At 67.0% G+C, this 56,813-nt stretch carries 48 protein-coding genes (2 of these 48 only partly in view); 24 read left to right on the top strand and 24 right to left on the bottom strand.

All coding sequences use genetic code 11. The annotated features are described in order from the left end of the window. From B4920_RS08950 to B4920_RS08935, 4 genes are all read left to right on the top strand, one after another. Positions 1-629: the 3' portion of a TorF family putative porin gene (locus B4920_RS08950; RefSeq protein WP_079434292.1), read on the top strand. The gene continues 118 nt to the left of window position 1, outside the view; the window shows 629 of its 747 coding nt (coding positions 119-747); the start codon falls outside the window, past its left edge; it ends in the stop codon at positions 627-629. A 56-nt stretch (positions 630-685) separates the two neighbouring features. Then, positions 686-1,024 (top strand): P-II family nitrogen regulator, encoded by a 339-nt coding sequence (gene glnK / locus B4920_RS08945; protein WP_079434291.1) that lies wholly within the window; start codon positions 686-688, stop codon positions 1,022-1,024. A 14-nt stretch (positions 1,025-1,038) separates the two neighbouring features. Then, on the top strand, positions 1,039-2,574 hold the full coding sequence (amt, locus tag B4920_RS08940; RefSeq protein WP_079434290.1) for an ammonium transporter: 1,536 nt from the start codon (positions 1,039-1,041) through the stop codon (positions 2,572-2,574). Positions 2,575-2,665: 91 nt separating this feature from the next. Next, a complete protein-coding gene (locus B4920_RS08935) occupies positions 2,666-3,682 on the top strand; it encodes a hypothetical protein (RefSeq protein WP_079434289.1) in 1,017 nt (338 codons plus the stop codon). A gap of 125 nt (positions 3,683-3,807) precedes the next feature. On the opposite strand, the gene B4920_RS08930 is transcribed toward B4920_RS08935, so the two are convergent. The 4 genes from B4920_RS08930 to B4920_RS08915 form a co-directional block, all read right to left on the bottom strand. After that, complete coding sequence (locus B4920_RS08930; protein WP_079434288.1) at positions 3,808-6,075, bottom strand: Ig-like domain-containing protein; 2,268 nt, start codon at positions 6,073-6,075, stop codon at positions 3,808-3,810. A 389-nt stretch (positions 6,076-6,464) separates the two neighbouring features. Next, positions 6,465-7,340, bottom strand: a complete 876-nt coding sequence (gene purU, locus B4920_RS08925; RefSeq protein ID WP_079434287.1) for a formyltetrahydrofolate deformylase — start codon at positions 7,338-7,340, stop codon at positions 6,465-6,467. Positions 7,341-7,397: 57 nt separating this feature from the next. After that, positions 7,398-8,006 carry a bifunctional phosphoserine phosphatase/homoserine phosphotransferase ThrH gene (thrH, locus tag B4920_RS08920; protein ID WP_079434286.1) on the bottom strand — a complete coding sequence of 203 codons (609 nt, stop codon included), beginning with the start codon at positions 8,004-8,006 and terminating at the stop codon, positions 7,398-7,400. Positions 8,007-8,226: 220 nt separating this feature from the next. After that, positions 8,227-10,137 carry an ATP-binding cassette domain-containing protein gene (locus B4920_RS08915; RefSeq protein WP_079434285.1) on the bottom strand — a complete coding sequence of 637 codons (1,911 nt, stop codon included), beginning with the start codon at positions 10,135-10,137 and terminating at the stop codon, positions 8,227-8,229. Positions 10,138-10,210: 73 nt separating this feature from the next. Between B4920_RS08915 and B4920_RS08910 the strand changes: the two genes are divergently transcribed. After that, positions 10,211-10,945 carry a hypothetical protein gene (locus B4920_RS08910; protein ID WP_139379465.1) on the top strand — a complete coding sequence of 245 codons (735 nt, stop codon included), beginning with the start codon at positions 10,211-10,213 and terminating at the stop codon, positions 10,943-10,945. Here the strand turns inward: B4920_RS08910 and B4920_RS08905 are convergent. The 3 genes from B4920_RS08905 to B4920_RS08895 all read right to left on the bottom strand — a co-directional run bounded on the left by B4920_RS08905 (position 10,928) and on the right by B4920_RS08895 (position 14,614). Beyond that, positions 10,928-11,560 carry a 2-hydroxychromene-2-carboxylate isomerase gene (locus B4920_RS08905; RefSeq protein WP_079434283.1) on the bottom strand — a complete coding sequence of 211 codons (633 nt, stop codon included), beginning with the start codon at positions 11,558-11,560 and terminating at the stop codon, positions 10,928-10,930. The genes B4920_RS08910 and B4920_RS08905 overlap by 18 nt on opposite strands. A 74-nt stretch (positions 11,561-11,634) precedes the next feature. Continuing rightward, the gene (locus B4920_RS08900) at positions 11,635-13,251 is read right to left on the bottom strand and encodes a methyl-accepting chemotaxis protein (RefSeq protein WP_161493262.1); all 1,617 of its coding nucleotides are present in this window, start codon (positions 13,249-13,251) and stop codon (positions 11,635-11,637) included. Positions 13,252-13,339: 88 nt separating this feature from the next. Next, the gene (locus tag B4920_RS08895; RefSeq protein ID WP_079434281.1) at positions 13,340-14,614 is read right to left on the bottom strand and encodes a TIGR03862 family flavoprotein; all 1,275 of its coding nucleotides are present in this window, start codon (positions 14,612-14,614) and stop codon (positions 13,340-13,342) included. 171 nt (positions 14,615-14,785) lie between these two features. On the opposite strand from B4920_RS08895, the gene B4920_RS08890 reads away from it, so the two are divergent. Then, positions 14,786-15,454 carry a c-type cytochrome gene (locus tag B4920_RS08890; RefSeq protein ID WP_254050884.1) on the top strand — a complete coding sequence of 223 codons (669 nt, stop codon included), beginning with the start codon at positions 14,786-14,788 and terminating at the stop codon, positions 15,452-15,454. Between the two features lie 24 nt (positions 15,455-15,478). On the opposite strand, the gene B4920_RS08885 is transcribed toward B4920_RS08890, so the two are convergent. The 3 genes from B4920_RS08885 to B4920_RS08875 form a co-directional block, all read right to left on the bottom strand. After that, entirely contained in the window at positions 15,479-17,458 is a 1,980-nt protein-coding gene (locus tag B4920_RS08885; RefSeq protein WP_079434280.1) for an amidohydrolase, read from the bottom strand. A gap of 113 nt (positions 17,459-17,571) precedes the next feature. Next, positions 17,572-17,985 (bottom strand): secondary thiamine-phosphate synthase enzyme YjbQ, encoded by a 414-nt coding sequence (locus B4920_RS08880; RefSeq protein WP_079434279.1) that lies wholly within the window; start codon positions 17,983-17,985, stop codon positions 17,572-17,574. A gap of 2 nt (positions 17,986-17,987) precedes the next feature. Beyond that, positions 17,988-18,884, bottom strand: a complete 897-nt coding sequence (locus tag B4920_RS08875) for a radical SAM protein (RefSeq protein ID WP_079434278.1) — start codon at positions 18,882-18,884, stop codon at positions 17,988-17,990. 175 nt (positions 18,885-19,059) lie between these two features. Between B4920_RS08875 and B4920_RS08870 the strand changes: the two genes are divergently transcribed. Then, positions 19,060-19,938: a cation transporter gene (locus tag B4920_RS08870; protein ID WP_079434277.1), complete on the top strand. Its 879-nt coding sequence runs from the start codon at positions 19,060-19,062 to the stop codon at positions 19,936-19,938. Between the two features lie 15 nt (positions 19,939-19,953). On the opposite strand, the gene asd is transcribed toward B4920_RS08870, so the two are convergent. Together asd and B4920_RS08860 are read right to left on the bottom strand one after the other, a co-directional pair. Next, positions 19,954-20,805, bottom strand: coding sequence for an archaetidylserine decarboxylase (asd, locus tag B4920_RS08865; protein WP_079434276.1), 852 nt, complete (start codon positions 20,803-20,805; stop codon positions 19,954-19,956). Between the two features lie 74 nt (positions 20,806-20,879). After that, positions 20,880-21,335, bottom strand: a complete 456-nt coding sequence (locus B4920_RS08860; RefSeq protein WP_079434275.1) for a PACE efflux transporter — start codon at positions 21,333-21,335, stop codon at positions 20,880-20,882. A 107-nt stretch (positions 21,336-21,442) separates the two neighbouring features. Here B4920_RS08860 and B4920_RS08855 point away from each other — a divergent pair, with 107 nt between their 5' ends. Both B4920_RS08855 and B4920_RS08850 read left to right on the top strand, forming a co-directional pair. Then, the gene (locus B4920_RS08855; RefSeq protein WP_079434274.1) at positions 21,443-21,991 is read left to right on the top strand and encodes a DOMON-like domain-containing protein; all 549 of its coding nucleotides are present in this window, start codon (positions 21,443-21,445) and stop codon (positions 21,989-21,991) included. Then, on the top strand, positions 21,988-23,196 hold the full coding sequence (locus B4920_RS08850; RefSeq protein WP_079434273.1) for an exo-beta-N-acetylmuramidase NamZ domain-containing protein: 1,209 nt from the start codon (positions 21,988-21,990) through the stop codon (positions 23,194-23,196). The genes B4920_RS08855 and B4920_RS08850 overlap by 4 nt, the downstream gene beginning before the upstream one ends. 59 nt (positions 23,197-23,255) lie before the next feature. Here B4920_RS08850 and fliW read toward each other — a convergent pair whose 3' ends face one another. Both fliW and B4920_RS08840 read right to left on the bottom strand, forming a co-directional pair. Then, positions 23,256-23,690 (bottom strand): flagellar assembly protein FliW, encoded by a 435-nt coding sequence (gene fliW / locus B4920_RS08845; protein ID WP_079434272.1) that lies wholly within the window; start codon positions 23,688-23,690, stop codon positions 23,256-23,258. A 266-nt stretch (positions 23,691-23,956) separates the two neighbouring features. Next, positions 23,957-25,495, bottom strand: a complete 1,539-nt coding sequence (locus B4920_RS08840; protein WP_079434271.1) for a DEAD/DEAH box helicase — start codon at positions 25,493-25,495, stop codon at positions 23,957-23,959. A gap of 289 nt (positions 25,496-25,784) precedes the next feature. Here B4920_RS08840 and B4920_RS08835 point away from each other — a divergent pair, with 289 nt between their 5' ends. Then, positions 25,785-26,642, top strand: coding sequence for a neutral zinc metallopeptidase (locus B4920_RS08835; RefSeq protein ID WP_079434270.1), 858 nt, complete (start codon positions 25,785-25,787; stop codon positions 26,640-26,642). Positions 26,643-26,710: 68 nt separating this feature from the next. On the opposite strand, the gene B4920_RS08830 is transcribed toward B4920_RS08835, so the two are convergent. From B4920_RS08830 to B4920_RS08810, 5 genes are read right to left on the bottom strand one after another with little or no spacing between them, the layout of a single operon-like run. Next, complete coding sequence (locus B4920_RS08830) at positions 26,711-27,187, bottom strand: VOC family protein (RefSeq protein ID WP_088179428.1); 477 nt, start codon at positions 27,185-27,187, stop codon at positions 26,711-26,713. 56 nt (positions 27,188-27,243) lie between these two features. Continuing rightward, entirely contained in the window at positions 27,244-27,963 is a 720-nt protein-coding gene (locus B4920_RS08825; RefSeq protein WP_079434268.1) for a response regulator transcription factor, read from the bottom strand. Next, the gene (locus B4920_RS08820; protein WP_079434267.1) at positions 27,960-30,023 is read right to left on the bottom strand and encodes a PAS-domain containing protein; all 2,064 of its coding nucleotides are present in this window, start codon (positions 30,021-30,023) and stop codon (positions 27,960-27,962) included. Before B4920_RS08820 ends, B4920_RS08825 begins: the two co-directional genes overlap by 4 nt. Further along, on the bottom strand, positions 30,020-32,119 hold the full coding sequence (locus B4920_RS08815) for a bifunctional diguanylate cyclase/phosphodiesterase (protein WP_079434266.1): 2,100 nt from the start codon (positions 32,117-32,119) through the stop codon (positions 30,020-30,022). The genes B4920_RS08820 and B4920_RS08815 overlap by 4 nt, the downstream gene beginning before the upstream one ends. Positions 32,120-32,152: 33 nt before the next feature. Then, the gene (locus B4920_RS08810) at positions 32,153-33,175 is read right to left on the bottom strand and encodes an AraC family transcriptional regulator (RefSeq protein WP_079434265.1); all 1,023 of its coding nucleotides are present in this window, start codon (positions 33,173-33,175) and stop codon (positions 32,153-32,155) included. Positions 33,176-33,363: 188 nt separating this feature from the next. On the opposite strand from B4920_RS08810, the gene icmF reads away from it, so the two are divergent. Continuing rightward, positions 33,364-36,630: a fused isobutyryl-CoA mutase/GTPase IcmF gene (gene icmF / locus B4920_RS08805; protein ID WP_079434430.1), complete on the top strand. Its 3,267-nt coding sequence runs from the start codon at positions 33,364-33,366 to the stop codon at positions 36,628-36,630. 154 nt (positions 36,631-36,784) lie between these two features. After that, entirely contained in the window at positions 36,785-38,134 is a 1,350-nt protein-coding gene (locus B4920_RS08800; protein ID WP_079434264.1) for a TRAFs-binding domain-containing protein, read from the top strand. A gap of 10 nt (positions 38,135-38,144) precedes the next feature. Here B4920_RS08800 and B4920_RS08795 read toward each other — a convergent pair whose 3' ends face one another. Both B4920_RS08795 and B4920_RS08790 read right to left on the bottom strand, forming a co-directional pair. Then, on the bottom strand, positions 38,145-38,864 hold the full coding sequence (locus tag B4920_RS08795; protein WP_079434263.1) for a site-2 protease family protein: 720 nt from the start codon (positions 38,862-38,864) through the stop codon (positions 38,145-38,147). After that, entirely contained in the window at positions 38,861-39,751 is an 891-nt protein-coding gene (locus tag B4920_RS08790; protein ID WP_079434262.1) for a DUF2167 domain-containing protein, read from the bottom strand. Before B4920_RS08790 ends, B4920_RS08795 begins: the two co-directional genes overlap by 4 nt. A 116-nt stretch (positions 39,752-39,867) precedes the next feature. Between B4920_RS08790 and B4920_RS08785 the strand changes: the two genes are divergently transcribed. From B4920_RS08785 to B4920_RS08730, 12 genes are all read left to right on the top strand, one after another. After that, positions 39,868-40,818, top strand: a complete 951-nt coding sequence (locus tag B4920_RS08785; RefSeq protein ID WP_139379464.1) for a hypothetical protein — start codon at positions 39,868-39,870, stop codon at positions 40,816-40,818. Between the two features lie 147 nt (positions 40,819-40,965). Further along, a complete protein-coding gene (locus B4920_RS08780; RefSeq protein WP_139379463.1) occupies positions 40,966-41,301 on the top strand; it encodes a hypothetical protein in 336 nt (111 codons plus the stop codon). Between the two features lie 190 nt (positions 41,302-41,491). Next, entirely contained in the window at positions 41,492-42,388 is an 897-nt protein-coding gene (locus tag B4920_RS08775; protein ID WP_079434259.1) for a tRNA nucleotidyltransferase, read from the top strand. An 87-nt stretch (positions 42,389-42,475) separates the two neighbouring features. After that, a complete protein-coding gene (locus B4920_RS08770; RefSeq protein WP_079434258.1) occupies positions 42,476-44,104 on the top strand; it encodes a GGDEF domain-containing protein in 1,629 nt (542 codons plus the stop codon). 174 nt (positions 44,105-44,278) lie between these two features. Then, complete coding sequence (locus tag B4920_RS08765) at positions 44,279-46,249, top strand: long-chain fatty acid--CoA ligase (RefSeq protein WP_079434257.1); 1,971 nt, start codon at positions 44,279-44,281, stop codon at positions 46,247-46,249. Between the two features lie 13 nt (positions 46,250-46,262). Continuing rightward, entirely contained in the window at positions 46,263-47,045 is a 783-nt protein-coding gene (locus B4920_RS08760; RefSeq protein ID WP_079434256.1) for an ABC transporter ATP-binding protein, read from the top strand. A 9-nt stretch (positions 47,046-47,054) separates the two neighbouring features. Further along, the gene (locus tag B4920_RS08755; RefSeq protein WP_079434255.1) at positions 47,055-47,981 is read left to right on the top strand and encodes a branched-chain amino acid ABC transporter permease; all 927 of its coding nucleotides are present in this window, start codon (positions 47,055-47,057) and stop codon (positions 47,979-47,981) included. An 85-nt stretch (positions 47,982-48,066) separates the two neighbouring features. Continuing rightward, positions 48,067-49,134 carry a branched-chain amino acid ABC transporter permease gene (locus tag B4920_RS08750; RefSeq protein WP_079434254.1) on the top strand — a complete coding sequence of 356 codons (1,068 nt, stop codon included), beginning with the start codon at positions 48,067-48,069 and terminating at the stop codon, positions 49,132-49,134. 35 nt (positions 49,135-49,169) lie between these two features. Next, on the top strand, positions 49,170-50,495 hold the full coding sequence (locus tag B4920_RS08745; RefSeq protein ID WP_079434253.1) for an ABC transporter substrate-binding protein: 1,326 nt from the start codon (positions 49,170-49,172) through the stop codon (positions 50,493-50,495). 7 nt (positions 50,496-50,502) lie between these two features. Then, a complete protein-coding gene (locus B4920_RS08740; RefSeq protein WP_079434252.1) occupies positions 50,503-51,303 on the top strand; it encodes an ABC transporter ATP-binding protein in 801 nt (266 codons plus the stop codon). A gap of 202 nt (positions 51,304-51,505) precedes the next feature. Then, positions 51,506-52,741, top strand: coding sequence for a phenylacetate--CoA ligase family protein (locus B4920_RS08735; protein ID WP_079434251.1), 1,236 nt, complete (start codon positions 51,506-51,508; stop codon positions 52,739-52,741). 115 nt (positions 52,742-52,856) lie between these two features. Then, complete coding sequence (locus B4920_RS08730; RefSeq protein ID WP_079434250.1) at positions 52,857-53,762, top strand: AEC family transporter; 906 nt, start codon at positions 52,857-52,859, stop codon at positions 53,760-53,762. Positions 53,763-53,801: 39 nt separating this feature from the next. On the opposite strand, the gene B4920_RS08725 is transcribed toward B4920_RS08730, so the two are convergent. The 3 genes from B4920_RS08725 to B4920_RS08715 all read right to left on the bottom strand — a co-directional run. Then, positions 53,802-54,221 (bottom strand): PhaM family polyhydroxyalkanoate granule multifunctional regulatory protein, encoded by a 420-nt coding sequence (locus tag B4920_RS08725; RefSeq protein WP_079434249.1) that lies wholly within the window; start codon positions 54,219-54,221, stop codon positions 53,802-53,804. Between the two features lie 66 nt (positions 54,222-54,287). Then, positions 54,288-56,186 (bottom strand): ATP-binding protein, encoded by a 1,899-nt coding sequence (locus tag B4920_RS08720; RefSeq protein ID WP_079434248.1) that lies wholly within the window; start codon positions 56,184-56,186, stop codon positions 54,288-54,290. Further along, a protein-coding gene (locus tag B4920_RS08715) for an ABC transporter substrate-binding protein (RefSeq protein ID WP_079434247.1) crosses the window boundary here: on the bottom strand, positions 56,183-56,813 show its 3' portion. Its footprint extends 293 nt past the window's final position; only the last 631 of its 924 coding nucleotides appear in the window; its start codon lies beyond the right edge, outside the window — the gene reads right to left on this strand; it ends in the stop codon at positions 56,183-56,185. The genes B4920_RS08720 and B4920_RS08715 overlap by 4 nt, the downstream gene beginning before the upstream one ends.

The following is a 56,813-nucleotide window of genomic DNA, read 5'->3' as shown; positions in this document are numbered from 1 at the left end:
TGGCGTCGGAGTACATTTACCGCGGTATCGGTCAGACCAATCGCAAGCCGGCGATCCAGGGCGGTTTCGACTACGCGCATTCCAGCGGCCTGTATGCAGGCACCTGGGCCTCCAACGTATCCTGGCTGACGGACGGCAGCCCGACGGTCAGCAACAGCATCGAAATGGACTTCTACGGCGGCTTCAAGAACACCGTCGGCGATTTCGGCTATGACGTGGGCCTGCTGCAGTACTTCTACCCGGGCTCCGGCTACGGCAACAACCCGAACACCATCGAAGGCTACATCGCCGGTTCCTGGTCCTTCCTGACCCTGAAGTACTCCCACTCCTTCAGCGACCTGTTCGGCTGGACCGACTCCAAGAACTCCGGCTACCTCGACCTGACCGCCGCCTACGAGCTGAGCCCGGGCCTCAACCTGATCGGCCACGTGGGTCGCCAGAAGATTCACGGCGACAACAGCGGCGCCTCGTACACCGATTACAAGCTCGGCGTGACCAAGGACATCGCCGGTGTCGTGGTCGGCCTGAGCTACATCAACACCAACGCCAGCCAGGCCTTCTACACCAATGCTTTCGGCAAGGACCTGGGCAAGGATCGCGTGCAGCTGACCATCACCCGTACGTTCTAACTTTCCCCGTAACCGCGCGGCGGCTCGTTCGGGTCGCCTTGCATGAGGACCCAACCATGAAACTCGTAACTGCCATCATCAAGCCTTTCAAGCTCGACGAAGTGCGTGAGGCCCTGTCCGCCATCGGTGTGCAAGGCATCACGGTGACCGAGGTCAAGGGCTTTGGCCGTCAGAAGGGCCATACCGAGCTGTACCGCGGCGCGGAATACGTGGTCGATTTTCTGCCCAAGGTGAAGATCGAGGCCGCCGTCAAGACCGAGATCCTCGATCAGGTCATCGAGGCCATCGAGAAGTCCGCCAGCACCGGCAAGATCGGTGACGGCAAGATCTTCGTGTTCGATCTCGAACAAGCCATCCGCATCCGTACCGGCGAGTCCGGTGCCGAAGCGCTGTAAGGGAGCCTTCCATCATGAAAAAACTCTTCGCAGCCCTGCTGGCGACCCTGACGGTCGGCTTCGCGGGCCATGCGCTGGCCCAGGACAAGGATGCCCCGGCCACGCCGACCGCAGCTCCTGCGGTGACCGCGCCGGCCGAGGCCAGCGCCGCCGCCAAGCCCGCCGAAGCGCCGGCTGCTGCCCCGGCCGCCGCCGCTGAGGCCAAGCCGGCGGAAGCCGCGCCTGCCGCACCGGCACCGGTGCCCAACAAGGGGGACAACGCCTGGCTGATCGTCGCCGCCGTCCTCGTCATCATGATGTCCATCCCCGGCCTGGCCCTGTTCTATGGCGGCCTGGTGCGTGCCAAGAACATGCTGTCGGTGCTGCTGCAGGTGTTCACGGTGTTCTCGCTGATCAGCGTGCTGTGGGTGCTGTACGGTTACTCGATCGCGTTCACCGAGGGCAGTGCCTTCTTCGGTGGCCTCGACAAGGTGCTGCTGAAGGGCATCACGCCGGACTCGGTTGCCGCAACCTTTACCAAGGGCGTAGTGATTTCCGAGTTCATCTACGTGGTCTTCCAGGGTGCCTTTGCTGCCATCACCGTGGCCCTGATCCTCGGCGCCTTTGCCGAGCGCATCAAGTTCTCGGCCGTGCTGCTGTTCTCCGTCCTGTGGTTTACCTTCAGCTACCTGCCGATGGCCCACATGGTCTGGTACTGGGCGGGTCCGGATGCCTACACCTCGGCTGAGGCTGCCGATGCGGCTAACGCGACGGCTGGCTTCCTGTTCCAGAAGGGTGCCCTCGACTTCGCCGGTGGTACCGTGGTGCATATCAACGCCGCCATCGCGGGCCTGGTGGGTGCCTTTCTCGTTGGTAAGCGCGTCGGTTTCGGCCGTGAATCCTTCGCTCCGCACAGCCTGACCCTGACCATCGTCGGTGCCTCCCTCCTGTGGGTGGGCTGGTTCGGCTTCAACGCCGGCTCCGCGCTGGAAGCCAACGGCACTGCCGCCCTGGCCATGGTCAACACCTGGGTTGCCACCGCTGCCGCGGCGGTGTCCTGGCTGCTCGCCGAATGGATCATCAAGGGCAAGCCGTCCGGCCTGGGCGCTGCGTCCGGCGCTGTGGCCGGCCTGGTGGCCATCACCCCGGCCTGCGGTTTCGTCGGCGTGGTCGGGGCGGTCGTGATCGGCCTGCTGGCTGGCGTGGTCTGCCTGTGGGGGGTCAATGGCCTGAAGCGTCTGCTGGGCGCTGACGACTCCCTCGACGTGTTCGGTGTGCATGGCGTGGGCGGCATCCTCGGTGCCATCCTGACCGGCGTGTTCGCATCCCCGTCCCTGGGCGGCGTCGGCATCTGGGATTACGTGTCCAACAAGGTTGCCGACACCTACTCCATCGGTGACCAGGTCATCGTCCAGCTGACCGCTGTCGGCATCACCGTCGTGTGGTCTGCCGTCGTGGCCTTCATCTGCTACAAGCTGGTCGACATGTTCATCGGCCTGCGCGTACCGGAAGACGAAGAGCGCGAAGGTCTGGACATCACCTCCCACGGCGAAACCGCTTACCACCAGTAATTCCGGTAAGTCGGCTTCACCACGAAACGGGCGCTCAGGCGCCCGTTTTTGTTTGTATGCTTGCCACTGATTGTCAGAGGGACTGCGGGGGATGGGCTTTTTCGATTGGTTGCTGGGTGGGCGGGCCCCTTCTCGCGGAGCGGATGAGCGGCTGCAGGCGGCCGTGGCGCGGGTCCTTGGCAGCATCGATCCGCGCCTGCAGTTTCTGGACGATGCATCCTCGCGGCTGTGTCCGGCGGTCGCGCATGCGCTGGAGTACGCCGATCAGGTGGTGGCATGCATTCCGCCCTGCGTGGAGATGAATCCCTTCGCTTGGGCGCAGAGTCCGGTGCTGCGCGCCGTCTTCGCGCGGCCCGTCGATGTGGCAGAGACGCTGGCGGCCAGCGTGGACCTGCATGACTTTCTGGTCTCGCCGGCGGCCGCCGGACTGGAGCGCATTCATTGCATGGTGGCCGCGACGCGTGTCGAGCAGAACGTGCTGGGCGTGGCGCTGGATGGTGACCAGCTGCGTCAGGATGTGCCGCAGACCACGGTCAGCTTCCAGAATTTCCGCCTGTTTGCATTTGCCGCGGATGAGGCGGCGCTGTTCCGGCGTATTCACGAGCTGGTGCTGGAGGGCCTGGTGATGGCTGCCCTGAAGGGCATCGCAACGCGGCAGCGCGAGAGCGACAAGCTGTCTTTCGATCATCATCTGCTGCAGAGCCGTCTGAGCCTGCTGGAACGCGGCCGGCCGGGCCTGGATGCGCTGGAGTGCCACTCCTGGCGCGGCCGCGATCTGGAAGGCCTGCGTCGGCAATTGGCGGACAACGAAGCCGCGCTGGCAGCAAGGAATGGCGCAGGGGCCGGGCTGGAAACGATGCTGGCCACGCTGATCGAAACCCTGTTGTCGGCGGAGCGGGTGATCCACGCGCGACGCCTGTCCCTGCGCGTGAATGCGATGAACATCCTGCTCGATGCCGATGAGGGCGATGGGCTGACCGTCCCGCTGATCGAGTTTTCAACGCCCACGGCCGTCGGGGCGCGGCGCAGTGCCTTCCTGGCGAGCTTCGCCAAGGATGCCGTGGTTGAGAGAAAGCTGGATTTTGCGGCGGGGATGCGCTTGCTCTAGCGTCTGCGTCCGTGCAGGAGCCGGGGGTGTCGTTTCATCGTTTTCGGATGACATGCAGGGCAATCCTGCTGCTGCACGAAGGTTTGCCCCACTGGAGTGGGGGCGCCGCTCCGGGGTGGATGGGATCAGAAATAGCCGGGATCGAGCACGGCGATGCTGTTGGTGAAGCCGGCGAGGTTGACGGTATTGAATGACTGCTGGGCCACCCAGGCCAGGAAGTCGCCTTGTGTTTCGTAACTCTGGCCGGTTCCGATTTGATCCGCCAGGTTCTGGATCACTTGCGGGTTGCCTGTGCTGTGGGTCAGCATGGTGTAGAGGTAATTCACCAGGACCGTGTTGCTGACCGACTTTGCGTAGAAGTCGATGAAGGCCTGGCCGAGCTGGCCCATGTCGCCCAGGCGGTCGGCTTCGGCGGTCCATTGACTGAGCTCCGTGGTACCCGCCCAGTGGCCGAAAATGGCCTGGTACAGGGCCTGGGCTTGCCAGACGCTGCCTCCCGGGGTGGTCTCGCCGGGTGCCTGGGTGTCGAAGGCGTAGAGACCGTCGCTCAGTTGCACGCGCTCCACATCGTGGAGGATGACGGTTCCGAGGGAGGAGCCAAGGCTGCTGATGGAGCCGGGGCGGGTGGTCAGGTCCTTGGCGTGATCGACGATATCCCGGGTGGAGGCGTTGAGCACGAAGCGGTCTACGCCACCACCGCCATACACCGTGTCGTTGCCGCCCAGCCCCATCAGGGTGTCGTTGGCCGACCCGCCTACCAGATCGTCGGCGCCGGCCGTGCCGGTAACCGTTCTGCCGGCCTGGCTGCTGCTCTCAGTGGTGAAGTCGTAGGTGGTGGTGCCGGCGTATTTGTTGCCCGCAAGGTCCACTACGCTGCCATTGTCGAATTCGAGCCAGTAGTGGGTGCCATAGTCAAAATTTGCGGTCGGATCGATGGTCAGTGTGGAGCCGGAAATGCTCAGCTGGCTGCTGGTCGCCGCATCGAAGGTTTCCACCACCTGAGTCCCCGAGCTCTTGAGGATGATATTGCCGGTGCCGCGCACGACCGCTTCGTTGAAGGTGACGACGATGTTCTGTTTCACCGCCGCGCGGGAGGCGCCGTCGGCGGGGGCGAAGGTGCTGACCGTGGGGGCGCTGGTGTCCAGACCGAGCTGCAGCTCGGTGAGGAGCTGGCTGTAGGTGATGCTGCGGTCGGAGAAGGTGAGCTTCTCGATGCTCTTGACCGTATCCACCTCCGGGGACTGAATGTGGCTCAGACGCAGCCATTCCGATTGAGCATCCAGGGTGATCCGGTAGTCGGCGAAGCGCCCGGCCAGTACCAGGGTGTCGGTGCCACTGCCGCCGTTGATCGTGTTGTCGGCACTGTTCTCGTAGATCGTGTCGTTCCCGGCGCTGCCGGTGACATTCTCGATGAGACAGCCGTAGGCGATGCCCAGGGCGTTGGTGCCGTCATAGGTGGTGGCATAGCCCCCCGAGTAGGCGGACGCGGGAATGTGGAGGGAGGAGTACTGGCCGGGGCGCAGATCGATGGTCGTGCCCAGTGTGTAGGCGCTGACGTCGATGGTGTCGATGCCGCCTGCGTCCCACAGGGTCTCGAAGAACGGCGTGTGTCCATCGAAGGTGTAGGTGTCGTTCCCCGTCCGGTACTGCATGTTGGCGCCATAGAGGTACTGGATGGCCGCGATGTCGAGCACCATCGGGGTCTCGTGGTACACGGTGAACTCGGAGGAGTCTCGTGGGCCGCCCTGTGGGCCGAAGTCCGGATAGAAATTATCGTCGCGGATGTTGTACGACATGATCGTGTCGTTCGTGTCGTCCAGGCTGGATGGCAGATAGGGGCCGTTGCCACCGTCACCGTAATTGCCAGGATGTTTCAGGCCAAGGGCGTGGCCGATCTCGTGCATCAGCGCTTCGTAGTTGTAGGTGCCTGCGCTCCAGTCCGATTCGCGCGCGATGTCCGTGTTGATCCAGACGTCGCCACCGGCGGCCCAGTAATTGTTGGGATGGCCCGCCCAGCCCCAGGCATTGCTTGCGTTGACTGCGGACGAAAAGGCGAAGCGGATATCACCCACATTGGTGGGGCTCTCGGCTGTTTCCGTGAAGTGGATGTTGGCGACGTTGGCCCAGGCTTGCAGAGCCTGGCGTGCGATGCCGGTCTGGTAGGCATTGAAGCCGAAATGGAAACTGGCCGTCGGTTCGTTTGCGTCGGAATAGCTCGGTGTCTGCCAGTAGGCGCCTTGCCCGTTCAGCCAGGGGAAGCTGAAGCTGAGGTTTGCGCCGGTACCGAGTGGCCCGCCCCATTTGCTTGAGTCTTCGTTGAGCAGAGCGTCGATGTTCAACTCGCCGCTATTTGAAAACAGACTGGTTTGGGCGCTGGTGTTCGGGCTGGTCATGCTGGCATGCACTCGTGGAACGACGTTGGAAAAGGCGGGGGCGGGCGGGGGCCTTATGGGCGTGGTCCCTCGTACACCATGCAGACCTGCATCTTAGTGAGGGGGCCGAGGCAGGGCTGTGACCTTGTTCTACGAGCTGGGTGAATTATGGCAATGTATTTATCGTTGCCTTTGTCATTGCTTCGTGCCGGCATCGTTTCCGGGTAAGCAGGATCCGGCTCGATGGGATGCCGCAGCGCGACCTTTTGCCGTGGGGGCGAGGGAGGTCGAGGTGTCGCAGGGGGACGTGCCGGCGGCCGGCGTCGATGCGTGCATCCGGCCGGGTGCCCCCATATGTGGGGCATGCCGCGCGGCAGCCGGGCAGGCGGGCTGCCCGGGATGGGATGGACTCAGCGGAACACGACGGTCTTGTTGCCGTGCACCAGCACCCGGTCTTCCAGGTGGTAGCGCAGGCCGCGGGCCAGCACGGCTTTCTCGATGTCCTTGCCGTAACGGACCATGTCGTCCACCGAGTCGGAGTGATCGATGCGGATCACGTCCTGCTCGACGATCGGGCCCTGGTCCAGGTCGGCCGTCACATAGTGGCAGGTCGCGCCGATCAGCTTGACGCCCTTGGCATAGGCCTGGTGGTAGGGCTTGGCGCCGACGAAGCTGGGCAGGAAGCTGTGGTGGATGTTGATGATCTTGCCCGGATGGGCGGCACACAATTCCGGCGACAGGATCTGCATGTAGCGGGCCAGCACCATCGTGTCGCCGTGGGATTCCTCGAACAGGCGCTGCACTTCGGCATAGGCCTGAGCCTTGTTGTCCGCGGTCACGGGCACGTGGTGGAAGGGAATGCCGTGCCACTCGACGAAGCCGCGGAAGGTGTCGTGGTTGGAGATCACACAGGGGATCTCGATGTCCAGTTCCTTCGACTGCCAGCGCGCCAGCAGGTCGTAGAGGCAGTGTTCCTGCTTGGAGACGAGGATGACGACGCGCTTCTTGACCGCCGAATCGGTGATCTTCCAGTCCATGTTGAGCTCTTCGGCGATCGGGCGGAAGCGCTCGCGGAACTCGGTGAGCATGAAGGGCAGCGAATCGGCCTTGATCTCGATGCGCATGAAGTAGCGCCCGCGATGCTCGCTGTCGACGGCGGGCTCGGCGTGGAGCGCGGTTTCGAGGATCCAGCCCTTGTGCTCGGCGATGAAGCCGGACACCTTGGCGACGATGCCGGTGCGGTCGGGGCAGGAGGCGGAGAGGGTGTAGAAGCGTTCGCGGTGCATGATGGGCTCAGGCACCGGCCGCCGGCCACGGGGCCGCGACCGGCGTATCGGATGGGGTCAGATGCGGGCGGAGGCGGCGCGGATCTGGGCGGCCAGGCCGCTGTACTCGCGCTCGACCGGGAATTGCGGGAACTCGGCGATGACGTTGTCCGGCGCGCGGAACAGGATGCCGGCGTGGGCTTCCTTGAGCATCGCGGTGTCGTTGTAGGAGTCGCCGGCGGCGATGACCTTGAAGTTGATTTCCTTGAAGCGCTGGACAGCTTCCTTCTTCTGGTTGGCCATGCGCAGGTGGTAGTTCACCAGGTAGCCCTCGGCGTCGGCTTCGAGCTTGTGGCAGAACAGGGTCGGCATGCCGAGCTGTTCCATCAGCGGCATCGCGAATTCGTAGAAGGTGTCGGACAGGATGATGACCTGGAAGTCCTTGCGCAGCGCGTCGAGGAAGTCCTTGGCGCCGGGCTCGGGGCCCATTTCGGCGATCACCTTCTGGATGTCGGGCAGGCCCAGCTTGTGCTGCTTGAGCAGGTCCAGGCGGTACTTCATGAGCTTGTCGTAGTCCGGCTCGTCGCGGGTGGTGCGACGCAGTTCGGGAATGCCGGTGCGCTCCGCGAATTCGATCCAGATTTCGGGGACGAGAACACCTTCGAGGTCGAGACAGACGAGTTGCACGGCAAAAAGCTCCAGGTTGCAGCGGTTGATTTGGTGAATCCGTGATTCTAGCAAAGAGACTGTGACGGCTTCAGGGGGAATGTAGGGCGGGTTCGGGTGCGACTTCTGCAGAGACGATCCTTGTGGGCGATTCCCGTGGGGGCGAATTCATTCGCCCTCTGCGCGTGAATGAACCACCGCGGGCGAATGAATTCGCCCCCACAGAAGCAGGCGTGCCGGCTCAGTCGGCGGGGATGGCGTCGAGGGCTTCGTGCAGTTCGAGCCAGCGCAGTTCGGCTTCGTCGATCTTCTCGCTGAGTTCGGCCTGGCGCTTGAGCAGCTTGGGCACCTCGCCGGCGTCGGGGCCGGTGTACAGGTCGGGGTCGGCGAGGCGCTCGTCGAGCCTGGCCTTTTCGGCGTTCCACGGGGTGAGCTTCTTGTCGAGCTGCTCCAGTTCCTTGACCAGTGGCCGGCGGGCGGCCAGGCGGGCCTGGCGGTCGGCGGCGGCGGCTTCGCGGTCGGCCTTGCGGCTGGCCTTGTCGGCAGCCTTGTCCGGGCACTGGCCGGCGGCCGCGTCGGCGGCGCGCTGCTGGGCCAGCCAGTTCTTGTAGTCGTCCAGGTCGCCATCGAAGGGTGTCAGGCGGCCGCTATCGACGAGCAGGAAGCGGTCGCAGGTGGCGCGCAGCAGGGCCCGGTCGTGGGACACGATGACCATCCCGCCCTCGTAGTCCTGCAGGGCCAGCGTGAGGGCGTGGCGCATTTCCAGGTCGAGGTGGTTGGTCGGCTCGTCGAGCAGCAGCAGGTTGGGCTGGTTCCAGATCAGGATGGCCAGCGCCAGGCGGGACTTCTCACCGCCGGAGAAGGGGCCGCAAGGCGTGGTGGCCATGTCGCCGTTGAAGTCGAAGCCGCCGAGGTAGTTGCGCAGTTCCTGCTCGCGGGTCTGCGGGGCAAGACGCAGCATGTGCTGCAGCGGCGATTCGTCCGGGCGCAGGCTCTCCAGTGCGTGCTGGGCGAAATAGCCGAGCTGCAGGCCTTTGCCTTCCCGGCGTACGCCGGCGGTCGGCTGCAGGCCGCCGGACAGCAGCTTGATCAGCGTCGACTTGCCGGCGCCGTTGCGGCCGAGCAGGCCGATGCGTTCGCCGGGGCGGATGGTCAGCTTCATGTCCGACAGGATCGGCTTGTCCACGTAGCCGGCGGCGGTGTCCTCGATCTGCAGCAGCGGATCGGGGGCGGCAGTGCATTCCCGGAAGCTGAAGGTGAAGGGGTTGTCGATGTGGGCCGCGGCGATGACTTCCATCCGCTCCAGTGCCTTGATGCGGCTCTGGGCCTGGCGGGCCTTGGTGGCCTGGGCGCGGAAGCGGTCCACGTATTTCTGCAGGTGGGCACGCTCGCGCTGCTGCTTCTCGAACATCGCCTGCTGCTGGGACAGGCGCTCGGCGCGCTGGCGTTCGAAGTTGGAGTAGCCGCCGGTGTACAGGGTCAGTTGCTGGTTCTCGATGTGGGCGATCTGGTTCACCACTGCGTCGAGGAAGTCGCGGTCGTGGGAGATCAGCACCAGCGTGCCGCGGTAGTCGGTGAGCCACTGCTCCAGCCAGATGACTGCGTCCAGGTCGAGGTGGTTGGTGGGTTCGTCGAGCAGCAGCAGGTCGGAACGGCACATCAGCGCCTGGGCCAGGTTGAGGCGCATCCGCCAGCCGCCGGAGAAGTCGGCCACCGGGCGCTCCAGTTCGCTGCCCTTGAAGCCCAGGCCGTCCATCAGCGCCGCAGCGCGGGCGCGGGCTGCATAGCCGCCGATCTCCTGCAGGCGGCCGTGGAGGTGGCCGATCTCCTCGCCGTCGTGGGCGGCTTCGGCCTTTTCCAGGGCGACTTCGATGCGGCGCAGTTCGGCGTCGCCGTCGAGCACGTACTCGATGGCCGGTCGCGGCAGGGCCGGGGTTTCCTGGGCCACGTGGGCAATGGTCCACGCTGCCGGCATCTCCAGGTCGCCGGAGTCCTGGTGGAGTTCGCCGCGCAGCATGCCGAACAGGCTGGACTTGCCGCAGCCGTTGGCGCCGGTCAGGCCGACCTTCCAGCCGGGGTGGATCTGCAGGCTGGCGCCCTCGATGAGAGTCTTGACGCCACGGGCGAGGCGGAGATTGCGGAACTGGATCACGGCAGCGGAAGCGGTAAGCAGGCAGGAAATCCGGTATTGTAAGCAGTTCCGTCGTATCCAGCCCTGTCGTCCCATGCGTCGAAGCCGTCCGTCCTGCCGATCATCCCTTTCTGCCTGCCTGTCCGTGCTGTCGCTGGCGCTGTTGTGCCAGGGGCCTGTGCTGGCCCAGGACAGCCCTGTCGACGAAGGCGCCGAAAGGGCCCGCGCAGCGAAGATGCGCGACGAGGCCAAGGCCCTGCGTGAGGCGGCTGAAGCGCGCTTCAGCGCGGACGAGATCGCCTGTTACGAACGCTTCCTGGTGAACCGTTGCATCGACGAGGTGCGCCAGCGCCACGTGGCCGACATCCGGCAGGCGCGGGCCCTCGACCTGGAGGCGGGGCGCATCGAGCTGGCCGAAAAGAACCGCCGCTACGCTGAACGCCTGGCTGAACAGGCCGAGCAGGCGCCGCAGAAGGCCGTCGAGAAGGCGGAGCAGGAGGCCCGCAATCGTGCCGACAGCGAGGCGCGCCTGCGCGAACTGGCGGACAAGGATGTCGAGCGGGTCAAGCGCGAGCAGGAGGGCAAGTCCCGCGCGCTGCATGAAGCCGAGGCCCGCCAGGCCAAGGAAACCGCGGATGCGCGCCGTCGGGCGAGCGAGGCGGCGGCGGCGGCGCAGCGCTCCAGCCAGGCCGAGAGCGACCGCCGGGCCTACAAGGAGCGTGCCGCCAAGGCTGCGGAGAAACGGGCCGAGAAGGCGGACAAGCTCAAGCAGAGCGACGGGGCCAAGTCCCCGGCCAAGGCCGTCGAGCCTTTAACGCCCGGCCGCTGAATCGGTGCGGACAGGGGGCGATGCGGCCCAGGCCAGCGCGTCTTCCAGCCGGTCGTTGCCCCAGAACAACTCTCCGTCCGGCGCGATGAAGCTCGGGGCGCCGAACAGGCCCCGCTCCGCCGCCTGCTCGGTCTGGCTGCGCAGGGCCAGCTTGTTCTCGGGGCTTTCCGCCTCGGTGAGGATGACGTCGGCAGGTAGCTGCAACGTCTCGAGAATGCTGCGGATCACCGCCGGATCGGCAATGTCCCGATCCTCGGCGAAGTTGGCCTGCATCGTGGCGCGGGTGAAATCACCGATCCATGGCTGGCTGGCCCCGGTCAGCGCAACCCTTGCGGCCAGCAGGCCATTGCGTGGAAAACGCGACGGCACCTTGAAGGGCAGCCCGTAGCGGGCCGACAGGCGAGCCAGGTCGCGCCACATGTAGCGCCCTTTGGGCGGGTAGATGTTGAAGGGCGAGTCGTTCCAGCCGAGGGACAGGAACACCGGCCCGAGCAGGAAGGGGCGCCAGGCCAGCTTGACGCCCGCCTGCCTGGCCAGCGCCTCGATGCGCATCACGCTCAGGTAGGAATACGAACTGGCGAATTCGAACCAGAATTCGAGGGGCTTGCTGTTCATCGGCGCCTCCGTTGCGGTAGGAGAGAGGGCAGTCTAGCACTCCTCCTGTCCCCGGGCAGGGCGCCGAGTGGGGCCTAGACCTTGTACAGCTGCAGCGTGGCGATCTGGCGCTGGGCCTGTTCGTCGAGGCGGCGGGCGGTGGCGGAAGACTGTTCCGCTGCGGCGGCGGCCTCTTCGGCCATCTGCGCGATGCGCTCGATCTGCACCGCGATGTTGTTGCTGGCCGCACCCTGTTCGCGGATCGCATCGGAGATCTCGGAGACCATATTGGCGGTGCCGCTGGCCGCCGTGCCGATTTCCTTGATGGCCTTGTCGGTGTCGTCGGCACGTTCGACGCCTTGGGTGACGAGGCTCTCGGCCGCCTCCATCTCGCGGGCGGCCTGCTCGGAATGGCGGCGCATGGCTTCGATGGTGGAAGAGATCTCCTGTGTCGAGGTGGACGTGCGTTCGGCCAGCTTGCGCACCTCGTCGGCCACCACCGCAAAGCCGCGCCCCTGCTCGCCGGCACGGGCGGCCTCGATGGCCGCGTTGAGGGCCAGCAGATTGGTCTGGTCGGCGACTTCCTTGATGACCTGTACTACCGAGCCGACCCGTTCGCCCTGGGCACCCAGTTCGCGCAGGGATTCGGCCGCCGCGCTGACCGAGGCGGAAATGCTGCGGATATCGGCGATGGTCCGGTCGATGGTCGTGGAGCCGGTCCGCGCCATGCCGCCGGAGCGGTCGGCGAGCCCGTGGGCTTCGCGGGCCCGGTCGCCTACGTGATTGACGCTGACCGTCATTTCCTCGACCGTCGCCGCGATTGCCGAGGAGGCTTCGCTCTGGCTACCGGCTGCGGTCGCGACTTGGTTCGAGGCGTGGGTCATCTCGCGGCTGGCGTCGGCGACCGAGCGGGCTCCTTCGGTGAGGCTGCGGAAGTTGTCCTGCAGTTTGGACAGCAACTGATTGAAGGCTGTGGCGGTCTCGCCGATCTCATCCATGCGATGGACGGGCGCCCGGACCGTGAAGTCCTGGCTGTCATTGACGTGGGTGAGGGTGTCGCGAATGCCGGCGAGGCTTTGACGCAACGAGCCGATCAGCAACTGGGCCAGGATGCCGACGACCACGAAGGCGATGGCAAGGCTGCCCGCGGTGGTCCAGAGTGCGGTGGCGGCTTCGTCGGTATTGATGTGGTTCAGCTTGTCGGCGAGCTGATAGTTGTATTCCTCGTGCTTGGTGAGTGCGCTGCCGGCCGCGGTGGCCTTTTCGCGCATCGTGGTACGCAGGAAATTGCGCACCGCATCCATGTCGTTGGCCTGGAGTTTGGCGAGGTAATCCTCGCGGATCTTCCGGTAATCCGCGATTGCCCGCTTGTCGGTCTCCAGCAACTGCCTGTCGGTATCGTCGGAGATCAGTTCGCGCTCGTACTGCTGGAGTGTGGCGTCGAGCTTGGTGTCGGCTTCCTGCATCGCCTTGGCGATCTCGCTGCGGTGGGCTTCGTCGACGGCCAGTGCGAGCTGGAAGGTGCCGAGACGGCTGGCTGTGAGGTGGCCGCGCGCGTCGAGCAGGACTTTCAGGCTTGGAAATGTGTTCGCCTGCACGTAATCGAAGCGGTCCGTGGCTTGCCGCAGCTGCCAGATTCCCAGTCCGCCGACAAGAACCAGCGCGAACAGAGCGATGCCCAGGGTGAGGATGAGGCGCTGTGTCAGTTTCATGATGACTCCGGCAGGGGGAAGGGTGGTGGAACAGGTGCTGACGGCCCGGCTTTCTATAACTTTAGACATATTTTCCGGAGGGGGATGCTCATGCGCTGGCGCGCTGCCGGCGTAGCCAGTCCGCTACGCCGCGCCCGGCGGCCTGTCCGCTGGCGAAGCAGGCGGTGAGCAGATAGCCGCCGGTGGGGGCTTCCCAGTCGAGCATCTCGCCGGCGCAGAACACGCCGGGGTGCCGCAGCAGCATCAGATCTTCGTCCATTTCTTCGAACAGCACGCCGCCGGCGCTGCTGATCGCCTCGTCCAGCGGTCGCGGCGCGATGAGGCGCAAGGGCAGCGCCTTGATGGCGGCGGCCAGGCGGGCCGGATCGTCCAGCGTCTCGGCCGTTGCGCATTCCCTGAGCAGGGCCATCTTGAGGCCGGCGATGCCGACCCTGCTCTGCAGGTGGCTGGCCAGGGAGCGGGCGCCGCGGGGATGGGCGACCTCGGCGGCGACCCGGTCCGCCGGGCGGCCGGGGGACAGGTCGATCGACAGCAGCGCAGCGCCGTCCTGCTCGATGCGCTCGCGGATGGTGGCGGACAGCGCATAGATGAGGCTGCCTTCGATGCCGTCGGCGGTGATCATCGCTTCGCCGGGACGCGCGGCGGCGCGGGTGCCTTCCACGCGGATGCTCACCGACTTGAGGGGCTGGCCGGCGAAGCGTTCGCGAAAATGGGCGCTCCAGCCGCTGGCTCCGTCGGCCCGCGGCGAGCCGGCGATGAAGCCGCAGTTGGCCGGATGCAGCGGCGCAATGTCCACACCCAGCGCGGCGAGGGTCGGGATCCAGGCGCCGTCCGAGCCCAGCCGAGCCCAGCTGCCGCCGCCGAGGGCCAGCACGCAGGCATCCGCCCGGACCTGGCGGACACCGTCCGGGGTCGTGAACAGCAGCTCGCCGTTCGTGCTCCAGCCGGTCCAGCGGTGCCGTACATGGAAGCGCACGCCGGCCTCCCGCAGGCGCTGCAGCCATGCGCGCAGCAGCGGCGCGGCCTTCATCTCGGCCGGAAAAACGCGCCCGGAGCTGCCGACGAAGGTGGACACCCCGAGTCCTTCGACCCATTCGCGCAGCGCCTGCGGGCCGAAGGCCGCGAGCATCGGCTCGATCTGCGCCTGGCGTGGACCATAGCGGCCGGCAAAGGCCGCGAAGGGTTCCGCGTGGGTGATGTTGAGGCCGCCGCGGCCGGCCAGCAGGAATTTGCGCCCGACCGATGGCATCGCATCGAAGACATCCACCTGCAGGCCGGCAGCCGCCGCGGTTTCGGCGGCCATCAGGCCGGCGGGCCCCCCCCCGATGATGACGACGGAAGCAGGCATGGAGGAGGGCGGCATGGGTGCAGAATCCGGGGACGAAACGGGAAGGCGCGATTGTAGTGGTGCGGGGCCCGTCGGGGCGGGATTGTTTTATTGCGCCGGGGCCATCGCCCGGCTTTATGTCAAAGGATTACAATCTGGCGCAGCCGTTGCAGACGGCCTTTTAAGAACAACAAGGGGAATAGCGCGATGTCGATCGAACGGAAGGGCCCGACAGGGGCCGGTTTACGGGGGGCGCTGTTGGGCCTGTTGCTGGCGGCGGTCATGCCGGCGGTGGCGCAGACCACGGCGCCTGGAGCCCGTGGGTATCTGGAGCGGATCGTGAAAGCTCAAGCGGCCGAGCAGAAGGCGGCCCAGGATGCCGGCCGCAAGGCCTCGTTCTTCTGCGCCAACTGCCACGGGGAGACGGGGCTCAGCAAGTACACCGAGGTGCCCAACCTGGCCGGCCAGCATCCTGCCTACGTCCTCAACCAGATCGACGCCTTCCACACCGGCAAGCGCAAGGACCCGTTCATGCAGGGCTTGATGAAAGTCCTCAAGGATGAGGAAAAGGCCGATATTGCGGTCTTCTACGCGGCCCAGCAGGTGGTGCCCGCGGTGTCGATGGGCGGACCACGGGCGGCCGAAGGCAAGGCACTGTTCGACAAGAATTGCGCGCGTTGCCATGGTGCCGAGGCCAAGGGGGCGGAGACCTTTCCGCGCCTGGCCGGGCAGCAGGCCGAGTACCTGCGGCGCAGCCTGAACCGTTACCTGACCATGAGCGGCGAGCGGATCTACCCGCCGATGACTGCTGCGGTGACCGGCCTCGGGGCACAGAACATCGAGGCCGTGGTCCAGTACCTGTCCGCGCTGCGCTGAGGCGCACCGCGCGCCTGCCACCCGTCAGCGGGTGATCGGCACGCCGCCGTCGGCGCCGCCGAAGACGGTGACGCCTTCCTTCACGGTGCCGATCACCCGGATGTCGCCGAGCTTGTCCGTCGGGGTCTTCAGCGGATTGGCCGACAGTACCGTGAGGTCGGCGAGCTTGCCGACGGCGATGCTGCCTTTGATCTTTTCTTCGCCGAGCTGGCGCGCTGCAGTCAGTGTGATGGCTTTCAGCGCCTCGGCGGCGGGGATCTGCTGAGCCGTGCCGGCCGGGCGCTTGAGCGCGCTGGTGAGCACGTCCAGCGGCGCCGGTTCGATGAAGGATGCGTCGTTGTGCAGGGTCAGCGGCAGGGCCCGGTCGAGGGCCGCGGCGGCGGGGCTGAAGCGGGCCGTACGCTCCGTGCCGAGGGCGTCGCGGGTCAGCGTGTCGAGGCTGAGGCCGAGGCGCTGGGGGGCCAGCGAAACGCTGGCGCCGAGCGTCTTCAGGGCATCGAGCTGGTCGTCGCGGATCGTTGCGGCGCCGACCAGCAGCGGGCGGTGGTCCTTGCCCGGGTGCTTTTCGGCGGCGGTTTTCAGGCCGTTGATGAACTGGTCGATGGCTGCATCCCCGTTGGCCTGCACCGCGACCTGCCAGCCGTTGACATAGGCGCTGCCGAACAGCGCGCCGACGGTGTCCTCGCCAAGCAGCGGGTAGCCCGCGTAACGGGTCGGCTTGCCCGGCGGTGGCAGCTGGTAGGGTTGGGTCAGCCAGGCGCTGCGGTCTTCGGCGGTGCCATCGAGGGTGAAGGACACGCCGGCCAGGCGCAGGTGGCCCTTGTAGTACTTGGCGCCGATCTGTTTGTGAGCCTTGAGGGCGGCGGCGGCGCTGCCGGCCTCGGCATAGACCGATACGTCCAGCTTGAGGGCGCCGGCATCGGCGGCCTGGGTGTACAGCGCCAGGTCGTCGGCGGTGGCGCGGGCTTCCACCGCGGTGGTGTAGCCGTTGCGCAGGTAGAGCGTCTGGCCCTGCTGGATCAGGGCCTGGCGTTCGTCCTTGGCGAGCTGCGGCAGGGCGCCGAGCAATGCGGTGGCGGCGGCACCTTCCAGGCTGCCGTCCGGTTCCTTCGAGCCGGGCCAGCGGCCGATGCGGCCGCCGGGAGGATCGATGCTGTTGCGGTCGATGCCGGCCAGCGCCAGTGCGCGGCTGTTGGCGACCAGGCGGGTGCCGGTGCGGTCCACGATGATTACCGGCCGGTCTGATGAAATGCCGTCGAGTTCGTTGCGGCTGGGGGCGCGCAGCTCGCGCAGGCGGCTCTCGTCGTAGCCGAAGCCGACGATCCAGCCCAGGCGCCTGGCCATGTCGCCCTTGGCCCAGTCGCGCAACTCGCGCAGCAGCACGGCGCCATCGGTGACGCGACCTTCGGGCGGGGACTGCAGCTGGGCCGCCACCGAATAGAGACCGAGGCGGGACAGCTCCCCCCAGGCGTCGATGAAGCCGGGCACCAGGGTCTTGCCAGCCAGGTCGACCACTTCCGTGCCTTCGCTCTTCCAGCGGGCCAGGATGGCCTTGCTGGTGCCGACGGCGATGATCTTGCTGCCCTTGATGGCGATGGCCTGGACGGTGGGGCGCTTGTCGTCGAGGGTAAGGATGTCGCCGTTGGTGAAGATGATGTCCGACAGGGGTGGCGGAGGCGGTGGGGGAGGGGGCGCGTTCGGGTCGGCCGGGGCGCTCCCTGCCGCCGCCGGGGCGGCGCCGGCTGCAGGCGTGGCGGGAGCGGCGCTTGCGGTGGCAGCCTTGGCCGGGCCGACCGGGCTGGACCCCGCTGCCGGCGCGCTGGTGGCTGGCTTGACGGCCGGGGTGGCGCTGGGGGCGACGGCCGGCGTGGCGTTTTTCGGGGCGGCAACGGCGGCTGCCGGTCTGGCGGTGCTCGTGCTCGGGGTCTGGGCGAAGCCGGCCGGGGCGGCGAGGGCCAGCAGGACGGCCGCGCCGGTGTGGCGCAGCGGGAAGACGCAGGTCATGGATGGGCTCCAGGAAACGGTATGGCCGGCGCTGGGGCCGGCGGCGAACCCGAAAAGCATAGCACCTCGGCCTGCCTCCCCCCGTGACGGGCTTGGGGTTTGGCGATGAGCACTCAGCCGACGACGGTCACCACCACCCGCCGGCTGTGGCTGCTGCTGCGGTGTTCCCACAGGAAGATGCCCTGCCAGGTGCCGAGCTGCAGGCGGCCCTTGCCCACCGGCACGGTCAGGCCCACGTCGGACAGCACGCTGCGGGCATGGGCGGCCATGTCGTCGTCGCCTTCTTGGTCGTGGCGGTAGGCCGGATCGCCGTCGGGTGCGAGGCGGCCGAAGACCGTTTCCAGGTCGCGGCGCACGTCCGGGTCGGCGTTCTCGGTGATCATCAGTGAGCAGCTGGTGTGCTGCACGAAGACATGGGCGAGGCCGGTGGCGATGCCGGCGGCGGCCACCACGTCGGCGACCTGCGCGGTGATGTCGAGGCTGCCGCGGCCACGGGTGCGGAATTCGAGGATCTGCTGGAAGGCCATGTCTATAGCCCCCGCGCCCAGGCCGGCCGCAACCCGGCGGCGGCCGGCCTGGCGATAGCGCTGCGCACTTCGGCGAGCAGGCGGGCCTTGTCGGCGCCGAGGGTGCCTTTGAGGATCAGCCAGTTGCTGGCGTGGTCTGAGCGGAAGACGGTGCGGCGCAGTTCGAGCCCGCTCAGGAAGCGCTCCATCTCGCGGAACAGGCCGGACTGATCGAGGGCCTCCCATTCGGGGAAAGCGGCGCGGAAGCGCGCCTCGCCGGTCGGGAAGCTCACCACCAGCGTGGACAGGAATTCCGGCTGGGTGGCGTTGGCCAGGCGGGCCGAGTTGTCGGCGTGCCGGTCGCTGAGGGCCTGACCGCCGAGGCCGTTGAGGATCATCACCGAGCGGGTGATGCCGGCTTCGCCGAGCTTGTCGAGGGCTTCCCGCGTCGAGTCGAAGCTCTCGCCCTTGTTCACCTTGGCCAGCACCGCGTCGTCGCCGGATTCGGCGCCCAGGTAGGCCATGCGCAGGCCGGCCTCGCGCAGGCTGGTCAGCTCGGCGACGCTCTTTTTCTTCAGGTTGCGCGCCAGGCAGTAGCTGGAGACCCGGTGCACGGCGGGCAGGTGCTCGCGGATCGCCTCCAGGATGGCCAGCAGGCGGTGGGTCGGCAGCACCAGCGCGTCGCCATCTGCGAGGAACACCCGGCGGACCTGGTTGCCGTAGCGTTCGCCGGTGCGACGGATGCTGGTCAGCACTTCGTCTTCGTTGCGGGCACGGAAGGCTTTCTGCGGGGCCGTGTACATCTCGCAAAAAGTGCACTTGTTCCACGAGCAGCCGTCGGTGACCGGCAGGATCAGGGATTCCGCCTCACTGGGCGGGCGGAAGACCGGTTCGACGTAGCGGATCGGTGGGGCGTTCATCGGGATATTGGTCGTGCAGAAAACGTGGCCGACAGGCTACCATCGTCGGGTTGGAAAGGATGGCCAGTGATGTCCGGTCCTTTCCCGTGGGGGCGAATTCATTCGCCCGCGGATTTAATTGAAGCGCTACAGAGGGCGAATGAATTCGCCCCCACATGTTCCGAGGAGTCCGTGCATGAGTTCGTCCTGTTCCGGCGGATGCCGCTGTTCCGCCCCTGGCGCGGTGGTGCCCGCAGCGCCCCTGTCGGCATCCGGCGAGGCCTCGCTGCGTTCGACCTTCCGCGTCGGCGACATGGACTGCCCGGCCGAGGAGGCTCTGGTGCGCATGGAACTGGACGGGTTGGCCCATGGACTGGAATTCGACCTGGGGGCGCGCACCGTCACCGTCTGGCATGCGGTGCAGGCCGATGAAGTGGAAGCCCGCATCGCCCGCTTGGGCATGGGGGCGGAACGCATCGCCAGCGGCCCGGCGGCCGGGGCGCCAGCGGCGCGGACGGAAGACCCGGTCGCGGAGCGGCGGGCGCTGCGCTGGCTGCTCGCCATCAACGCGGCGATGTTCGTGATCGAAGGGCTGGCCGGCTGGTGGGCGGAGTCGTCCGGCCTGCTTGCCGACGGCCTCGACATGTTCGCCGATGCGGCGGTGTATGCGGTGGCGCTGTACGCGGTCGGGCGCGGGTCGGCGCTGCAATTGAAGGCGGCGCGCTTTGCCGGCGTGCTGCAGTTGCTGCTCGGGCTGGGTTTGTTCGTGCAGGTGGCGGACCACGTGCTTTACGGCTCGGAAACCCTGGCCGGTGCGATGATGGGCGTCTCGTTGCTGGCGCTGGTCGCCAACGTGGCGTGCATGGTGCTGATTGCCGGCCATCGGAATGGCGGCGCACACATGAAGGCGAGCTACATCTTCACCGCCAACGATGCGCTGGCCAACCTCGGTGTGATCATTGCCGGCGGCCTGGTGGCGTGGCTCGGTACCCCGTGGCCGGATTGGCTGATCGGCAGCATCATCGGCGCGATGGTGCTGGCCGGCGCGTGGCGCATCCTGCGCCTGCGCCACTGAGGCCGGTGCGACAGCTCAGCGCGGCCGGCTGCCCATCGCCTCGCCCATGCGGATCCCGCGGGCAGGAACCCAGGCTTCGGTGAAGGCCAGGCGCCGCTTCGGGAACAGCATCACCACCGTCGAACCGAGCAGGAAGCGGCCCATCTCGTCGCCCTTCTTCAGCGTCACCTGGCCGGCCGGGTAGTCCCATTCGCGGATCTTGCCGGGGCGCGGTGGGTTGACCTGGCCGTGCCAGACGGTGGCCATGCTGCCGACGATGGTCGCCCCTACCAGCACCAGCACGAAGGGGCCGATCTCGTCGTTTTCGAAGACGCACACCACCCGTTCGTTGCGGGCGAACAGGCCGGGCACGCCGCGGGCGGTGGTCGGATTGACCGAGAAGAGTGCGCCGGGTACGTAGATCATGCGGGTCAGGCGGCCGTCGCAGGGCATGTGAATGCGGTGGTAGTCGCGCGGGCTGAGGTACAGCGTGGCGAACTCGCCGTCCTGGAACTGGACCGCCAGGTCCCGGTCGCCGCCCACCAGCGCGTGGGTGGAATAGGCGTGGCCCTTGGCCTGGAAGATCTGGTCGCGGTTGATGCGGCCGAACTGACTGATGGCGCCATCCACCGGGCAGATGAAGTCGGCCTCCGCCTGCGGGCGGGCGCCGGCCTTCAGCGGACGGGTGAAGAAATCGTTGAAGCTGGCGTAGCTGGCGATGTCCGGATTGGCCGCCTCGTCCATGTTCACCCCGTAGCGGCCGACGAACCAGCGGATGACCCCGGTGGTGAGGCCGCCGGCCCGGGCACTGGCCAGCTTGCCGGCCAGCACGGTGAGGGCCTGCTTGGGGATCAGGTATTGGGGAATGACTTTGAGGCGGTCGGACACGGCAGGTTTCCGGCGGAAGGGAAGGGGCGGATTATAGCGGCCCGCCCGGGCTTCGTCGGCCGCTTGGAGCGGGTTCAGCGGCCGGGTTCGGGGGCGATCGGGAAGGCCCGGTCGTAGGCCAGGTTGAAGCCGAAGGCATACACCACGTAGGCCAGCGCGATGCCGATGTCGGCGACAAGGGCGGTGAGCCAGTCCATGCCGGTCCACAACACCATCACCGGCAGTGTCATCAGCAGCAGGCCGCCTTCGAAGCCGATGGCGTGGATGGCTCGCAGCCGCCATGGGCGGCGGTCCGCGCTACGCCCGGTGAGGCGCCCTTCCAGCCAGTCGAAGGCGGTGTTGTAGGCGCCGTTCCAGGCGGCTGCCATCACGGCCAGGATGGCCATCAGCAGGAATGAGTCGCGGCTCGGCTGGCCGGACAGCCAGATGTAGGGCGGCGTGATCAGCAGCAGGCCGCCGATCTCGAAGAGGGTGACCTGGCGCAGGCGGTCGACCAGGCTGCGCTGGATGGGGAACTGGGAGGCGGACATGGGAATCGCTGCAAGGGCACGAACGGAATGGACCGTGCCGGTCAGCAGGAGTTTAACCTGTCGTGGCAGAACCGCTAAACTGCAGGCCCGAGTTTGCTGCCACGTCCATGAGCGTCTCTTCTCCCGTTGCCCTGATTTGCCATCCGGATACGCCGGCGGCCGGCGTGCGGGCGATTCGCGTCGATTTTGAACGCGGCTGCGATGGCGGTCTGCGGCTGGCTTACCGGCTGGAAGGCGAGCTGGATGGATTGCGCATTCCGGCGGTCGCCACGCCCTTGCCCCCCGAGCGCCTGTGGGCCTATACCTGCTTCGAAGTGTTTGTCGGCGTGGCCGGGGCGGAGGCTTACCGGGAGTTCAATTTCTCGCCGAACGGCCAGTGGGCCCGTTTTGATTTCGCCACCTACCGAGGGCGCGTGCCTTCGCCGGTCGGACCGGCTCCGCGGCTCGACATTGTCCGCAGCGTGGGTGCCCTGAGCCTGGCGGCGAATCTGGAGGCGGCCTGCCTGCCGGCCGGCGAACTGCGCCTGGGCATCACCGCCGTCGTCGAGCATGGCGACGGTCATCACAGTTACTGGGCTCTGGCACATCCGCCGGGCAAGCCCGATTTTCACCACCGCGACGGTTTCGCCGTTGCTCTCAAGGCCCCGACACCATGATCCGATTCGGTCTCGACCGCCTGCTCGCCGACCCCGAACTGCGCCGTCCGCTGGCCGGCAAACGGGTGGCCCTGCTGGCCCATCCGGCCTCCGTCACCCGCGATCTGACCCATTCCCTCGATGCGCTGGCGGCCCTGTCCGACATCCAGTTGTCGGCAGCCTTCGGCCCCCAGCACGGGCTGCGCGGCGACAAGCAGGACAACATGATGGAGTCGCCGGATTTCTTCGATCCGCAGCACGGTATCCCGGTGTTCAGCCTGTACGGCGAGGTGCGCCGCCCGACGGCGCCGATGATGGACCGCTTCGACGTGCTGCTGGTGGACCTGCAGGACCTGGGCTGCCGCATTTACACCTTCATCACCACGCTGCGCTACGTGCTGGAGGCGGCTGCCCGCCACGGCAAGAGCGTATGGGTGCTGGATCGTCCGAACCCGGCCGGGCGCCCCGTCGAGGGCACCCTGCTGCAGCCGGGCTGGGAGAGTTTCGTCGGCGCCGGCCCGTTGCCAATGCGCCATGGCCTGACGATGGGCGAACTGGCCCGCTGGTTCGTCGCCACGTTGAAGCTCGACGTGGACTGCCAGGTGATCACGATGGAAGGCTGGCAGCCGGAGAGCGGGCCGGGCTACGGCTGGCCGCTGGGCGAGCGCAGCTGGATCAACCCGAGCCCCAACGCCCCCAATCTGTCGATGGCGCGGGCCTACGCCGGTACGGTGATGCTGGAAGGCACGACCCTGTCCGAGGGGCGCGGCACCACCCGCCCGCTGGAACTGTTCGGTGCGCCGGATCTGGATGCCCGCAAGGTGCTGGCCGAGATGGATGCCTTCGCGCCCAAGTGGCTGGCTGGCTGCAAGTTGCGCGAATGCTGGTTCGAGCCGACCTTCCACAAGCACGCCGGCAAGCTGTGCCAGGGTGTGCAGATCCACGTGGAAGATCCGACCCATTACGACCACGCGACCTTCCGTCCGTGGCGCCTGCAGGCGCTGGCCTTAAAGGCCATCCGCCGGGTGCGCCGGGATTACCCGCTGTGGCGGGATTTCCCCTACGAGTATGAGCATGACCGCCTGGCCATCGACTTGATCAACGGCTCGGAGATCCTGCGCGAATGGGTGGACGATGCGACGACGCGCCCTGGCGACCTGGATGCGCTGGCGCTGGCCGACGAGAAGGCGTGGGACGAAGAGCGGCGGGACTACCTGCTGTACTGAACGAAACGGCCTCCGGCCCGAGTTGGGCGGGAGGCCGTCTGGCGGGAGGCTGGAAGCGCTCAGGCGACGGCGCGCAGCGTCACGCTGGTATCGACGCGGCCGATGATCTTTTGCACGGCGCGACGGGTGGCGGTATTGATGACCAGCGGGGCCATCACATTGGCTTGCGGAGCAGTGGCGCTGCCCTCGTCGTTGCTGCGGACGATCAGCAGCACGCTGACGTCTTCCGCATTGCCGAGCTGGAGCGTGGCGACCTCATCGTCGGTCAGTGTGAATTCATAGTTCAGCCCGAGCACGTCCGGGGTGGTGACGGTGAAGGTTACTTCGGGGTCGTCCACGCCCTGCAGCACGAAGATGTTCGGTGCGTCGTTGCCTTCCGGGTGCAGCAGGGTGAACTGACGGCTGGCTTCAAAGCCGGGCAGGCCACTCGGGAATTCGATGATGCGGTCGGGCGACACTTCGACTTCGCCAATGACGGGACTGGTGATTTTCATGGTGTTTGTTCCCCCTTTTTTGGAATGGGCGCAGGCCGCGCCGGTAGTTACCGGCAAACTGTATTCCATCATAGATGGCCGACAGTTGATCCACCTCAGGAATTGAGGGGTCTTTCCCCGCTATTCCTGTTTCCGTCCGTAGGGCTGGGAGGCGCGCCCGGTCTCGTTCTCGTCGGAGGCGCGCGGTTCCGGACATGACAAAGGGGCGCCCGTGGGCGCCCCTTTGTCATGTCCGGCCGGGCCATGGCCCGGCGTCGTGTGCGGTCTTAGCGGTCGCGGTTGAAGGTGCGGCCGGTGCGCGGCTTGCCGCTGCCTTCGCTGTGGTTGCCGCCGAAGCCCGCCGGGGAGTGATGGCTGGAGCTGCGCTTGGCCACGTGGGGGAATTCGGTGCGGTGCTCCGGATGGCGCGGGGCGCCGGAAGCATCGCGGGAGTCCCGACGCGGGGCGTCGCGAAAATCGCGGCGGCCTTCGCTGGCACCGTTGCCGGCCCACGGGCTGGCGCTACGGCCTTCGCCGCGGTTGTCGTCACGGCGCTCGCGGTCGAAGCGATTGCCACCGAAGCCGCCGGACGGGCGCTTGTCACCGAAGCGGCCACCACCACCGTTGCCGTAGCCACGGCCGTCACGGCGGGGGCCGCCAGGACGACGCTCGTCGGCCGGCAGCGTGGTGCGCGGCTCGAGGCCGGGCAGGGTGTGCACGGCCAGCGGCTGGCGGGTGTAGCGTTCGATGGCACGCAGCAGACGCACGTCGCGGCGCTCGGCCAGGCTGATGGCGATGCCGCTGGCGCCGCCACGGCCGGTACGGCCGATGCGGTGCACGTAGTCGGCAGCGACCTTCGGCAGGTCGTAGTTGATCACGTGGCTGATAGTGCGCACGTCGATGCCGCGGGCGGCCACGTCGGTGGCGATCAGCACGCGCAGGTGGCCGCGACGCAACTGGTCGAGGGTGCGGGTGCGCATGCGCTGGTTCATGTCGCCGTGCAGGGCGGCGACGGAGTGGCCCTGGGATTCCAGGTTCAGCGTCAGGGCATCGGCGTCGCGCTTGGTGGCGGTGAACACGATGGCCTGTTCGACGCCCACGTCGCGCAGGATGCCGTCGAGCAGACGGTTCTTGTGGCTGATGTCGTCGGCGACCAGCAGGCGCTGTTCGATGTTCTCGTGGCGGGTCTGGGCCGAGGCGATCTCGATGCGCTCCGGATCCTTCAGCAGGCGCTGCATCATGCGGGCGACCTGGCCGTCGAGGGTGGCCGAGAAGAACAGGGTCTGGCGGTTGGCCGGCAGCTTGGCGACGATGGCTTCGATGTCGTCCACGAAGCCCATGTCGAGCATGCGGTCGGCTTCGTCGAGAATCAGGATTTCCAGGCGGCCGAAATCGATGCGGCCACGCTCCATCTGATCCATCAGGCGGCCGGGGGTGGCTACCAGGATTTCGTAGGGGCTGGACAGCAGCTTGTTCTGCACCGGGTAGGGCGTGCCGCCGACCACGCTGACGGCCTTCGCGTAGCGCAGGTTCTTGCCGTAGCCCTTGCAGGCGTCGGTGACCTGGACGGCCAGTTCGCGGGTCGGGGTCAGCACCAGCACGCGGGGGCCGCGGGCCTTGAGGGTGGGTTCGATGGTCAGGCGCTGCAGGGACGGCAGCATGAAGGCTGCCGTCTTGCCGGAGCCGGTCTGGCTGGAAACCACGAGATCCTTGCCGGCGAGGGCGGCCGGAATGGCGGCTTGTTGGACGGGGGTGGGTTCGGTGTAGCCGGCGTCGGCAACGGCTTTGACGATCTGTTCGGAGAGCCCGAGAGTGGCGAAATCCATGTTCGCTTCCTTATCTTTTGTATTGCGGATGCGGTGCCCGCGAAGAAAAAACGGCAACGCGCCGCGACGCGATTACGCGTGCGGCAGTAGGGCTGCCTGACTGGCATATCGGCACTAACCGATCAGGACAACCTCACGTCGAATACGGGAGATATAAGAAGGTCAGGGACGATGTGACTCGGTGCGATACCGCTTTTGCACCGGACCGCGGACTATAGCGATAATGCGCTGACAGCACAAGGAAAATGTTGCGGCGCGGTAAGATACTGCAGGTCTTGAAGGAGCCATTATGCGTTTGGACGATAGCCGGGAAAGCGACAACATCGAGGATCGGCGCGGTGGTGGGGGCGGTGGCGGGATGCCCCTTGGGGGGATCGGTGTCGGCACCGTGGTGCTGGCCCTGGTGGCGATGTATTTCGGTGTCGACCCGCGCGTGGTGCTGAACCAGGCTTCCCACGTGTCGGCTCCGGCGCCATCGGCGACGCAGCACCGCCCGCCGGCCAACGATGCGGAGACGAAGTTCGTGCGCAAGGTGCTGGCCGAAACCGAGGACACCTGGCAGAAGATCTTTCGCCAGGCCGGCAAGCAGTACGAGGATCCGACGCTGGTGCTGTTCACCGACGTTACCCCTACCGCCTGTGGTACCGGGCAGGCGGCGATGGGGCCGTTCTACTGCCCGGCGGATCACAAGGTCTATATCGACCTGGGTTTCTACCAGGAGCTGAAGACGCGCTTCCGGGCACCGGGGGACTTCGCCCAGGCCTACGTGATCGCCCACGAGGTCGGGCACCACGTGCAGAACCTGCTCGGCGTGTCGGCCAAGGTGCAGGCGGCGCGGACGCGGGCCGGCGAGCGGGAGGCGAATGCGCTGTCGGTGCGCCTGGAGCTGCAGGCGGACTGTCTGGCTGGGGTGTGGGCGAAGAACGCGGACTCGGCCCGCCACATCCTCGATCAGGGCGATCTGGAAGAGGCGCTGCAGGCCGCCACCGCCATCGGCGACGACACGCTGCAGAAGCAGGCCAAGGGCTACGCGGTGCCGGACAGCTTCACCCACGGTTCGTCGGAGCAGCGGGTGCGCTGGTTCAAGCGCGGCATGGCGAGCGGCCAGGTGAAGGACTGCAACACCTTTCAGGCCAAGTCGCTGTAGGCGGCGCCGGATGTGCGAAGGGCCGGCCCCCGCGGGAGGGCCGGCCCTTCGCCGTTTACTGCGGGTGATCAGCCGGCCAGCTTGGCGAAGGCGTCGATCACTTCCTGCGGGGCCTGGACCAATTCGACCAGCACGCCTTCACCACCGATGGGGAATTCTTCGTTGCCCTTGGGGTGGAGGAAGGTGATGTCGAAACCGGCGGCGCCCTTGCGGATGCCGCCCGGCGCGAAGCGCACGCCCTGGGCGGTGAGCCACTCGACGGCCTTCGGCAGGTCGTCGATCCACAGGCCCACGTGGTTCAGCGGGGTGGTGTGCACGGCCGGCTTCTTCTCGGGGTCGAGGGGCTGCATCAGGTCCACTTCGACCTTGAACGGGCCCTTGCCCATGGCGGTGATGTCCTCGTCCACGTTTTCCCGTTCCGACTTGAAGGTGCCGGTGACTTCGAGGCCGAACATGTCCACCCACAGGGTGCGCAGGCGGTCCTTGGACGGGCCGCCGATGGCGATCTGCTGGACGCCGAGTACTTTGAATGGTCTTGTCATGATTGGTTTTTCCCTCCTAAAGGAGCCGGCATTCTACGGGAGTCGGCGGCCGGGCGGGATCACTCCCAGTCCACCGCGGCGCACAACAGGTAGCCGGCGCCGTATATGGTCTTGATGATCTTCGGATCTTGCGGGTCGTCCTCCAGCTTGCGGCGCAGGCGCGAGATGCGCACGTCGATGCTGCGGTCGAAGGGGTCGAGGTCGCGTTCGCCGATCAGCTGTTCGCGGGTCAGGATCTTGTTGGGGCGCTTCAGCAGGGTCTGCAGCAGCGCCGCCTCGGCGGCCGACAGGGTGACCTCGCGGCCGTCGGCGGTGCTGAGGTGAAGGCGGCCGAGGTCGAAATGCCAGCCGGCGAAGTGTGCGCCGCTGTGGCCGCCGGGTTCCTGGGCGGCGGCCTTCTGGTAGCGGCGCAGGATGGAGCGCACGCGGGCCACCAGCTCGCGAGGCTCGAAGGGTTTGACCAGGTAGTCGTCGGCGCCCAGTTCGAGGCCCAGCACCCGGTCGGTGAGACCGTCGCGGCCGGTCAGGATCAGGGCCGCGCAGGGGTGCTGCTCCTGCAGTTCGCGCAGCACCTGCAGGCCGTCCATGTCGGGCAGGCCGAGGTCGAGGATGGCCAGTTCCGGCTGCACGCGGCGGGCCCGCGCCAGCAGTGCGCGGCCGCTGCCGAAGCTCTCGCTGCGGAAACCGTACTCGGCGAGGCTGCTGGCGATCAGGCGGGCGATGTCGGCTTCGTCTTCGACGATGAAGATCAGGGGGCTGTCCTTGTCGGCGGCGGTCATGGTGCCGGAGTCTCCGGATGGTCGAGGGCGGCGAGGGCCGCGGCGAGGGCGCTGCGCTCGAAGGGTTTGCGCAGGGTCGGGATGTCGGGCATGCCGGCCGGCGGCTCGCCGGTGGCATAGCCGGTGATCAGCAGAATCGGCAGCGCCGGGCGCAGCGCGCGGGCGGCGGCGGCCAGCTCCCGCCCGCCGAGGCCGGGCATGACGGTGTCGGAGACCAGCAGTGCGATGTCCTCGACGGCCTCCAGCATGGCTTTCGCCTCGAGGCCGTTGCCGGCTTCGAGGACCGGGTAGCCCAGCTCGGTGAGCTGCTGGCGGATCACCTTGCGCACCTCGGGCTCGTCCTCGACCAGCAGCACCAGGCGGTGGGCGTTTTCGGTGGCGGTGGCGGCCGGGACGGCGGGGCCTGGGGCCGGCGCCGGCGCGTCGGTCATCGGCACGATGAAGCGCACGTTGGCGCCGGCCCCAGGCGTGCTGAGCACGCGGATGTTGCCGCCGGACTGGCGGATGAAGCCATACACCATGGCCAGGCCGAGGCCGCTGCCGGCGCCGAAGGCCTTGGTGGTGAAGAAGGGTTCGAAGAGGCGCGGCAGCAGCTCCGGCGCAATGCCCGAGCCGGTGTCGGAGACGTCGAACTGCACGTAGTCGCCGGGCGGGACCTCGGCCTGCTGGGCGATGCTCGGCGTGACCTGGCGCCGCGTCACGGCGATGCGCAGCTCGCCGCCGTCGGCCATCGCGTCGCGGGCGTTGATGGCCAGGTTGAGCAGGGCGCTTTCCAGCTGGTGGGGATCGACCAGGGCGTAGAGCTTGTCCGCCGGCAGGTCGAGCTGCATGTGGATGCGTTCGGTGAGGGAACGGGACAGCAGCGGCGTCATGCCCTGTACCAGCGCGCCGACTTCCACCGGACAGGGCTCCAGCGGCTGCTGGCGCGAGAAGGTGAGGAGGCGGCGGATCAGCTCGGTGCCGCGGCGCGCCGCCGACAGCGCCGGCTCCAGGTAGTCGTCGTAGCCCTGGTGGGCCGGCAGCTTGTCGCGCAGCGTGGCCAGGTTGCCGGTGATGATGGTGAGCAGGTTGTTGAAGTCGTGGGCGAGGCCGCCGGTGAGCTGGCCGACGGCCTCCATCTTCTGGGCCTGGATCAGCGCGGCCTGGCTGGCCTTTTGCTCGGTGATGTCGATGGACAGCACGAAATAGCCCTGCACGCCGCCGCTCGGCGAGACCTCGGGCACCAGCGCGCTGCGTGCATGTACCGGGCGGCCGGCGGGGTTGATGCGCGAGTATTCGTAGCTGACCTGCTCGCCGGCGGCGGCCTGCTCGATGTAGGGCCGGATCTGCGCGTAGGCCTCGGGGCCGAAGACCTCGGCGATGGTGCGCCCGACGATCTGTGCAGGGTCGACGCCGAACCATTCGGTGTAGCCGCGGTTGGCGAAGATGTAGCGCTCGCCGGCGTCCACGTAGGCGATCAGGGCCGGGATGGCGTCCATGATCAGGCGCAGCCGCTCTTCGCTGCGGGCCAGCTGGCCGGCCAGCGCGTCGAGCCGCGCGGTGGCCGCTTCCAGCTCGGCGGTGCGGGCGCTGACGCGGGTTTCGAGGGCGGCGTTCTGGCTTTCGATGAGCTGCTCGTAGCGGCGCTGCTCGGTGATGTCGGTCCACAGGGTCACGAAGCCCAGGTTGGGAATCGGTACGCCGCGGATCGACAGCACCTGGCCGTTGGGACGGATGCGCTCGGCCTGATGGGGCTGGAACGAGCGCACCGCGGCCATGCGTTCGGCCACCAGACGCTCCACCTCGGCCGCGTTGCCGCCGCTGCCGCCGTGGCTGTATTCGCCGCGTTGCACGTTGAAGCGCACGAAATCCTCGAAGGGGGTGCCGACCCTCACCATCTCCTCGGGAAAGTCGAGCAGGCGCAGCAGGGCCTTGTTCCAGGTCACCAGTTTTGGGGCCGCGTCGAACACCGCGATGGCCTGGTCGAGCAGGTCGAAGCCGGCCAGCAGCAGGTCGTAGCGCCGCAGTTCTTCCGGCGTGGCGGACTTGCCCGGGGTCGTGGGCGGCAGGCGGGACGTCATGGGCTGTGGCGGGCGATGTAGCCGAAGAAGGCGTCTTCCGGCAGCGGCGGCGAGAACAGGTAGCCCTGGCCGTAGTCGCAGCCGGCGGCGGCCAGGCGGTCGCACTGGGCTTCGCTCTCCACGCCCTCTGCGACCACTTCCAGGTCGAGCTTGTGGGCCATCGCGATGATGGCCTCGGTGATCGCCAGGTCGCTGGGGTCGGTGGTCAGGTCGCGGACGAAGGAGCGGTCGATCTTGAGGGTGTCGATGTCCATCCGCTTGAGATAGGCCATCGCCGAGTAGCCGGTGCCGAAGTCGTCGATGGAGATCTGGATGCCGGCGGCGCTGAGCCTCGCCAGCTGGGCGGTGACCGACGGGTGTTCATCGAGCAGCAGGCCCTCGGTGATCTCGATCGCGATGCAGGCGCCGGGCAGATCACGCTCGGTCAGCTCGTCGAGCAGAATGGCCAGCGAGCGTCCCTTGGCGAACTGGCGCGGCGAGGCATTGACGGTGATCTGCAGACTGTCGGCGACGTGGGCGGGCACGGCGGCACGCCAGCGCACCACCGTCTCGATGGCCTGACGGAAGACCCAGGTGCCGATCGCGTCGATGAGGCCGAGTTCTTCCGCCACCGGCACGAACTCGGCCGGCGACACGAAGCCGCGCTGCGGGTGGCTCCAGCGCAACAGGGCTTCGGCCTTGTGGAAGTGGCCGTCGGCGAGACGCAGGATGGGCTGGAAGTGCAGGCTCAACTGGCCCCGCTCGAGCGCGTGGCGCAGGTCCTTGCCCAGTTGCAGGCGTTGCAGCGCGGCTTCCTGCATGCGTGGCGAGAAGTAGCTGAAGCGGTTCCGGCCTTCGTCCTTGGCGTGATACATCGCCTGATCGGCGTTCTTCAGCACGTCGGCAGGGGTTTCCGCGTCCTTCGGAAACAGGGTGATGCCGATGCTGGCCGACACGTAGGCCACGTCGTGGCCGAGCTGGAAGGGCTGGGCCAGGGTCTCGATGATGTCTTCGGCGATGCGCTCGATCGGCGCCTCGTCGGCCAGGCCGGGCAGCAGCACGGTGAATTCGTCGCCGCCCTGACGCGCCACGGTATCGGACTCGCGCACGCAGCTGACGATGCGGCGGGCGGCTTCGACGAGCAGGCGGTCGCCGGCTTCGTGGCCGAGGGTGTCGTTGACCTCCTTGAAACGGTCCAGGTCGATGAACATCACCGCCACACAGTCGTGGGTGCGGTGGGACTGCTTCATCAGTTCGGCCAGGCGGTCGTTGAGCAGGCGGCGGTTGGGCAGGCCGGTCAGCGGGTCGTAGTTGGCCTGCATCCAGATCAGGGCTTCGGTCTGTTTGCGGTCGGTGATGTCGGTGATCACGCCCACCAGGCCGCCGAGGCTGCCGTCGGACTTGAAATAGGTCGCCTTGTTGAAGATGACGTCCCGGTTGCGCCCGTCTGCCGATGCGACCAGGGCTTCGTAGGTCTGCACGCCCGGGTGGTCGAACAGGGCCTGGTCGGCTTCGTGGTAGCGGGCGGCCAGTTCCGGCGGCGAGATCTCGAACACCGAGCGGCCGATCAGGGCCTCTCGCGGCTTGCCGATGAAGGCTTCGAAGGCCTTGTTGCAGCCCAGGTAGCGGGCGCGTTCGTCCTTGAAGAACAGGGGGCTGGGAATCGCCTCGATGAGCTGGCCGATGAAGTGCAGCTGTTCGCGGGCGATGCGTTCGGCGCTGCAGCGGGACGTGATGTCCACCAGGATGCCGATGATGGCCGGGCGGCCGTCGAACTCGGTACGGTTGCCGAACACTTCCAGCTCGATCTGGCTGCCATCCTTGCGCCGGCCGCGGAAGGTGTAGTGGGCCGTGTCGGCGCCATGGTGGAGGCGCCGCGAGATGGCTTCGCTGACCTTGCAGCGGTCTTCCGGAACGATCAGTGCGGTGGGCCCGAGGCGACCGCAGATTTCGGCCTGCGTGTAGCCGAACATTTCGGCAAAGCGCGGATTGGCGTAGCGGAACAGATCGTCCTGGATGATGTAAATGCCGATCAGCGCATTGCGGATCAGGCTGGGCAGCAACTCGTCCGCTTCGCGCAGCAGCTCTTCGGTCAGGGGTTCGGTGGAGCGAGACATGAAAAAGGAATGTTCTGGGGCCGACCCGCCATTCTAGGCGCTGTCGCCGTTATTGACCGATTCATCGTGGGCCAGCTGACGCCGGTAGCGTTCCGGCGACATGCCGGTCCACCCGGTGAAGGCCCGGTAGAAGGCCGACGTGTCGGCGTAGCCGAGGTCGGCGGCAAGCTGGGCGATGGACTGGCGGGTCTTGGTCAGGCGGGCCAGGGCCATGTCCCGGCGCAGGGCCTCCTTGATGCCGCGGAAGCTGGAGCCTTCCTCTTCCAGGCGGCGGTGCAGGGTGCGCGGTGACATGTGCAAGCTGCCGGCGACGTCGTCCTGGGACAGGCTGACCGGCAGCGCGTGGCGGATCAGGTCGCGGACCCGCGTGACGGTGTTGCGGTCGCGCCGGTAGAGCATGCTGATGCGCCCCGGTGCGCCGTCGAGGAAGGCGGCCAGCGCGGCTTCGTCGCGGCGGATCGGCAGGTCGAGAAGGGTGGCGTTGAAGCGCGCCACCAGACGCCTGCCACCGACGAAGGCCGAGCGCTCGGTATAGACCAGCGCGTAGTCGTCGGCATGGGGCGGGCGCGCGAACGGGAAATCCACCGCGTCGAGGGCCAGCCCGCGCCCTGCCAGCCAGCACGACAGGCTGTGCAGCAGGCGCAGCAGCCATTCGAAGGCGAAAACCCGCGCCGGGTCGTCGGGGGTGGCGGCAATGGGCCGGGTTTCGGTGATGTGCAGTTCGGCGCGATTGTCATGGCGCAGCACGCCGACCGCCAGATCGGGGAGCACGATGGACAGGAAGCGGCGGGCCCGGTCGAGGGCGTCGGCCAGCGTCGGTGCGCCGAGCATGCCGCGGCACAGGAACTCGAAGCTGCCCGGCCGCATCGGCGTGGAGAACAGGCCAAAGGCTTCGTCGTGCAGCTCGCCGATCACCAGGTTGTACAGCGTGGTGTAGCGATCTACGGGCACGCGACTGGCTGCGTCTGCAAGATTGATATCGAGACCGGTGAGCAGAGGGGCTGGGTTGATGTTGCGATGCAGCATGCCGGACAGCATGCCGCTCACGAAACCCATTGAAACAGTGGCACGTTTACGGGACAGACTGGTGGTCAAGCGGGTTTCGACTCCCTGGAGTGCGTGAGGACAGGTCGCAATGCAGCTTGGCGGATTTTGCACGAATCCCGTCGACAACGGCAATGGCGGTGGACGCCTCCCGCTTCTACCATGGATGCATCTACAAACATGATGTGGGGGAGACAACCATGACCGACCTGAGCGTTGCCAAAAAACTCGTCGCTTACAAGCCGAAGAACAAGGTGCGTTTCGTTACCGCAGCGGCGTTGTTCGATGGCCACGACGCGTCGATCAACATCATGCGGCGGATTCTCCAATCCACCGGTTCCGAGGTGATCCATCTCGGTCACAACCGTTCGGTGGGCGAGATCGTCAATGCCGCGCTGCAGGAAGACGTGCAGGGCATCGCGATCACGTCCTACCAGGGCGGCCACGTCGAGTTCTTCAAATACATGATCGACCTGCTGCGCGAGAACGGCGGCGAGAACATCAAGGTCTTCGGCGGCGGCGGCGGCGTGATCGTGCCGGCCGAGATCAAGGAACTCCACGACTACGGCGTGACCCGCATCTACTCGCCGGAAGACGGCGCCGTGCTGGGCCTGCAGGGCATGATCAACGACCTGGTGGAGCGCTGCGACGTGGATTTGTCCACCGCCGGTCCCCAGGGCGCCGATGCCGTCGTCGCCAGTCTCAAGTCCGGCGACCGCCGGGCGCTGTCGAGCATCATCACGGGCCTCGAGAACGGTGCCTACGGTGACGACGTCAAGAAGGCGCTGATCGAGGCCGCCAAGGCCCTCAAGGTGCCGACCCTCGGCATCACCGGCACCGGCGGCGCCGGCAAGTCCTCCCTCACCGACGAGCTGGTGCGCCGTTTCCGCCTCGACCAGGACGACAAGCTCAAGCTGGCCATCGTCTCCATCGACCCGTCGCGCAAGCGCACCGGCGGCGCGCTGCTGGGTGACCGCATCCGCATGAATGCCATCGAGCATCCGAACATCTTCATGCGCTCGCTGGCGACCCGCGATACCGGCTCCGAAATCTCCGCCGCGCTGCCCGAAGTGATTGCCGCCACCAAGCTGGCCGGCTTCGACCTGATCGTCGTCGAGACGTCCGGCATCGGCCAGGGCAATGCGGCCATCGTGCCCTTCGTTGATGTGTCCCTGTACGTGATGACCCCCGAGTTCGGTGCCGCTTCGCAGCTCGAGAAGATCGACATGCTCGATTTCGCCGATTTCGTGGCGATCAACAAGTTCGACCGCAAGGGCGCCGAGGACGCGCTGCGCGACGTGCGCAAGCAGTACCAGCGCAACCGCGAGCTGTTCTCCACCCCCACCGACGAAATGCCGGTGTTCGGCACCATGGCGGCCCGCTTCAACGACGACGGCGTGACCGCGCTGTACCAGTCCCTCGCCCCGGCGTTGGCCGCCAAGGGCCTCAAGCTGGGTAAGGCCAAGCTGCCGCTGGTGGCAGTCAAGGCCTCCAGCCGCGGCCGTGCCATCGTGCCCGCCGAGCGTGCCCGCTACCTGGCCGAGATCGCCGATTCCGTGCGCGGCTACCACAAGCACACTGCCGACCAGGCCAAGGTGGCCCGCGAGCGCCAGGCCCTGCGCATCTCCAAGCAGCTCTTCGAAGGCTGCAAGAAGGACGCCGCCAGCTTCGACGAGCTGATCGAGTGGAAGGACGGCGAACTCACCGGCACTTCCAAGAAGCTCCTCGACATGTGGCCGAAAACCGTCGAGCTGTACGCCGCCGATGAGTACGTGGTGAAGATCCGCGACAAGGAGATCCGCACCCAGCTGACCAGCGAATCCCTGTCCGGCAGCAAGATCCGCAAGGTGGCCCTGCCGACCTACGAGGACGAAGGCGAGACCCTCAAGTTCCTGATGAAGGAGAACGTCCCCGGCTCCTTCCCCTACACCGCCGGCGTGTTCGCCTTCAAGCGCGAGGGCGAGGACCCGACCCGGATGTTCGCCGGCGAAGGCGACGCCTTCCGTACCAACCGCCGCTTCAAGCGTGTGTCCGAAGGCATGCCGGCGCATCGCCTCTCCACCGCCTTCGACTCGGTGACGCTGTACGGCTGCGACCCGGATCCGCGTCCGGACATCTACGGCAAAATCGGCAACTCCGGCGTGTCCATCGCTACGCTGGATGACATGAAGGTGCTGTACGACGGTTTCGACCTGGTCAATCCGACCACCTCGGTGTCGATGACCATCAACGGCCCGGCGCCCATCATCCTGGCGATGTTCTTCAACACCGCGCTGGCCCAGCAACTCGACAAGTTCAAGGCACAGAACGGTCGCGAGCCGACTGAAGACGAAGCCGAGAAGATCCGCGAATGGGTGCTGTCCTCCGTACGCGGCACTGTGCAGGCCGACATCCTGAAGGAAGACCAGGGCCAGAACACCTGCATCTTCAGCACCGAGTTCGCGCTGAAGATGATGGGCGACATCCAGGAGTTCTTCGTGCATAACAAGGTGCAGAACTTCTACTCGGTGTCGATCTCCGGCTACCACATCGCCGAAGCCGGTGCGAACCCGATCAGCCAGCTGGCCTTCACGCTGTCCAACGGCTTTACCTACGTGGAAAGCTACCTGGCCCGCGGCATGCACATCGACGACTTCGCGCCGAACCTGTCCTTCTTCTTCAGCAACGGCATGGACCCGGAATACTCGGTGATCGGCCGCGTCGCCCGCCGCATCTGGGCCGTCGCGATGAAGAACAAGTACGGCGCCAACGAGCGCAGCCAGAAGCTGAAGTACCACATCCAGACCTCCGGCCGCTCGCTGCACGCCCAGGAGATGGACTTCAACGACATCCGTACCACGCTGCAGGCGCTGATTGCCATCTACGACAACTGCAACAGCCTGCACACCAACGCCTACGACGAGGCGATCACCACGCCGACCGAGGAGTCCGTGCGCCGTGCGATGGCGATCCAGCTGATCATCAACCGGGAATGGGGCCTCTCCAAGAACGAGAATCCCAATCAGGGCGCCTTCATCATCGAAGAGCTGACCGACCTGGTCGAGGAAGCGGTGCTCAAGGAGTTCGAGGCCATCAGCTCCCGCGGCGGCGTGCTCGGTGCGATGGAAACCGGCTTCCAGCGCGGCAAGATCCAGGAAGAGTCGCTCTACTACGAGCACAAGAAGCACGACGGCTCTTACCCGATCATCGGCGTGAATACCTTCCTCAACCCGAAGGGCATGGCCCAGCAGGAAATCGAGCTGGCCCGTTCTTCCGAGGACGAGAAGCAGAGCCAGCTCACCCGCCTGGCCGACTTCCAGGCCCGCAATGCCGACGAAGCGCCCAAGTGGCTGGCCAAGCTCAAGCAGACCGTCATCGAGAACGGCAACGTCTTCGCCGTGCTGGTGGATGCGGTGAAGTACTGCTCTCTCGGCCAGATCACCGGTGCCCTGTATCAGGTGGGTGGCCAGTACCGCCGCAGCATGTAAGGCTTACAAGAAGACCCTCTGCAAGAGGGGAACAGCAAGGACAAACGGCGCCGTGAGGCGCCGTTTGTCCGTTCCACGCGGACTACCGAGATTCTTCGGCATCATGCCGTCCGATTTCGCCTAGCATGGACGGACATTCCGATCGGAGGCCGTGATGACCCGCCCGCTGTGTTTCGTCCTGATGCCCTTCGGCAAGAAGACCCTGCCTTCCGGGCAGGTGGTGGATTTCGATGCGGTCTATGCCGGTGTGATTCAGCCTGGCATCGAGGCGGCTGGCATGGAGCCGCTGCGGGCCGACGAGGAGGCTGTCGGCGGACTGATCCACAAGCCGATGTATGAACGCCTGATTCTGTGCGATTTCGCGGTGGCCGACCTGACCGGCGCCAATTCCAACGTGTTCTACGAACTGGGCCTGCGTCACGGGGTGCGGCCGGCGACGACGGTGATGCTGTTCGGTGATGCGGGCGCCTTGCCCTTCGACGTGGCGCCGCTGCGCACGATCCGCTATGTCATGGCGGCTGGTGGTGTGCCGGCCGATCCGGCCGTGGCCGTCGCGGCACTGACCCGCTTCCTCGACGAGGCCCGCCGCGGCCAGGACGAGCCGCCCCGCGACAGCCCGGTGTTCCAGCTTCTGGAAGGCTATGTGGCGCCGGACATTGCTCGCCTGAAGACTGACGTGTTTCGCGACCAGGCCCGTTACGCGCTGGATGCCCGTGCCAAGCTGGCGGCAGCGCGGCGGGCCGGCAAGGATGCGGTGCGGGCTGCAGCGCTCGACCTGGGGGATCTGTCCGCTGCCGAGGCTGGCGTGGTGGTCGATCTGTTGCTGTCGTATCGGGCCGTCAGCGACTGGCAGGGCATGGTGGACCTGGTGGCAGATATGGCCAAGCCGTTGGCCCGCAGCACGCTGGTGCAGGAGCAGTACGGCTTCGCCCTCAACCGCCTGGGCCGCAAGGACGAGGCGGAGGCCGTCCTGCTGGAGCTCATCGCCGGCCGCGGCCCGAGCAGCGAGACCAACGGCCTGCTCGGCCGTGTTTACAAGGACCGCTGGGAGGCTGAGGCCAAGGCCGGCAACGCCTTGGCCGCCCGCGGCTGGCTGCGTAAGGCCATCGACACCTATCTGCAGGGCTTCGAGGCGGACTGGCGCGACGCTTATCCGGGCATCAACGCGGTGACCTTGATGGAGCTGGCCAGTCCGCCGGACCCGCGACGCCTCGAGTTGCTGCCGGTGGTCACCTACGCGGTGAAGCGCCGCATCGCCCGGGGGACGCCGGATTACTGGGATTTCGCCACGCTGGTGGAACTGGCCGTGCTGGCCCGCGACGAGGCTGCTGCGCTGGATGCGACCGCCAACGCGCTGGCTGCGGTACGTGAGAACTGGGAGCCGGAAAGCACCGCCCGCAACCTGGCGCTGATCCGTGCCGCGCGGGCGGCGGCAGGGGACGCGCCGGCGTGGGCCGACGACATCGAACAGGCCCTGCGCGCCCGCGCGGCGCCGACGGCCTGATGCAGCCCGTTCAGTGCTGGGCGCGCAGGCCGCCCAGCATCTCGTGCACCTCGTAGGTCATTACCGCCAGGTAGGCCAGCAGGCCGAGGTACAGCACGGCGTACTCGAAGCGCTTGGCCGGCGGGGTGTCGTAATAGCCGGGCGCCTCGCCGCCTTCGCCGCGGAAGGCCTTCCACACGTGGGGTGCGGCGAGGAAGGCGATGAGGATCAGCATCGGGCTCGGCCGCCACAGGAACAGGCCGACCAGCGCCGGCGCGCCGAGCATCCAGAACTTGCGCGACACCACGCCGGTCATGCGCCCGCCGTCCAGCGGCGGCACCGGGATCAGGTTGAACAGGTTCAGGAAGAAGCCGGAATAGCTGATCGCCAGCAGCAGCGTGCTGTCTTCCGCGCGGGCCAGGAAGTAGCAGGCGAGGGCCGCTACGGTGCCGGCCAGCGGGCCGGCCATGGCCACGTAAGCCTCGGTCTCGGCGTTCATCGGCTGCTCCTTGAGGTTGATCCAGGCGCCGACGAAAGGGATGAAGGTCGGCGCACCGACGTTGAGGCCGCGCTGGCGGGCGGCGACGTAATGGCCCATCTCGTGGCAGAACAGCAGCACGATGAAGCCGGCGGCGTAGCGCCAGCCCCAGATCAGCGCATACACGCCGAGGGAGAACAGCATGGTGCCGCCGGTGGTCAGCAGCTTGCCGAACTTGGCACCGCTGAGAAGGAGCAGGAGCAGCTTGATCATGCACCGTCCTTCTTGCCGAACAGTTTGCGCACCCCGGCGCCGAGGCCGACGAAGGCCAGTGCGCCGACCTTCCAGAACTTGGCCAGGAAAACCCCAAGGGTGGCCAGCAGGCCCAGTTTTTTCGCCGCGATGCCACCGACCAGCGCGGCCAGGCCGTATTCGGCGACCTTGTCGGTGGACGAGTTGAAGTCGGCGTAGCGCTTGCCGTCGTTGAACTCCAGGGCCGCCAGCAGTTCGCGGGCGGCGGGTTTTTCCTGGTCGACGCGGGCCAGGCTGGTGATCAGGTTCATCGAGAAATAGCCCTCGCGGCCGAGCACGTAGGTGTTGTAGTTCACCCCGTCCCCGCCGGCCTGGGCGTCCTTGCGGCGGGTGATGGCGGACCATACCAGGCGGTGGGTGGCGGCATCGTAATTGGGCGCTTCGACCCAGCCGACCACGCTGAACTCGGGCACGCCCAGCTTGCGGCGTTCCTCGTTGGCGGCCTCGGTGCCTTCCTTCAGGTTATCGAGCAGCTTGGCGGCGTCCCACTCCTTGGCGTCCTCGTCCTTCACGTAGCCGGCTGCTTCGTATTCGAGGGCCAGGAGGCCGTCCAGTTTGTCACTGACGATCAGACCGTGGAAACCGGGGCTGATGTGATTGCCCTGGGAGGCCAGCAGCGCCGCCGCCTCGGCCTGCGGGATGAAGCCGTAGCCGGCCGGCAGGTGCAGCTTGCCCTGCTCGCCCAGCGGGATGTCCCGTGGGCCCGGCTGGACGGCCGCCATCGCGGTCTGCGCGGCGGCCTCGAAGCGCGCGCGGCCGTCGCCGGAAGGCGTGTCGGCGGCGTAGGAGAGAAGGCAGGGCAGGCACAGGGCCAGGATCGCCAGGCAGCGGCGGAGTTGCTTGTTCATCGCAGCGGGATGTTGTTTGCATCGGGGCGCCGATGATAGCGCGGAACGCCCGGCCCCGATCTATCCTGAAAACGGCAGGTCGCCAGCGCGGCCTGCGCTTGCTGCAAGGGTGTTCCATGCACAGGAAAAAGCGGCTGCCGTTTCGCGTGGGGGCGCCGGAGGCTTGGCTCCGGCGCGGCATGCGCCTGCCCTTCATCATGGCCTCCATCCTGTGTTCCCTGGCCCACGCTGGCAGCGGGGCGGAGGCGTCAGCCGGCAAGAAGGCGGCGGGGCTGCGCAAGCCGGGTTTCGCCATCCAGGTGCAGGGCGGTGGCTGGGGCAGCGCCAGCAAGGACGCCATCGAGACCGTGCTCAATGCGGTGGCCGACGAGTTGCTGGCAGATCTGCCCGGCAAGTTCGCGGCACCCATCGTCGTCACCCACACAGACGGGCCGCCGGTGGCGCTGTACGGCCGGGGGCCGCAGGGCGAATACCGGATCCGCCTGCATGCTCGCGGCGCCAACTGGCATCTGTACGCCTACGAGTTCGCCCATGAGCTGTGCCATGTGCTGTCCAATTACGACGAGCACGTGGTGCCAGGGGCGGGGCCGACCCGCTACAATCAGTGGTTCGAGGAGACCCTGTGCGAGACGGCCTCCCTGTTCACCCTCAAGCGCCTGGCGCAGCGCTGGGAGAGCGCGCCGCCGGGGCCCGAATGGGCCGGCGAGGCCGGCACCCTGCGCCGCTTCTTCGACCTGCTGATCTCGGAAGGGCACCGCCAGTTGCCGCACGACGCGCCGCTGGCCGGCTGGCTGCGCGACAACGAGGAGGCCCTGCGCGACAACCCTTATCTGCGTGAAAAGAACGAGGTGCTGGCCAATCTGCTGCTGCCGCTGTTCGACGGCAATCCGGAGAACTGGCAGGCCCTGGCCTATCTCAACCTCGACCCGGCCGATGCGCGCAGCAGCCTGCGCGCCTATCTGGCCCACTGGTACCGCAACGCACCGCAGGAACACCGCGCCGTGGTCGGCGACGTGCTGGCCATGCTGGCGCTGGACGACGCCCTGTCTCCGGAGCCCAAGCCTTAGCTGAAAGGCTTCTTTTCCGACTGTTTTTGTCGACTAATATGGAGAGGTGCAGACCGCAGCCCGTGGGCTATCCGCCCCGGAGCAGGGGCGCACGGCCAACTTGCTTGCTTGATTCTTCGGGGAGGATCACGACGCACGGAGGGCAAGATGAAATCGAGTCGTTGGATGAAGATCGGCGCCGGCCTTCTGACGGGAAGCATTCTGACGCTGGTTCCGCTGGCCACCGCCCAGGCGGCCGATCTCTATGACAGCCTCAAGGAGCTCACCGACCAGCGCATGGAGTCGATGGGCAGCATGCACAGCCCGGATTCCGGTAAGAGCATGGAACACTCCTCCACCGGGACCCATGATGCCTATGGGGCGCAGGGCCCGATGCGGGACGACATGGACAAGGAGCGGATGGCGACGACGACGCCCCAGCCGACTACTCCGTCCATGTGGGACCAGCTCCGCAAACAGCTTGGACCGATTGGCGGAGACTGACCGCCCGCGGAAAATCGTTGGGGGGTGGCTCCGTCCCCCACGGTAGGGCCGCTGGGTCCTCTTCTTGCTTGAACCCCCTGCAGATTTTTCCAGATACCCGCGCGACCGTGTCGCGGCGGGTTGTTTGGCGCGCCCACGACGCATTCGTCCGGCCTCTGTCGCAAACCCGTCATTCCCCGCGAGACATTCCATGAGCTTTCAACTGCCCCGCAGCCCCATCGCGCCCCTGCTGGTGAGTCCGGCCGTCAATCTGCTGCGCATCGCCGCGGCAGCCGCCAGTCAGGATGGCGATGTGGACCGGGAGACGGTGGCGCTGATGCGTCGCCAGGTCGCCGCCGGCCTGCTCGCCGATCTCGATCCGGCGCAGGCCTGGTCCGAACTGGCGAACGGCCTGATGAGCGACGCGCCGTCGCGAATGCTGTGGGTGTTGCGCGACAGCCGGGCGCTGCAGGTCGTGCTGCCGGAAGTGGATGCCCTGTTCGGTATGCCCCAGAGCGCCGACGATCCGCCTACGGTGGATATCGGAGAGCACCAGTTCCGCGTACTGGATGAAGCGGCCCGCCGTCAGGCGCCGCTGGCGGTGCGTTTTGCCGCGCTGCTCTACAACGTCGGCAAGTCCGATTCGCCGCCGGAACATCTGCCGGCCCATTACCGCCACATGGAGCGCGGCCTGCCGCGTATCGAGGCGATTGCCGGGCGTTTCCGTGTGCCGGCCGAGTTCCAGGACCTGGCCGTGCTGGCCTTGCTGGAGCTGGAACGGGTGCATCGTGCCGCGGAGATGCGGGCCGGCTCCATCGCGGCGATGCTCGAACGCGTCGATGCCTTCGGCCGGCCGCAGCGCTTCGAATGGCTGATGCTGATGTGCACCTGCGATTTTCGGGCCTATCCCGGCCGGGCGACCCGCCCCTATCCGAAGGCCGCGATGCTGGCGGCGGCGCTGGATGCCTGCAAGGTTCTCGATGAAGGTGCGATCCTGGCCGAGCACGAAGATGACCCCGCTGGTGCCGCCGATGCGGTGCAGGAGGCCCGCGCCGCGGCCATCGCCCGGGCCCTGCGCTCCGAGCGCTGGGCCGCGCAGGCCGACTAGCCTTGCCACCGCCGGCGTGCCGCTTTGTGTGCCGAAGAATGACTTTTGTCGGGGGGCGTTGTCACGTCCCTCGGCTACCATAGGCCAATGGCCCTCAAACGCATCTCCAACAGTCTCGTCACCCGTCTGGTGCTGTTCGGCATGCTGCTGGTCATCGGCGGCGGTGCCGCGCGCTATGTGCTGCAGGCGCGCTTCCTGCGCGAAGATCTGACCCAGCTGGTGTCGGCCCAGCAGATGGCACTGGCCGACGAGGTGGCGCGGGAGATCGACTACAAGATCCGTGAGCGTCGCCATCTCCTCGACCAGCTGGCGGCAACCTTGCCGCGCGCTCTGCTCAGCCAGCCCGCACGGCTGGAAGCCTGGCTCGCCGAGCGGCATCGACTGAACCCGGTGTTCAACCTGGGGCTACTGGTGATCGACACTGAGGGCCGGGTAATTGCCGATTTTCCGCAGGTGGCGGGTCGCCGGGGGGCGTCGGCCGCCAGCAATCCGGGCTTTCAGAGGGCCATGCACGGTCAGGCGGGTGTTGGCGCTCCGCTCTTCGGGACCTTCACCAAACAACCCGTGCTGCCGATGGGCGTACCGCTGAAGGATGGTCGCGGCCGTGTCGAGGCGGTGCTGGTGGGGGTCACCGCGCTGACGGCGCCGGATTTTCTCGATCGCATCAACCAGGGGCGGATCGGTGAAACGGGCGGTTTTCTACTGGTCTCTCCGGTGGATAAACGGTTCGTGGCGGCGGGCGATCCGGATCTGGTCCTCAAGCCGACACCGCCACCCGGTGTCAATCTCCTGCACGATCGGGCGATGGACGGCTTCCGTGGCAGCGGGGTGACCGTCAATGCGAAGGGTGTCGAGGAGCTGTCGGCGATGGCCAGCGTGCCGAGCACCGGCTGGTTCGTCGTGGCGCGCCTGCCGACGGCAGAGGCTTTCGCGCCGGTGCGGCGGGCCCAGGACAATGTGATCCGCCACAGTTTCACCGCGATGGGGGTGGTGCTGCTGGTGGCCGGCGTGTTCGTGCGGCTCACCTTGCGCCCGTTGCACCGGGCGGCGACCCTGGCCGAGCGCATGACCCAGGACGAGATTCCGCTGAAGCCGTTGCCGGTGGTGCGGGACGACGAAGTCGGCCATCTCACCAAGGCCTTCAACCGCCTGCTCGACAAGCTCGCCAGCAGCCAGGCCGAACTGCAGCGCATGGCCCACCACGACGGCCTGACCGGCCTGCCCAACCGCATGCTGCTCGACGACCGGATGCACCAGGGGCTGGCCCGCGCGGCACGTAACGGGACGCAGCTGGCCGTGCTGTTCCTCGACCTGGACGGTTTCAAGCCGATCAACGACCGTCTCGGGCACGAGGCCGGCGATGTTGCGCTGGTGGAGGTGGCCCGACGCTTGTCGGCGGTGCTGCGTCAGAGCGATACGCTGGCCCGCGTCGGTGGCGACGAGTTCGTGATGCTGGCCCCCGATCTGAAACCAAATGCCGAGGAAGGGGCGGCGGTGCTGGCTAATCGCTGCATCGAGGCCTTGTCCCATCCGCTGGCCATCAAGAGCAACCTGTGCACGGTGGGTGTTTCCATCGGCATCGCCATCAGCGACGGCGACTGTACGCCGGAATGCATGCTGCTGGCGGCCGACAAGGCCATGTATGCGGCCAAGGATCAGGGGCGTGGTCGTTACGTTATCGCCCCCCATTGCGACGGCCTCGCCGCAGTGGCCTGAACCGGGGCGCAGACCCCGGCACAATTCCGTACATTTGAAAAACAGTTGGGCAAACTTGCTTTGCCAGACTGCGTTCCGGAACGACATAGACCACTCGCTGCCACCGGCCACGCCAACCGGCGTTCGCGGTAGAAGCGGCGGGGGATCCTATCGAGACAAACCGGAGGAGGGGGCATGGCCACGACCCGAGCGGCCGCTGCGGACGTCGCCAGCCTGGACACCTTTCCGCGCCTGCTGATCGAGCACGCCCGGCTACGGCCGCAGCGCCCGGCGATGCGCGAAAAGGAATACGGGATCTGGCAGATCTACACGTGGGCGGACGTTGCCGCTCGGGTGCGTGCGCTGGCCAGCGGCCTGGCCGAGCTGGGCTTCAAACGCGGCGACCGGCTGGCCGTGGTGGGAGACAACCGGCCGCGCCTGTACTGGTCGGTGGCCGCCTGCCAGTGCCTGGGCGGCATCCCGGTGATGATGTACCAGGATGCGGTGGCCCAGGAAATGGCCTATGTGATGCTGGACGCGGAGATCCGCTTCGCCTGCGTCGAGGACCAGGAGCAGGTCGACAAGCTGCTCGAGATCGAGGATAGCCTGCCGAGCCTCGAACGCATCGTCTACGACGATCCGCGCGGGCTGCGCCACTACAACCAGCCCTTCCTGCATGGCATGGACGAGGTGCTGGAGATGGGGCGCATCCACGACGAGCACCACCCGGACTTCCTCGCCAACGAGATCGACAAGGGCAGCCCCGAGGACATCGCAGTGATGCTGTACACCTCGGGCACCACCGGCCAGCCGAAGGGGGTCTGCCAGAGCCACGCCGCCTTCATCGCCGCGGCGCGGGGCGGCTGCGCCTTCGACCGCCTCGGCGAGACCGAGGACATCCTGTCCTACCTGCCGATGGCGTGGGTCGGCGACCACCTGTTCTCCTACGCCCAGGCGCTGGTGGCCGGCTTCACGATCAACTGCCCCGAATCCGCCGAGACGGTGATGAACGACCTGCGCGAGATCGGGCCGACTTACTACTTCGCGCCACCGCGGGTCTTCGAGAACCTGCTGACCCAGGTGACGATCCGCATGGAGGACGCCAGCCGGCCGAAGCGCGCGCTGTTCGGCTATTTCATGGATGTGGCCCGGCGCTGCGGCGCGGACATCCTCGACGGCAAGCCGGTGTCCGCGGCCGACCGGCTGCGCTATGCGCTGGGCAATATGCTGATCTATGGGCCGCTGAAGAACGTGCTGGGCCTCAGCCGCATCCGCGTCGCCTACACCGCCGGCGCGGCGATCGGACCGGACCTGTTCCGCTTCTACCGTTCCATCGGCATCAACCTCAAGCAGCTCTACGGCCAGACCGAGACCTGCGCCTACGTGTGCCTGCAGCCGGACGGGCAGATCAGGTTCGACTCGGTGGGCACGCCGGCGCCGCAGGTGGAGGTCAAGCTGGCCAACAACGGGGAGATCCTGGTGCGCGGGCCGATGCTTCTGAAGGCCTACTACAAGCGCCCGCAGGCCACCGCCGAGGCGATCGATGCCGAGGGCTATTTCATGACCGGCGATGCGGGTGTCTTCGATTCCGATGGCCACCTGAAGATCATCGACCGGGCCAAGGATGTGGGGCGCCTGAACGGCGGTGGCCTGTTCGCCCCCAATTACATCGAGAACAAGCTGAAGTTCTTCCCCTACGTGAAGGAGGCGGTGTGCTTCGGCAACGGTCGCGAGCACGTCACCGCCTTCATCAACATCGATCTGGAGGCGGTCGGCAACTGGGCCGAACGCCGCGGGCTGGCCTATGCCGGTTACACCGATCTGGCGGGTCAGGCGGCGGTGTATGCGCTGCTGAAGGACTGCGTCGAGCAGGTCAATGCCGACCTGGCCGGCGATGCGGCGATGGGCGATGCGCAGGTCCGCCGCTTCCTGATCCTGCACAAGGAGCTGGACGCCGACGACGGCGAGCTGACCCGGACCCGCAAGGTGCGCCGCAACTTCATCGCCGAGAAGTACGCGGTGCTGGTCGATGCGCTGTACGCCGGCAAGGCCAGCCAGTACATCGAGACCCAGGTGAGCTACGAGGACGGGCGCAGCAACAGGGTGGCCGCCGAGCTGCGCATCGAGGACGCGCAGACCTTCCCGCCGCAGGCGCGGGCGGCCTGAAACGGAGAACGCGATGGCCCGGCAAAGCGGCGAAGTGATCGTCGACCTGCGCAACATCTCCCTGCGTTTCGGCGGCGTGAAGGCGCTCACCGACATCAGCTTCGACGTACGCGAGCACGAGATCCGCTCGATCATCGGCCCCAACGGCGCCGGCAAGAGCTCCATGCTCAACGTGATCAACGGGGTGTATCACCCGCAGGAAGGGCAGATCCATTTTCGCGGCCAGTTGCGCCGCCGGATGGAGCCCCACCACGCGGCGGAGCAGGGCATTGCCCGCACTTTCCAGAACATCGCCTTGTTCAAGGGCATGACGGTGCTCGACAACATCATGACCGGGCGGGCCCTGAAGATGCGCTGCAACTTCCTGCAGCACGCCTTCTACTGGGGCGCCGCCCAGCGGGAAGAGGCTGCCCACCGCCTGAAGGTCGAGGAGATCATCGAGTTCCTGGAGATCCAGTCCATCCGCAAGACGCCGGTCGGTCGCCTCCCGTATGGCCTGCAGAAGCGCGTCGAATTGGCCCGCGCGCTGGCCGCCGAGCCGCACATCCTGCTGCTGGACGAGCCGATGGCCGGCATGAACGTGGAGGAGAAACAGGACATGTGCCGCTTCATCCTCGACGTGAACGACCACTATGGCACCACCATCGTGCTGATCGAGCACGACATGGGCGTGGTGATGGACATCTCTGACCGGGTGGTGGTCCTCGACTACGGCCGCAAGATCGGCGACGGCCTGCCGGACGAGGTCAAGGGCAATCCCGAAGTCATTGCAGCGTATCTGGGCGCAGCCCACTGAGGGGCGAGCATGCAGTTCTTCATCGAGGTGCTGATCGGCGGCCTGCTGTCCGGCGTGATGTATGCGCTGGTGGCCCTCGGCTTCGTGCTGATCTACAAGGCCTCGGGGGTGTTCAACTTCGCGCAGGGGGCGATGGTGTTCTTCGCCGCGCTGAGCTTCGTCGGCTTTCAAGAGGTGCTGCCGGCCCGTTTCGGCCTGGAGGCCGGCAGCGCGGCGGTGTTCTGGCTGTCCTTCCTGCTGGCTTTCGCGACGATGGTGGTGCTCGGCATCGCCACCGAGCGCATCGTGCTGCGGCCGCTGGTCAACCAGCCGCCGATCACGCTGTTCATGGCCACCATCGGGCTCACCTATGTGGTGGAAGGGTTGGCGCAGATGACCTGGGGTGCCAATGTGCGCGGCCTCGAGCTGGGCATCATGGACGAGCCGATCGCCTGGCTGATGGACGACTACGGCATCGGCGTGTCGAAGTTCGATCTCTTCGCGGCTGGCGTGGCCGCCTCACTGGTGGCCCTGCTGGCGCTGCTGTTCCAGTACACCAAGGTTGGCCGGGCGCTGCGGGCGGTGGCCGACGACCATCAGGCAGCCCTGTCCATAGGCATTCCGCTGCAGACGATCTGGCGCGTGGTGTGGGCAGTGGCCGGCTTCGTGGCGCTGGTCGCCGGGATGATCTGGGGGGCCCGCAACGGCGTGCAGTTCGCGCTCACCTTCACCGCGCTGAAGGCGCTGCCGGTGCTGATCCTCGGCGGCTTCACGTCGGTGCCCGGGGCCATCGTCGGCGGGCTGATCATCGGTGCATCCGAAAAGCTGGCCGAGGTGTACGTGGGGCCGCTGGTCGGCGGTGGCATCGAGGGCTGGTTTCCATACATGCTGGCGCTGGCCTTCCTGCTGGTGAGGCCGGAAGGCCTGTTCGGCGAACGGCATATCGACCGGGTCTGACCCGTTGGGGCGAATTCATTCGCCCGCGGACTTTGTTCAACCGACTGTGGGCGCATGAATTTGCCCCAACGGGGGAGTGCGTGGAATGCTTTACCGTGAAGCCGGCCAGTTCAGGACCAGCTATGCCGAGGACGGACGGATCTTCCCGATCCGCCAGGACCGGATCGGCTTTGCGTTGCTGCTGCTGGTGTTCGGCGTGGCGGTGCCGCTGCTGGCCAACGAATACTGGCTGAAGGCGATCCTGACGCCGGTGCTGATCTTTTCGCTGGCGGCCATCGGCCTGAACATCCTGACTGGCTACGCGGGCCAGCTGTCCCTCGGTTCGGCGGCCTTCATGGCGGTTGGGGCCTTCGCCGCCTACAACTTCATTCTGCGCGTGGACGGCATGCCCTTCCTGCTGGCGCTGGCGCTGGCCGGCCTGGCAGCGGCGCTGGTGGGCGTGCTGTTCGGCCTGCCGAGCCTGCGCATCAAGGGTTTCTACCTGGCGGTGGCCACGCTGGCGGCCCAGTTCTTCATCGTGTGGGTGCTGGTCAAGTTTCCGTGGTTCTCCAATTATTCCTCTTCGGGCGTCGTGACGGCCCAGGAGGTGGTCATCCTCGGTTACGCGTTCGTGTCGCCGGAGGCCAGGTACGTGCTGACCTTCGCCGTCGTCGCGGTACTGGCTCTGGCCGCCAAGAACCTGGTGCGTTCGGCTACCGGGCGGGCCTGGATGGCGGTGCGCGACATGGACGTGGCGGCCCAGGTGATCGGCTTCCGCCTGATGCGCACCAAGCTGCTGGCCTTCGCGGTGAGTTCCTTCTACTGCGGCGTGGCCGGCGCGCTCTACGCCTATACCTACATCGGGACGGTGGAGCCGGAGGGCTTCAACCTCGACCTGTCCTTCAAGATCCTGTTCATGATCATCATTGGCGGCGTCGGCTCGATCATGGGTTCCTTCCTCGGCGCAGCCTTCATCGTGCTGCTGCCGATCCTGCTCGACAACCTGGTGCCGGCGCTGTTCGGCAATGCGCTCGGAGCCGGCTTCGTGTCCAACCTGCAGCTCATGATCTTTGGCGGGCTGATCATCTTCTTCCTGATCGTCGAACCCCATGGCCTGGCGCGGCTGTGGCAGATCGCCAAGGAAAAGCTGCGCCTGTGGCCCTTCCCGCACTGAGGCGCCACTTCATACCTACAAGAGGAGACAAACACATGAAACTGAAGCGCACCGTCCTGCTGGGCGCGGCCATCGCCGGCCTGCTGGCCTCCTCCGTGGCGGGGGCCGTCGAGGAACAGTTCATTGGCCTGCCGAGTTATCGGGTCGGCCCCTATGCGTCTGGCGGTTCTGGAGTTTTCGGCGGGTGGATCGACTACATGCAGCTGGTCAACGAGCGGGATGGCGGCATCAACGGCGTCCGGCTGACTTGGGAAGAGTGCGAGACCGAGTACAACAACGCCCGGGGCGTGGAGTGCTACGAGCGCCTGAAGAAGAAGGGCAGCACCGGCAACACGGTGTTCCAGCCGGTGTCCACCGGCATCACCTATTCGGTGCTCGACAAGGCCGCCCAGGACAAGATCCCGGTGGTGACGATCGGCTATGGGCGCACCGACGCCGCCGACGGGCGGGTCTTTCCGTGGGTCTTCCCGCTGATCACCACCTACTGGTCCCAGGCCTCTGCCATCGTGAACTTCATTGGCACGAAGGAAGGCGGCATGGACAAGCTCAAGGGCAAGAAGATCGGCCTGCTCTACCACGACTCGGCCTACGGCAAGGAGTCCCATGCGGTCCTCGACAGATTGGCCACCAAGCACGGCTTCGAGCTGAGCAAGATTGCAGTCGCCCATCCGGGCAACGAGCAGCAGTCCCAGTGGCTGCAACTGCGCCAGCTCAAGCCCGACTACGTGATCCTGTGGGGCTGGGGGGTGATGAACCCGACGGCCCTCAAGGCGGCCGCGAAGGTGGGCTATCCGCGCGAGAAGATGATCGGCGTGTGGTGGTCCGGTGCCGAGGAGGACACCATCCCGGCCGGGCCGGCAGCCAAGGGCTTCATCGCTGCCGGCTTTAACGTGGCCGGTGCCAATTACCCGGTGGTCGCCGACATCAAGAAGTTCGTCTATGGCAAGGGCAAGGGCAACATGGAGGACAAGGCCCGCATCGGCTCGGTGTATTACAACCGCGGCGTGGTGCATGGGTTGATCACCGTCGAGGCGATCCGCAAGGCCCAGGAAAAATTCGGCAAGGGCAGGGCGCTGACCGGCGAGCAGGTGCGCTGGGGCTTCGAGAATCTTAACCTCGACGACGCGCGCCTGAAGGCCCTCGGTGCCACCGGTTTCCTGCCGTCGCTGAAGATCAGCTGCGCCGACCATGAAGGGCCAGGCGTGGTGAAGTTCCAACAATGGGACGGTAGCCAGTGGAAGGTGATCTCCGACTGGGTCGAGTCCGACCGCCCGCTGGTGCGCGGCATGATCGAGGAGTCGGCCGCCGCCTACGCGAAGGAGAAGGGCATCAAGCCGCGGGACTGCAGCAAGGAAGGCTGAAGCCCCCATGTCCTACCTCAGCCTCAACAACATCGAGGTCATCTACGACCACGTGATCCTGGTGCTGAAAGGCGTCTCGCTGGAGGTGCCCGAAGGCAGCATTGTCGCGCTACTGGGGGCCAACGGTGCCGGCAAGAGCACCACGCTGAAGTCCATCTCCAACTTGTTGCGGGCCGAGCGTGGCGATGTGACCAAGGGCTCGATCGAGTTCAAGGGGCGGCGCATCGACCGCATGACGCCGGCCGAGCTGGTGCGGCGCGGGGTGATCCAGGTGATGGAAGGGCGCCACTGCTTCGGGCACCTGTCCATCGAAGAGAACCTGCTGACCGGCGCCTACACGCGCCGCCAGTCCCGCGCCGAGCTGCGCGACAGCCTGGAGCGGGTCTACGCTTATTTTCCGCGCCTCAAGACGAGGCGCAGCTCCCAGGCTGGCTACACGTCCGGCGGCGAGCAGCAGATGTGCGCCATCGGCCGCGCGCTGATGGCCCGGCCGGAGATGATCCTCCTCGACGAACCGTCGATGGGGCTGGCGCCACAGATCGTCGAGGAAATCTTCGAGATCGTGAAGGACCTCAACGGCAAGGAGAAGGTGAGCTTCCTGCTCGCGGAGCAGAACACCATGGTGGCGCTGCGCTATGCGGACTTCGGCTACATCCTGGAGAACGGCCGTGTCGTGATGGAGGGCGAGGCGGACGCGCTGCGCAACAACGAGGACGTGAAGGAGTTCTACCTGGGCCTGTCTTCGGAAGGGCGCAAGAGCTTCCGTGACGTGAAGCACTACCGGCGGCGCAAGCGCTGGCTGTCGTGAGGGCTGGGAGAAGGGGCCGGTATGGGAGCGGGGCCCTGGTGTCTGGACGTTGGGGCGAATTCCCTCGCCCGCGGACTCCGGGCCGTCGACAAGGGCGAATGAATTCGCCCCAACAGGAAATGTGTTCACGCCCGGGTGGCATGACAGAATCCTGATCCCGGGCCGCCCGCGGACTGCCGCATGAGAACCGAATGGAGCCACGATGAACTACCACGACGCCCGTGAAATCCGCCCTCCCGCCGAGCGGGAGCGTGAACTGCTGGCCGCCCTGCCGGTCCAGATCGCCCACGCCCGCGCTCATGCCCCGGCGTTCGGTGAGCTGCTGCGGGATGTGGAACCGCTGGCGGTGACGAGTCGCGAGGCGTTGGCGAAGTTGCCGGTGATCCGCAAGTCGGAGCTGGCCGCGCTGCAGCGCCGCGACCGCCCCTTTGGTGGCCTGGCGACGGTGGGCTGGGGCAAGGGCTGCGCGCGGGTGTTCGCGTCGCCGGGGCCGATCTACGAGCCGGAGGGCGCGCGCAAGGACTACTGGCGGCTGGCCCGGGCCTTCTACGCGGCAGGCTTCCGGGCCGGCGACCTGGTGCATAACACCTTCTCGTATCACTTCACGCCGGCCGGTTCGATGATGGAGACGGCGGCCCACGCGCTGGGCTGCACGGTGTTTCCGGCCGGCGTCGGCCAGACCGAGATGCAGGTGGCGGCCATCGCCGATCTGCAGCCGGACGGCTATGCCGGCACGCCGTCCTTCCTGCGCATCATCCTCGACAAGGCCGACGAACTGGGAGTGCGCGTGGCCAGCCTGCAGAAGGCCTTCGTGTCCGGCGAAGCCTTTCCGCCCAGCCAGCGGGACGCGCTGGCCGCCCGCGGTATCCAGGCTTACCAGGCCTACGCCACCGCCGATCTGGGCCTGATCGCCTACGAGACGCCGGCGCGGGACGGGTTGGTGCTCGACGAGGATGTGCTGGTGGAGATCGTCTATCCCGGCACCGGCGATCCGGTAGCGCCCGGTGAGGTGGGCGAGGTGGTGGTGACGAGCTTCAGCCCGGAATACCCGTTGATCCGTTTCGGCACCGGCGACCTGTCGGCGCAGCTGCCGGGTATATCGCCCTGCGGCCGCACCAATATGCGCATCAAGGGCTGGTTGGGACGGGCCGACCAGACCACCAAGGTGAAGGGCATGTTCGTTCATCCGGGCCAGGTGGCGGCGGTGCTCAAGCGCCACCCGGAACTCGGCCGCGGCCGGTTGGTGGTGGATAACCCGGCGCAGACCGACCGCATGACGCTGCACTGCGAGGCGGCGGCGCCGGCGAACGAGCTCGCCGAAGCCATCGCGGCTTCGCTGCGCGAACTCACCAAGCTGCGCGGCGAAGTGCGCTTCTGCACGCCAGGCAGCCTGCCCAACGACGGCAAGCTGATCGAGGATCTGCGCAGTTACGAGTAGCGATCCCCCCACCGTCCGCCCGTGGCAGCAGCCTCACCGGGGACGATCTGCCGTCACGACTTCTGGCACACTCCGCCGGATGCATGCCTTTCCGTTTTTCCGGTCCTGAACCGCGATGCAGAGCTTCCTGCTGCTATTGCCCGATTTCGCCTTGATCGCCCTCGGTGCATTGTTGCGGCGCCATGGACGTTTCGGCGAGGGTTTCTGGCCGGGCGTCGAGCGGCTGGTGTACTTCGTGCTGTTCCCGGCGCTGCTGTTCAATGCGCTGGCGCGGGCCTCCATCGAGCTGTCGGTGATGGCCCCGCTGTTCGCGGTCGGTCTGGCGACCCTGGCCAGTGGTTTCGTGCTGGCGCTGCTCGCCCGCCCGCTGATGGGGCTGGGGCCGATGGCTTTTGCGTCGCGGGTGCAGTGCGCCTATCGCTTCAATACCTACATCGGTATTGCGGTGGCCGGGAAGGTTGCCGGCGCGTCCGGAGTGGCGGCGATGGGGGCTTTGTGCGGGGCGATGGTGCCGTTTGCCAACACGGCTGCGGTCGGCCTGCTCGCCCATCATGGGGAGGGGCGGCTATGGCGGGAGCTGTCGCGCAATCCCTTGATCCTGGCCACCGTGGCGGGCCTGGTGTTCAACCTGGCCGGCGGCGTGCTGCCGGCGCCGGCATTGCCCTTCCTGCAGCGCCTCGCCGATGCGGCGGTGACGCTCGGCCTGCTGGCGGTGGGCGCGGCCTTGCGCGGCGGCCGCCACGAAGGCGGCTGGCCCGGGCTCATCTACCTGTGCGGGCTCAAGCTGCTGGCGTTGCCGGCCATCGCCTGGGGGCTGGCCGGCTTCATGGGGCTGGGTGGGGTGAGTTTCACGGTGGCGGTGCTGTTCGCCGCACTGCCGACCGCCTCGTCGGCCTACATCCTGGCGATGCGCATGGGCGGCGACGGACCGGGCGTGGCCTGGTTGATTTCCGCCACGACGGTGGCGGCGGCCCTCACGCTGACCGGCTGGTTGGCCGTGCTGACGAACTGGGGGCCATAGCGCTGCCCGTGCGGGGAGCGCGGGGCTCCCCGTTGCCGATTACTTGCTGTCCTTCGGCTTGGCTTTGGCCGGGGAGGCCTGGGCCGGTGCGGCCTCGGCATGGGACTTGGCCTGTTCGGCGGCGTTCTGCATCAGGTTCCACGGCCACATGGAGCTGGCGAAGGGGTTGGGTTGGGGCGCTTCGCCCTCGGGAGCCTTGCCACCTTCGGCGGCCAGCTTGCTCATGGCCTGCATGGTGGCAATCGTGGCGCGCTGCATTTCGAGGCCCTGGGTGGCCATCTGCAGGGAGCTGAGATTCATCTTGAGCCAGTTCTCGACGGCCTTCATGTCGGCGATGCGCTTGTCCAGCTCATCCACATCCAGCGTCGGAGTGACCATGCCGGGCAGGTTGAAGCCCATCTTGCTCCACATGTTGCGCATGAATTCCATCGGGTCCTGCGCCTTGTTGTCGGTGCTCATTGTTCTCCCCCTGCTCTGGATTTGTCATTAACGCACCGATAGTAACCGATGCGCCAGGGGCCTGCATCAGGCTTGGGTTTTGCGCTGCAGCAGGGCGCGCAGCTTGGCCGGGCGGACCGGTTTGTGGAGCAGCGGGATGCCGGCCTGCTGGGCTGCGCCGGCGACGGCCGGCGAGGTGTCGCCGCTGAGCAGGATGGCCGGGATGGGGCGGCTGAAGTGGGTGCGCAGGTGGGCGACGATGTCCGGACCGACGCGTTCGCTACCGCTCTGGTAGTCGCAGACGAGCACGTCCGGTGCGTGCTGCGGATCCAGTGTGGCGAGCAGGGCATCGGGGCCGGTGGCCGCGCTGACCCGGCACCCCCAGGATTCGAGCAGGCCGATGGTGCCGGCGAGGGCCAGCTCGTCGTCGTCCACCAGCGCCACGTGGAGGCCCTGGAAGGAATGGGTGGGCGGCGGTGCGTGGCGGTCGCTGGCCGTCACGGGGGCGGCCAGCGGAAGCTCGATCACGAACAGGGCGCCCTTGCCGGGCTGTGAGTGCAGCGACAGCGGGTGCTGCAGCAGATTGGTGAGGCGGCGGACGATCGCCAGGCCGAGACCGAGCCCCTTGGCACGGTTGCGCTCCGGATTATCCAGCTGGACGAATTCCTGGAAGATGGCTTCCTGGGCTTCCGGGGCGATGCCGGGGCCATTGTCACGGACTTCGATGTGCACCCGCGGGCCGCGCCGGCGGGCCGCCAGCAAGATGGTGCCGCGGGGGGCGTAGCGCAGGGCGTTGCTGATCAGGTTGTGCAGGATGCGTTCGAGCAGCAGCGGATCGCTCTCGACCCACAAGAGCGTGGGGCGCAGGCGCAGGCGCTGCTTGCGCACCTCGGCCTCGCGCCGGTAGTCCACGTCGATGCGCTCGAACAGGGGCTGCAGCGGGAAGGGCTTGATCTGGCGGTCGAGCACGCCGGCGTCGAGGCGGGAGATGTCGAGCAGGCTGTCGAGCAGGTTCTCCATGGTCTCGGCGGAGACGGCGATCTGCTCGACGAGGCGGCGGGTGTCCGGGGAATGGGGCTTCTGGCCCAGTTCGGCGACGAAGAGGCCCAGTGCGTGCATCGGCTGGCGCAGGTCGTGGCTGGCGGCGGCGAGGAAGCGCGTCTTGGCCCGGTTGCCTTGTTCGGCCTCTTCCTTCTTTTCCTTCAGCTCCGATGTGGCGGCGTCGATCTGGCGCTGCAGGTCTTCCCGCGAGGCGCTCAGCTTGTCGGCCATTTCGTTGACGCCGGCGGCCAGGGTGCTGAGGGTCGTGCCGCCTTCCACCGGTACCCGCGCCGAGAAATTGCCCTGGCCGAAGCTGGCGACCGCGCCGGCGACCCGCAGGATCGGGCCGGAGATGCCGCGGCTCATGCGCATCGCCAGCGCGACGCTGGCCAGCAGGACCGCCACCACCATCAGGAAGGCGTTGCGCAGCAGGCGGCTTTCCTCGGCACGCAGGGACTCGCGGCTCATCTCGACGAGTACCTCGCCGTGGCGGACTTCCTGGATCGCGGCCGAGGCGGCGGCGCTGTCCAGGAAGGGGTCGTCGAGGCTGACGCCCGGGCCGGCGACCGGCTCGCGGAAGCGTAGTGGTGCGCTGGTTTCATGCGGGACCAGATTCACCGCGGCGGATGCCTGGACAGGCTTGTTGCTGTCGGCGAGGACTTCCTGCAGGGGGCTGAAGACCGCCACGCGCACCACGTCCTTCTCCTGCAGGATGGAGTTGGCGAGCTTGCGCAGATTGTCCTGGTTGCCGGAGAACACGCCGTATTCGCTGGCGGCGGCGAGCTGCCGGGCCAGGGCCTTGCCCCGCTGGATGTGGGCTTCCTCGAGGTCGGACAGGCGGGTGGTGGTGAAGTAGGCGATCAGCACGGAGGCCATCACCACCGTCGGCAGCATTGCGATCAGGATGGCACGCGGGCGGATATCCCAGTCTTCAGGGCGGATCATTGCGCGTTCTCCCAGCGTTCGAGGCGTTCGCGCAGGGTGTTGGCGTCTTCCAGGTTGATGCCGAGGGAGCGGGCCACGTAGGGATTGGTGCCGACGTGGAAGTAGCGCGGGGCGGTGGCCGCCGGCAGGCTGCCGCTGGCGAGGCCGTGACGGGCGGTTTCGCCGGTTTGCTGGCCGATCTGGGCCGGGGTGCTGTAGAGGGCCAGCAGTGCGCCGGCCTTGACGTAGGCCGGCGAGAAGCCGACCACCGGCGAGCGGTGGTGATAGGCGGTGAGCAGGATGTTGGAGATCGTGCGGTTGTTGTAGAGAGCCGGATCGGGAATGGCCAGCAGGATCGTCGGTTCCGCCAGCACGCGCTGCAGCGTCGGGTAGAGGTCCCCCTCGTCGCCGACCTGTTCCAGCACCGGGCGCAGGCGCCGCTCGCGGGCATTGGTCTGCAGGCGGGCCCCCAGCTCGCTGCTTTCCCGGCCGACGATCAGCGCCACCCGCGACCAGTCGGGCAGCGCGAGGCGCAGCAGCTCGATCTGCCGGCTGGCCGGCTGGTCGATGAATACCGCCGACGTGCGCCGCCCGTCCTCGCTGCGCTGGGGCAGGCGTTCGTAGGCGCTGCGCGGCAGCAGCGTGTGC

Source organism: Zoogloea sp. LCSB751 (genome assembly GCF_002028455.1).
Classification (GTDB): domain Bacteria; phylum Pseudomonadota; class Gammaproteobacteria; order Burkholderiales; family Rhodocyclaceae; genus Zoogloea.
The sequence above is the reverse complement of the archived record's forward strand: the minus strand, read 5'-3'. Positions and strand labels throughout refer to the sequence as shown.

Coding starts and splice junctions, on each gene's coding strand:
- amt (WP_079434290.1), top strand. CDS start 1,039: ATGAAAAAACTCTTCGCAGCCCTGCTGGCGACCCTGACGGTCGGCTTC.
- B4920_RS08900 (WP_161493262.1), bottom strand. CDS start 13,251: ATGAAACTGACACAGCGCCTCATCCTCACCCTGGGCATCGCTCTGTTC.
- B4920_RS08880 (WP_079434279.1), bottom strand. CDS start 17,985: ATGGCCTTCCAGCAGATCCTCGAATTCCGCACCCGTGGCCGCGGCAGC.
- B4920_RS08775 (WP_079434259.1), top strand. CDS start 41,492: ATGAGCTTTCAACTGCCCCGCAGCCCCATCGCGCCCCTGCTGGTGAGT.
- B4920_RS08885 (WP_079434280.1), bottom strand. CDS start 17,458: ATGACCTGCGTCTTCCCGCTGCGCCACACCGGCGCGGCCGTCCTGCTG.
- glnK (WP_079434291.1), top strand. CDS start 686: ATGAAACTCGTAACTGCCATCATCAAGCCTTTCAAGCTCGACGAAGTG.
- B4920_RS08910 (WP_139379465.1), top strand. CDS start 10,211: ATGCGTCGAAGCCGTCCGTCCTGCCGATCATCCCTTTCTGCCTGCCTG.
- B4920_RS08930 (WP_079434288.1), bottom strand. CDS start 6,075: ATGACCAGCCCGAACACCAGCGCCCAAACCAGTCTGTTTTCAAATAGC.
- B4920_RS08860 (WP_079434275.1), bottom strand. CDS start 21,335: ATGTCCGCCTCCCAGTTCCCCATCCAGCGCAGCCTGGTCGACCGCCTG.
- B4920_RS08755 (WP_079434255.1), top strand. CDS start 47,055: ATGCAGTTCTTCATCGAGGTGCTGATCGGCGGCCTGCTGTCCGGCGTG.
- B4920_RS08780 (WP_139379463.1), top strand. CDS start 40,966: ATGAAATCGAGTCGTTGGATGAAGATCGGCGCCGGCCTTCTGACGGGA.
- B4920_RS08855 (WP_079434274.1), top strand. CDS start 21,443: ATGAGCGTCTCTTCTCCCGTTGCCCTGATTTGCCATCCGGATACGCCG.
- B4920_RS08875 (WP_079434278.1), bottom strand. CDS start 18,884: ATGAACGCCCCACCGATCCGCTACGTCGAACCGGTCTTCCGCCCGCCC.
- icmF (WP_079434430.1), top strand. CDS start 33,364: ATGACCGACCTGAGCGTTGCCAAAAAACTCGTCGCTTACAAGCCGAAG.
- B4920_RS08895 (WP_079434281.1), bottom strand. CDS start 14,614: ATGCCGCCCTCCTCCATGCCTGCTTCCGTCGTCATCATCGGGGGGGGG.
- B4920_RS08890 (WP_254050884.1), top strand. CDS start 14,786: ATGTCGATCGAACGGAAGGGCCCGACAGGGGCCGGTTTACGGGGGGCG.
- B4920_RS08720 (WP_079434248.1), bottom strand. CDS start 56,186: ATGATCCGCCCTGAAGACTGGGATATCCGCCCGCGTGCCATCCTGATC.
- B4920_RS08735 (WP_079434251.1), top strand. CDS start 51,506: ATGAACTACCACGACGCCCGTGAAATCCGCCCTCCCGCCGAGCGGGAG.
- B4920_RS08850 (WP_079434273.1), top strand. CDS start 21,988: ATGATCCGATTCGGTCTCGACCGCCTGCTCGCCGACCCCGAACTGCGC.
- B4920_RS08760 (WP_079434256.1), top strand. CDS start 46,263: ATGGCCCGGCAAAGCGGCGAAGTGATCGTCGACCTGCGCAACATCTCC.
- B4920_RS08740 (WP_079434252.1), top strand. CDS start 50,503: ATGTCCTACCTCAGCCTCAACAACATCGAGGTCATCTACGACCACGTG.
- B4920_RS08840 (WP_079434271.1), bottom strand. CDS start 25,495: ATGGATTTCGCCACTCTCGGGCTCTCCGAACAGATCGTCAAAGCCGTT.
- B4920_RS08750 (WP_079434254.1), top strand. CDS start 48,067: ATGCTTTACCGTGAAGCCGGCCAGTTCAGGACCAGCTATGCCGAGGAC.
- B4920_RS08790 (WP_079434262.1), bottom strand. CDS start 39,751: ATGAACAAGCAACTCCGCCGCTGCCTGGCGATCCTGGCCCTGTGCCTG.
- B4920_RS08795 (WP_079434263.1), bottom strand. CDS start 38,864: ATGATCAAGCTGCTCCTGCTCCTTCTCAGCGGTGCCAAGTTCGGCAAG.
- B4920_RS08725 (WP_079434249.1), bottom strand. CDS start 54,221: ATGAGCACCGACAACAAGGCGCAGGACCCGATGGAATTCATGCGCAAC.
- B4920_RS08810 (WP_079434265.1), bottom strand. CDS start 33,175: ATGGGTTTCGTGAGCGGCATGCTGTCCGGCATGCTGCATCGCAACATC.
- B4920_RS08785 (WP_139379464.1), top strand. CDS start 39,868: ATGCACAGGAAAAAGCGGCTGCCGTTTCGCGTGGGGGCGCCGGAGGCT.
- B4920_RS08935 (WP_079434289.1), top strand. CDS start 2,666: ATGGGCTTTTTCGATTGGTTGCTGGGTGGGCGGGCCCCTTCTCGCGGA.
- B4920_RS08730 (WP_079434250.1), top strand. CDS start 52,857: ATGCAGAGCTTCCTGCTGCTATTGCCCGATTTCGCCTTGATCGCCCTC.
- B4920_RS08825 (WP_079434268.1), bottom strand. CDS start 27,963: ATGACCGCCGCCGACAAGGACAGCCCCCTGATCTTCATCGTCGAAGAC.
- B4920_RS08765 (WP_079434257.1), top strand. CDS start 44,279: ATGGCCACGACCCGAGCGGCCGCTGCGGACGTCGCCAGCCTGGACACC.
- B4920_RS08770 (WP_079434258.1), top strand. CDS start 42,476: ATGGCCCTCAAACGCATCTCCAACAGTCTCGTCACCCGTCTGGTGCTG.
- B4920_RS08815 (WP_079434266.1), bottom strand. CDS start 32,119: ATGTCTCGCTCCACCGAACCCCTGACCGAAGAGCTGCTGCGCGAAGCG.
- B4920_RS08870 (WP_079434277.1), top strand. CDS start 19,060: ATGAGTTCGTCCTGTTCCGGCGGATGCCGCTGTTCCGCCCCTGGCGCG.
- purU (WP_079434287.1), bottom strand. CDS start 7,340: ATGCACCGCGAACGCTTCTACACCCTCTCCGCCTCCTGCCCCGACCGC.
- B4920_RS08835 (WP_079434270.1), top strand. CDS start 25,785: ATGCGTTTGGACGATAGCCGGGAAAGCGACAACATCGAGGATCGGCGC.
- fliW (WP_079434272.1), bottom strand. CDS start 23,690: ATGAAAATCACCAGTCCCGTCATTGGCGAAGTCGAAGTGTCGCCCGAC.
- B4920_RS08800 (WP_079434264.1), top strand. CDS start 36,785: ATGACCCGCCCGCTGTGTTTCGTCCTGATGCCCTTCGGCAAGAAGACC.
- B4920_RS08745 (WP_079434253.1), top strand. CDS start 49,170: ATGAAACTGAAGCGCACCGTCCTGCTGGGCGCGGCCATCGCCGGCCTG.
- B4920_RS08820 (WP_079434267.1), bottom strand. CDS start 30,023: ATGACGTCCCGCCTGCCGCCCACGACCCCGGGCAAGTCCGCCACGCCG.
- B4920_RS08905 (WP_079434283.1), bottom strand. CDS start 11,560: ATGAACAGCAAGCCCCTCGAATTCTGGTTCGAATTCGCCAGTTCGTAT.